This window comes from Parasphingomonas frigoris (assembly GCF_036663815.1).
Lineage (GTDB): Bacteria > Pseudomonadota > Alphaproteobacteria > Sphingomonadales > Sphingomonadaceae > Sphingomonas.
Genome location: NZ_JAXOJQ010000003.1, coordinates 167295 through 223007 on the forward strand (window position 1 = coordinate 167295; position 55713 = coordinate 223007).

The 55713-nt window shown below is 67.6% G+C and carries 58 protein-coding genes and 1 tRNA gene (2 of these 59 running past the window's edge); 24 read left to right on the plus strand and 35 right to left on the minus strand.

What is annotated here, in order from left to right; genetic code table 11:
• Positions 1-518, minus strand: the 5' portion of a protein-coding gene (locus tag U1872_RS11010; protein WP_332792951.1) for an ankyrin repeat domain-containing protein. Its footprint begins 100 nt before the window's first position; 518 of the gene's 618 nt are visible here — the first part of the coding sequence; it begins with the start codon at positions 516-518; its stop codon lies off the left edge, out of view.
• Positions 519-592: 74 nt separating this feature from the next.
• On the opposite strand from U1872_RS11010, the gene U1872_RS11015 reads away from it, so the two are divergent.
• Genes U1872_RS11015 through U1872_RS11025 form a run of 3 tightly spaced genes read left to right on the plus strand, consistent with a single transcriptional unit; the run spans position 593 to position 2314 of the window.
• Entirely contained in the window at positions 593-1201 is a 609-nt protein-coding gene (locus U1872_RS11015) for an SCO family protein (protein WP_332792952.1), read from the plus strand.
• Positions 1198-1629: a YcgN family cysteine cluster protein gene (locus U1872_RS11020; RefSeq protein ID WP_332792953.1), complete on the plus strand. Its 432-nt coding sequence runs from the start codon at positions 1198-1200 to the stop codon at positions 1627-1629. Before U1872_RS11015 ends, U1872_RS11020 begins: the two co-directional genes overlap by 4 nt.
• On the plus strand, positions 1583-2314 hold the full coding sequence (locus U1872_RS11025) for a M48 family metallopeptidase (RefSeq protein ID WP_443025371.1): 732 nt from the start codon (positions 1583-1585) through the stop codon (positions 2312-2314). Before U1872_RS11020 ends, U1872_RS11025 begins: the two co-directional genes overlap by 47 nt.
• Here U1872_RS11025 and U1872_RS11030 read toward each other — a convergent pair.
• From U1872_RS11030 to U1872_RS11055, 6 genes are all read right to left on the minus strand, one after another.
• Positions 2290-4488 (minus strand): transglycosylase domain-containing protein, encoded by a 2199-nt coding sequence (locus tag U1872_RS11030; RefSeq protein WP_332792954.1) that lies wholly within the window; start codon positions 4486-4488, stop codon positions 2290-2292. The two genes, U1872_RS11025 and U1872_RS11030, sit on opposite strands and share 25 nt — an antisense overlap.
• Before the next feature lie 55 nt (positions 4489-4543).
• Positions 4544-4966 carry a peptide-methionine (R)-S-oxide reductase MsrB gene (msrB, locus tag U1872_RS11035; protein WP_332792955.1) on the minus strand — a complete coding sequence of 141 codons (423 nt, stop codon included), beginning with the start codon at positions 4964-4966 and terminating at the stop codon, positions 4544-4546.
• A gap of 15 nt (positions 4967-4981) precedes the next feature.
• Positions 4982-6100, minus strand: coding sequence for an NAD(P)/FAD-dependent oxidoreductase (locus tag U1872_RS11040; RefSeq protein WP_332792956.1), 1119 nt, complete (start codon positions 6098-6100; stop codon positions 4982-4984).
• On the minus strand, positions 6079-6765 hold the full coding sequence (locus tag U1872_RS11045; RefSeq protein ID WP_332792957.1) for a methyltransferase domain-containing protein: 687 nt from the start codon (positions 6763-6765) through the stop codon (positions 6079-6081). The genes U1872_RS11040 and U1872_RS11045 overlap by 22 nt, the downstream gene beginning before the upstream one ends.
• Positions 6762-7835, minus strand: a complete 1074-nt coding sequence (locus U1872_RS11050) for a type III polyketide synthase (RefSeq protein ID WP_332792958.1) — start codon at positions 7833-7835, stop codon at positions 6762-6764. Before U1872_RS11050 ends, U1872_RS11045 begins: the two co-directional genes overlap by 4 nt.
• Before the next feature lie 155 nt (positions 7836-7990).
• Positions 7991-8077 (minus strand) — tRNA-Leu (locus tag U1872_RS11055).
• 110 nt (positions 8078-8187) lie between these two features.
• Here U1872_RS11055 and U1872_RS11060 point away from each other — a divergent pair.
• Positions 8188-9549: an MATE family efflux transporter gene (locus U1872_RS11060; protein ID WP_332792959.1), complete on the plus strand. Its 1362-nt coding sequence runs from the start codon at positions 8188-8190 to the stop codon at positions 9547-9549.
• Here the strand turns inward: U1872_RS11060 and U1872_RS11065 are convergent.
• Positions 9521-10258, minus strand: a complete 738-nt coding sequence (locus U1872_RS11065) for an MJ0042-type zinc finger domain-containing protein (protein WP_332792960.1) — start codon at positions 10256-10258, stop codon at positions 9521-9523. The genes U1872_RS11060 and U1872_RS11065 overlap by 29 nt on opposite strands.
• Before the next feature lie 162 nt (positions 10259-10420).
• On the opposite strand from U1872_RS11065, the gene ftsE reads away from it, so the two are divergent.
• The 9 genes from ftsE (at position 10421) to U1872_RS11110 (ending at position 18348) form a co-directional block, all read left to right on the plus strand.
• A complete protein-coding gene (ftsE, locus tag U1872_RS11070) occupies positions 10421-11128 on the plus strand; it encodes a cell division ATP-binding protein FtsE (RefSeq protein WP_332792961.1) in 708 nt (235 codons plus the stop codon).
• Positions 11125-12018, plus strand: coding sequence for a cell division protein FtsX (locus tag U1872_RS11075; protein WP_332792962.1), 894 nt, complete (start codon positions 11125-11127; stop codon positions 12016-12018). Before ftsE ends, U1872_RS11075 begins: the two co-directional genes overlap by 4 nt.
• Positions 12015-12551 carry a YdcF family protein gene (locus U1872_RS11080; RefSeq protein WP_332792963.1) on the plus strand — a complete coding sequence of 179 codons (537 nt, stop codon included), beginning with the start codon at positions 12015-12017 and terminating at the stop codon, positions 12549-12551. The genes U1872_RS11075 and U1872_RS11080 overlap by 4 nt, the downstream gene beginning before the upstream one ends.
• The gene (locus tag U1872_RS11085) at positions 12548-13279 is read left to right on the plus strand and encodes a lysophospholipid acyltransferase family protein (RefSeq protein WP_332792964.1); all 732 of its coding nucleotides are present in this window, start codon (positions 12548-12550) and stop codon (positions 13277-13279) included. Before U1872_RS11080 ends, U1872_RS11085 begins: the two co-directional genes overlap by 4 nt.
• 20 nt (positions 13280-13299) lie before the next feature.
• Entirely contained in the window at positions 13300-13980 is a 681-nt protein-coding gene (locus U1872_RS11090; protein ID WP_332792965.1) for a COQ9 family protein, read from the plus strand.
• Positions 13981-14066: 86 nt separating this feature from the next.
• A complete protein-coding gene (locus U1872_RS11095; RefSeq protein ID WP_332792966.1) occupies positions 14067-14333 on the plus strand; it encodes a FeoA family protein in 267 nt (88 codons plus the stop codon).
• A gap of 1 nt (position 14334) precedes the next feature.
• A complete protein-coding gene (gene feoB / locus U1872_RS11100; RefSeq protein ID WP_332792967.1) occupies positions 14335-16197 on the plus strand; it encodes a ferrous iron transporter B in 1863 nt (620 codons plus the stop codon).
• Between the two features lie 28 nt (positions 16198-16225).
• On the plus strand, positions 16226-16792 hold the full coding sequence (ssb, locus tag U1872_RS11105; RefSeq protein ID WP_332792968.1) for a single-stranded DNA-binding protein: 567 nt from the start codon (positions 16226-16228) through the stop codon (positions 16790-16792).
• A gap of 32 nt (positions 16793-16824) precedes the next feature.
• A complete protein-coding gene (locus U1872_RS11110) occupies positions 16825-18348 on the plus strand; it encodes a PAS domain-containing protein (RefSeq protein WP_332792969.1) in 1524 nt (507 codons plus the stop codon).
• Positions 18349-18454: 106 nt separating this feature from the next.
• Here U1872_RS11110 and U1872_RS11115 read toward each other — a convergent pair whose 3' ends face one another.
• From U1872_RS11115 to U1872_RS11135, 5 genes are all read right to left on the minus strand, one after another.
• A complete protein-coding gene (locus tag U1872_RS11115; RefSeq protein ID WP_332793616.1) occupies positions 18455-18841 on the minus strand; it encodes a response regulator in 387 nt (128 codons plus the stop codon).
• A 64-nt stretch (positions 18842-18905) separates the two neighbouring features.
• Positions 18906-19511, minus strand: a complete 606-nt coding sequence (metW, locus tag U1872_RS11120; protein WP_332792970.1) for a methionine biosynthesis protein MetW — start codon at positions 19509-19511, stop codon at positions 18906-18908.
• Complete coding sequence (locus tag U1872_RS11125; protein WP_332792971.1) at positions 19508-19933, minus strand: GNAT family N-acetyltransferase; 426 nt, start codon at positions 19931-19933, stop codon at positions 19508-19510. Before U1872_RS11125 ends, metW begins: the two co-directional genes overlap by 4 nt.
• The gene (gene metX, locus U1872_RS11130) at positions 19930-21063 is read right to left on the minus strand and encodes a homoserine O-acetyltransferase MetX (protein ID WP_332792972.1); all 1134 of its coding nucleotides are present in this window, start codon (positions 21061-21063) and stop codon (positions 19930-19932) included. The genes U1872_RS11125 and metX overlap by 4 nt, the downstream gene beginning before the upstream one ends.
• Before the next feature lie 97 nt (positions 21064-21160).
• On the minus strand, positions 21161-22729 hold the full coding sequence (locus U1872_RS11135; RefSeq protein ID WP_332792973.1) for a flavin monoamine oxidase family protein: 1569 nt from the start codon (positions 22727-22729) through the stop codon (positions 21161-21163).
• 97 nt (positions 22730-22826) lie between these two features.
• Here U1872_RS11135 and U1872_RS11140 point away from each other — a divergent pair, with 97 nt between their 5' ends.
• Both U1872_RS11140 and U1872_RS11145 read left to right on the plus strand, forming a co-directional pair.
• Complete coding sequence (locus tag U1872_RS11140) at positions 22827-23735, plus strand: prephenate/arogenate dehydrogenase family protein (RefSeq protein ID WP_332793617.1); 909 nt, start codon at positions 22827-22829, stop codon at positions 23733-23735.
• Between the two features lie 107 nt (positions 23736-23842).
• A complete protein-coding gene (locus U1872_RS11145; RefSeq protein WP_332792974.1) occupies positions 23843-24931 on the plus strand; it encodes an alkene reductase in 1089 nt (362 codons plus the stop codon).
• A 54-nt stretch (positions 24932-24985) separates the two neighbouring features.
• On the opposite strand, the gene U1872_RS11150 is transcribed toward U1872_RS11145, so the two are convergent.
• The 13 genes from U1872_RS11150 to U1872_RS11210 form a co-directional block, all read right to left on the minus strand.
• Complete coding sequence (locus tag U1872_RS11150) at positions 24986-25348, minus strand: GFA family protein (protein ID WP_332792975.1); 363 nt, start codon at positions 25346-25348, stop codon at positions 24986-24988.
• Positions 25345-26718 (minus strand): cytochrome P450, encoded by a 1374-nt coding sequence (locus U1872_RS11155; protein WP_332792976.1) that lies wholly within the window; start codon positions 26716-26718, stop codon positions 25345-25347. The genes U1872_RS11150 and U1872_RS11155 overlap by 4 nt, the downstream gene beginning before the upstream one ends.
• Positions 26719-26776: 58 nt before the next feature.
• On the minus strand, positions 26777-27229 hold the full coding sequence (locus U1872_RS11160) for a hypothetical protein (RefSeq protein ID WP_332792977.1): 453 nt from the start codon (positions 27227-27229) through the stop codon (positions 26777-26779).
• Entirely contained in the window at positions 27226-27771 is a 546-nt protein-coding gene (locus tag U1872_RS11165; protein ID WP_332792978.1) for a GNAT family N-acetyltransferase, read from the minus strand. The genes U1872_RS11160 and U1872_RS11165 overlap by 4 nt, the downstream gene beginning before the upstream one ends.
• A 4-nt stretch (positions 27772-27775) precedes the next feature.
• Positions 27776-28195 (minus strand): 6,7-dimethyl-8-ribityllumazine synthase, encoded by a 420-nt coding sequence (gene ribH / locus U1872_RS11170; RefSeq protein WP_332792979.1) that lies wholly within the window; start codon positions 28193-28195, stop codon positions 27776-27778.
• Entirely contained in the window at positions 28195-29343 is a 1149-nt protein-coding gene (gene ribB, locus U1872_RS11175) for a 3,4-dihydroxy-2-butanone-4-phosphate synthase (protein ID WP_443025372.1), read from the minus strand. Before ribB ends, ribH begins: the two co-directional genes overlap by 1 nt.
• Positions 29330-29953 carry a riboflavin synthase gene (locus U1872_RS11180; protein WP_332792980.1) on the minus strand — a complete coding sequence of 208 codons (624 nt, stop codon included), beginning with the start codon at positions 29951-29953 and terminating at the stop codon, positions 29330-29332. The genes ribB and U1872_RS11180 overlap by 14 nt, the downstream gene beginning before the upstream one ends.
• A gap of 3 nt (positions 29954-29956) precedes the next feature.
• Entirely contained in the window at positions 29957-30928 is a 972-nt protein-coding gene (gene ribD / locus U1872_RS11185) for a bifunctional diaminohydroxyphosphoribosylaminopyrimidine deaminase/5-amino-6-(5-phosphoribosylamino)uracil reductase RibD (RefSeq protein ID WP_443025385.1), read from the minus strand.
• Between the two features lie 32 nt (positions 30929-30960).
• Positions 30961-31374, minus strand: a complete 414-nt coding sequence (locus tag U1872_RS11190) for a hypothetical protein (protein WP_332792981.1) — start codon at positions 31372-31374, stop codon at positions 30961-30963.
• Positions 31371-32039 (minus strand): energy transducer TonB, encoded by a 669-nt coding sequence (locus tag U1872_RS11195; RefSeq protein WP_332792982.1) that lies wholly within the window; start codon positions 32037-32039, stop codon positions 31371-31373. Before U1872_RS11195 ends, U1872_RS11190 begins: the two co-directional genes overlap by 4 nt.
• A gap of 98 nt (positions 32040-32137) precedes the next feature.
• Positions 32138-33466: a glutamate--tRNA ligase gene (locus tag U1872_RS11200; protein WP_332792983.1), complete on the minus strand. Its 1329-nt coding sequence runs from the start codon at positions 33464-33466 to the stop codon at positions 32138-32140.
• Between the two features lie 227 nt (positions 33467-33693).
• Complete coding sequence (locus tag U1872_RS11205; protein WP_332792984.1) at positions 33694-34914, minus strand: hypothetical protein; 1221 nt, start codon at positions 34912-34914, stop codon at positions 33694-33696.
• Between the two features lie 76 nt (positions 34915-34990).
• The gene (locus tag U1872_RS11210) at positions 34991-36862 is read right to left on the minus strand and encodes a methyl-accepting chemotaxis protein (RefSeq protein WP_332792985.1); all 1872 of its coding nucleotides are present in this window, start codon (positions 36860-36862) and stop codon (positions 34991-34993) included.
• Between the two features lie 525 nt (positions 36863-37387).
• On the opposite strand from U1872_RS11210, the gene U1872_RS11215 reads away from it, so the two are divergent.
• Positions 37388-38323 carry a ribose-phosphate pyrophosphokinase gene (locus U1872_RS11215; protein WP_332792986.1) on the plus strand — a complete coding sequence of 312 codons (936 nt, stop codon included), beginning with the start codon at positions 37388-37390 and terminating at the stop codon, positions 38321-38323.
• 1 nt (position 38324) lies between these two features.
• Here U1872_RS11215 and U1872_RS11220 read toward each other — a convergent pair whose 3' ends face one another.
• Positions 38325-39074, minus strand: a complete 750-nt coding sequence (locus U1872_RS11220) for a sulfite exporter TauE/SafE family protein (protein WP_332792987.1) — start codon at positions 39072-39074, stop codon at positions 38325-38327.
• Complete coding sequence (locus tag U1872_RS11225) at positions 39071-39589, minus strand: sterol desaturase family protein (protein WP_332793620.1); 519 nt, start codon at positions 39587-39589, stop codon at positions 39071-39073. Before U1872_RS11225 ends, U1872_RS11220 begins: the two co-directional genes overlap by 4 nt.
• A 121-nt stretch (positions 39590-39710) precedes the next feature.
• On the opposite strand from U1872_RS11225, the gene sucC reads away from it, so the two are divergent.
• The 3 genes from sucC (at position 39711) to U1872_RS11240 (ending at position 42783) form a co-directional block, all read left to right on the plus strand.
• Positions 39711-40910, plus strand: coding sequence for an ADP-forming succinate--CoA ligase subunit beta (gene sucC / locus U1872_RS11230; protein ID WP_332792988.1), 1200 nt, complete (start codon positions 39711-39713; stop codon positions 40908-40910).
• A 200-nt stretch (positions 40911-41110) separates the two neighbouring features.
• A complete protein-coding gene (locus tag U1872_RS11235) occupies positions 41111-41857 on the plus strand; it encodes an electron transfer flavoprotein subunit beta/FixA family protein (RefSeq protein ID WP_332792989.1) in 747 nt (248 codons plus the stop codon).
• Entirely contained in the window at positions 41854-42783 is a 930-nt protein-coding gene (locus tag U1872_RS11240; RefSeq protein WP_332792990.1) for an electron transfer flavoprotein subunit alpha/FixB family protein, read from the plus strand. The genes U1872_RS11235 and U1872_RS11240 overlap by 4 nt, the downstream gene beginning before the upstream one ends.
• A gap of 81 nt (positions 42784-42864) precedes the next feature.
• On the opposite strand, the gene U1872_RS11245 is transcribed toward U1872_RS11240, so the two are convergent.
• The 3 genes from U1872_RS11245 to U1872_RS11255 are packed head-to-tail and all read right to left on the minus strand — an operon-like array spanning position 42865 to position 46695.
• The gene (locus U1872_RS11245; RefSeq protein ID WP_332792991.1) at positions 42865-43869 is read right to left on the minus strand and encodes a histone deacetylase family protein; all 1005 of its coding nucleotides are present in this window, start codon (positions 43867-43869) and stop codon (positions 42865-42867) included.
• Positions 43862-45082, minus strand: coding sequence for a Na+/H+ antiporter NhaA (gene nhaA / locus U1872_RS11250; RefSeq protein ID WP_332792992.1), 1221 nt, complete (start codon positions 45080-45082; stop codon positions 43862-43864). The genes U1872_RS11245 and nhaA overlap by 8 nt, the downstream gene beginning before the upstream one ends.
• Positions 45083-45126: 44 nt before the next feature.
• On the minus strand, positions 45127-46695 hold the full coding sequence (locus tag U1872_RS11255) for a lysine--tRNA ligase (protein WP_332792993.1): 1569 nt from the start codon (positions 46693-46695) through the stop codon (positions 45127-45129).
• Between the two features lie 54 nt (positions 46696-46749).
• On the opposite strand from U1872_RS11255, the gene U1872_RS11260 reads away from it, so the two are divergent.
• The 3 genes from U1872_RS11260 to U1872_RS11270 all read left to right on the plus strand — a co-directional run bounded on the left by U1872_RS11260 (position 46750) and on the right by U1872_RS11270 (position 50805).
• Positions 46750-47322, plus strand: a complete 573-nt coding sequence (locus U1872_RS11260; RefSeq protein WP_332792994.1) for a Uma2 family endonuclease — start codon at positions 46750-46752, stop codon at positions 47320-47322.
• A gap of 199 nt (positions 47323-47521) precedes the next feature.
• Positions 47522-50245 (plus strand): ATP-dependent DNA helicase, encoded by a 2724-nt coding sequence (locus U1872_RS11265; protein WP_332792995.1) that lies wholly within the window; start codon positions 47522-47524, stop codon positions 50243-50245.
• 11 nt (positions 50246-50256) lie between these two features.
• Positions 50257-50805: a SixA phosphatase family protein gene (locus U1872_RS11270; protein ID WP_332792996.1), complete on the plus strand. Its 549-nt coding sequence runs from the start codon at positions 50257-50259 to the stop codon at positions 50803-50805.
• A 4-nt stretch (positions 50806-50809) separates the two neighbouring features.
• Here U1872_RS11270 and U1872_RS11275 read toward each other — a convergent pair whose 3' ends face one another.
• Both U1872_RS11275 and U1872_RS11280 read right to left on the minus strand, forming a co-directional pair.
• A complete protein-coding gene (locus tag U1872_RS11275) occupies positions 50810-51337 on the minus strand; it encodes a YceD family protein (RefSeq protein ID WP_332792997.1) in 528 nt (175 codons plus the stop codon).
• Positions 51334-51843, minus strand: coding sequence for a ubiquinol-cytochrome C chaperone family protein (locus U1872_RS11280; RefSeq protein WP_332792998.1), 510 nt, complete (start codon positions 51841-51843; stop codon positions 51334-51336). Before U1872_RS11280 ends, U1872_RS11275 begins: the two co-directional genes overlap by 4 nt.
• Before the next feature lie 112 nt (positions 51844-51955).
• Here U1872_RS11280 and U1872_RS11285 point away from each other — a divergent pair, with 112 nt between their 5' ends.
• Positions 51956-52462: an outer membrane protein assembly factor BamE gene (locus U1872_RS11285; protein WP_332792999.1), complete on the plus strand. Its 507-nt coding sequence runs from the start codon at positions 51956-51958 to the stop codon at positions 52460-52462.
• Positions 52463-52575: 113 nt separating this feature from the next.
• A complete protein-coding gene (locus tag U1872_RS11290) occupies positions 52576-53082 on the plus strand; it encodes an RcnB family protein (protein WP_332793000.1) in 507 nt (168 codons plus the stop codon).
• Positions 53083-53136: 54 nt separating this feature from the next.
• On the opposite strand, the gene pbpC is transcribed toward U1872_RS11290, so the two are convergent.
• Both pbpC and U1872_RS11300 read right to left on the minus strand, forming a co-directional pair.
• Positions 53137-55254, minus strand: a complete 2118-nt coding sequence (pbpC, locus tag U1872_RS11295) for a penicillin-binding protein 1C (RefSeq protein WP_332793001.1) — start codon at positions 55252-55254, stop codon at positions 53137-53139.
• Between the two features lie 130 nt (positions 55255-55384).
• Positions 55385-55713 carry the final stretch of an alpha-2-macroglobulin family protein gene (locus tag U1872_RS11300; protein ID WP_332793002.1) on the minus strand. Its footprint extends 5494 nt past the window's final position, so 329 of the gene's 5823 nt are visible here — the last part of the coding sequence; its start codon lies off the right edge, out of view — the gene reads right to left on this strand; it ends in the stop codon at positions 55385-55387.

Genomic DNA, 55713 nt, shown 5'->3' on the forward strand with positions numbered 1-55713 from the left:
CGCGCCGAGAAACCCTGCAGCCGGTCGGCCTGGTCGGGATCCGCCTTGAGATCGAGCAGCGTTCGCACCATCGTCGCGTCGCGGCGCTGGACCGCGATGATCAGCGGGGTCTCGCCGCTGGCATTGGCGAGGTTGGGATTGCCGCCGGCCTTGGCCAGCGCCGCGATCATCTCGCCCCGTCCGATCCGCGCGGCGAGCACCATCGCGGTCTCGCCCTTGCCGTCGCGCAGATTGGCGTCGGCGCCCTTGCTCAGCAGATAGGCGAGGTAGGGCATGTCGCCGCGCCGCACGACGATGTGGATCGCGCCCTCACCGCTTGTCTGGTCGCGCGTGTTGACCAGCGTCACGCCGGGCTTTTCGAGCGCGGCGATCACCTCGTCATTCTTGGCATCCTTGACCGACTGCAGGAATTTGTAGCCCGCCGATTGGCCGAGCTGGGCAGCGGCAGGAGCGGCGATCAGGGCGAGTGGGCTCGCGATGAGCAGCGAGACGGCGAGCGAGGCGGAGCGGAAAGTCATCGAAAACGTCCTGGCTGGGTCGTGCGACACGAACGGAAGAGGCGCAAAGCTTGCGCGAAAACGCCTAACAGATCATGGCTGGCGACACCATGAACCAGATTGTCCGCACGCTTTCCGCGTTGCTGCTCGCCGCTCTCCCGATCGGCTGTAGCGGCCCTGCCACCCCCGCGCGCGCGCCGCTCGACGGCGCGCGGATCGGCGTGCCGTTCCGCCTGATCGACCAGGACGGCAAGCCGCGTACCGACCGCGATTTCGCCGGGCGCTATCGCATCCTGTATTTCGGCTACACCTTCTGCCCCGATGTCTGCCCGACCGACCTGCAGACGATCGGCGCCGGGCTCCGGCTGTTCGAAGCGAAGGATGCCAAGCGCGCGGCGAGCGTCGTGCCGATCTTCGTCACGGTCGATCCCAAGCGCGATACGCCGGCGGTGCTCAAGCCCTATGTCGCGGCGTTCCATCCGCGGATGGTCGGCCTGACCGGCCCCGCCGATGCGATCGCCGCGGTCGCCAAGGGCTATGGCGTGATGGTCGCGGCGGAGAAGCCCAATGCCGAGGGAAATTATCTCGTCGCGCATGGCCGGATGGCCTTCCTGATGGATCCCGCGGGCAAGCCGGTTGCGCTGTTGCCGCAGGACAAGGCGCCGGCCGATGTCGCCGCCGAGCTCGATCGGTGGGTGCGATGAGCGGAAAATTCTGGGAAGAGCCGATCGACACGCTCGATCGCGGGCAGTGGGAAGCGCTGTGCGACGGCTGCGGCAAATGCTGCGTCCACAAGCTCGAGGATGAGGAGACGGGCGAGTTGCTGCCGACCAACGTGTCGTGCCGCCTGCTCGATCGCGCGACCGCGCAATGTTCGAACTACAAGCACCGCCATGCCTATGTCAGCGAGTGCGTGCGGCTGAGCCGCGACAATGTCCGCGCGATCGACTGGTTGCCGGCGACCTGCGCCTATCGGCTGCGCGCGGCGAACGAACCGCTCCACGAGTGGCACTATCTGGTGTCGGGCGATCGCGAGTCGGTCCACCGCGCGGGCCAGTCGGTGCGCGGCTGGACGATCTCCGAGGATGACGCCGGCGAGCTCGAATATCATCTGGTCGACCGCGAATTGTGAGCCGGCAGCGGTGACCCCGCCGATCGAAATCGTCCGTAACGCGCGGGCGCGGCGCGCGCGGCTCTCGGTCGACAGCGCGACCGGGCGGGTCCGGCTGGTGCTGCCGACGCGCGCGCCGCTGAAGAAGGCGCTGGCCTGGGCCGAGGGCAAGGCGGCGTGGATCGCCGAGCAGCATGCGCGGCTGCCGCAGGCGATGCCGTTCGCCCCCGGTGCCGAGATCCCGTTCGGCGATGATGTGCTGACGATCGCGTGGGACGAGACGGCGCCGCGCACAGTGAAGCGCGAGGGAACACTGCTGCGCTGCGGCGGCACGCGCGACGGCCTGTCGCGGCGGATCACCAGCTGGTTGAAGCGCGAGGCGCTGAAGGTGCTGAGCGACGAGACGGCGGAGTTTGCCGGACGCGCTGGTGTCGGGGTGACAAAGGTCGCGATCGGCGATCCCAAGACGCGCTGGGGGAGCTGCGCCAGTTCGGGGACGGTCCGCTACAGCTGGCGGCTGATCCTGATGCCGGCGTTCGTGCGGCGGTCGACCGTCGCGCATGAAGTCGCGCATCGGCTGCACATGAATCACAGTGCGCAGTTCTGGCGCATCGTCGACCTGCTCGACGAGCGCGACCCCGATGAATCGCGCCGCTGGCTGCGCGTCAACGGCGCGGCGCTTCACTGGTTCGGGCGCGAATCCTGACGCTCGTCGCCGCGGTCGGGCGGCGGCGGATAGGCTGACCGATCGCGCGGCACGCGCGTCGGGGTCGGCGCCGGGCGCGGCGCGTCGCGACCGAGCACATGGTCGAGCCAGCCCTGGTCGAGCCGCTGCCCGTCGTCGGGGCGGTCCTGCTGCTGGTCGGCGCCGCGCGCGACGCGCGGGTCGGGCGTGCGCTGGTCGGGGGCGCGCTGCTCGATCGGGTTGCCGTCGGCATCGACTTGCTGGCCCGGCGCGGGCGCGCGGACCGTGTCCACCGGAACGCCATTCTCGTCGACGAACAGGCCGTTATCGGCCTCGCCGAAATAGGATTCCTGGTCGGGCTCGAGCTGGAATTCGGGGAGCGTGACCTTGGTGTCGAACTGCTCGACCGGGCGGTTGGCGACCGCCGGCTTCATGAAGGCGGCAAAGGCGCGCGCCGGGGCGGTGCCGCCGTGCAGTCCTGCGATCGGCTTGGCGTCGTCGCGGCCCATCCACACGCCGGTGGTGAGGCCGCTCGAGAAGCCGAGGAACCAGCCATCCTTGCTCGACGTGGTGGTGCCGGTCTTGCCCGCGACCGGTCGCCCGATCTGCGCGGCCTTGCCGGTGCCGGTGTTGACCGCGGTCTGCAGCAGGTCGGTCATCTCGGCCGCGACATAGGGCGCGACGAGGACGTGGCTGGTATCGACCGACTGCGCGTAGATCGTCTCGCCCGACGCGGTGACCTTGGTGATGCCGTAAGGCGTGACCGCGACGCCCTTGTTGCCGACGCTGGCGAAGGCGCGCGTCATGTCGATCAGGCGGACCTCGGAACTGCCCAGCACCATCGAGGGGTGGGTGTTGACCGGGGTGGTGATGCCGAAGCGCCGCGCCATGTCGGCGACGGTCGCAAAGCCGACTTCCTGGCCGAGCTTGGCCGCGACGGTGTTGATCGAATAGGCAAACGCAGTCCGCAGGCTGACCGCCCCGCTGTTGCGGCGTGAATCGTTGCGCGGGCTCCACCCGTCGATCGTAACAGGTTCGTCGACGATCGAATCCTCGGGCCTGTGCCCGGCCTCGAGCGCGGCGAGGTAGACGAACAGCTTGAACGCCGAGCCGGGCTGGCGGACCGCCTGCGTCGCGCGGTTGTAGATCGAGCTGACATAATCGGTCCCGCCGACCATCGCGCGGACGGCACCGTCGCGATCGATCGCGACGAGCGCCCCTTGCGCGCCGGGCGGAGCGTTTTGCTGGATCGCGGCGTCGGCAGCGCGCTGCATCTTGAGGTCGAGCGTGGTCCACACCTCGAGCGGACGCTGGGTCTCGTCGATCAGCATTTCGAGCTGTGGCAACGCCCAATCGGTGAAGTAGCGCACGCTGTTTTGCCGCGCTTCCGGTACGAAGGCAATCGCATCGATCTGTGCGGCGGCGGCCTCGCTCGGCGAGATCGCGCCGGTTTCCTGCATCAGCTTGAGCACGACGCCAGCGCGACCGCGCGCGGCATCGATGTCGGCGGTCGGCGAGTAATTGGAGGGTGCCTTGACCAGGCCTGCGATCACCGCCGCCTCGGCCAGACTGAGATGGTCGGCGCCATGGCCGAAGAATTTGCGCGACGCCGCGTCGATGCCGTAGGCGCCGCCGCCGAAATAGACCTTGTTGAGGTAGAGTTCGAGCACCTCGTCTTTGCTGAACTTGCGCTCGAGCGCGAGCGCGAGGATCGCCTCGCGAATCTTCCGGCCGAACTTCTTGTTCGAATTGAGGAAGATGTTCCGCGCCAGCTGCTGCGTGATGGTCGAGCCGCCCTGCGTCCAGTGGCCGCGTTCGAACCGGACCTGCACGGAACGCACCATCCCGACCGGATCGACGCCAAGATGCGAGCGGAAACGGCGATCTTCGACCGACACCATCGCGTCGCGCATCACGGGGGGGATGCGATCATAGGGAAGCCATTCGCCGTAGCTCGGCCCCATCGATACGATCACCGTGCCGTCGGCGGCATGGACGCGGATCATCTGCCCGTTGGGCGACGATTTCAGCTCGTCGAAGCTCGGCAATTGCCCTTTCGAGACGTAAACGGTGACGACCAGTACGAGCGCGGCAAGCACGGCGAGCCCCGCACCAATCTGCAGCCCGAAGACGGTCCAGCGGCGCCAGGCCGGCGCGCGTTTCGATCGCGATGAGGAAGTGGAGGAGCGGGCCATGAAGCTGCGCCAAGCGTTAGGCCGTGCCGGTCACGCCGACAAGCCATCGGCTCGCTCAGTCCTTCGCCTCGTCGCTGCCGATGCTCTCCCGGGCGCGGAAATCGAGGCTGAGCGAATTCATGCAATAGCGCAGGCCGGTCGGCGGCGGCCCATCGGGGAAGACATGGCCGAGATGGCCGTCGCACCGCGCACAGCGCGCTTCGGTGCGCGTCATGCCGTGGCTGCGATCGGTATGCTCGACGACATGGTCGGGCGAGATCGGCTGGGTGAAGCTCGGCCAGCCCGACCCCGAATCATATTTGTCGGCCGAATCGAACAGCGGCAACGCGCAGCCGCCGCAGCGATAGATGCCGTCGGCCTTGTTGTTGTCGTAACGCCCGGTAAAGGCGCGCTCGGTGCCTGCCTCGCGCAGGACGTGATACGCCTCGGGGCCCAATTTCTTGCGCCATTCGGTCTCGGACAGGGTGATATGATCCATGGCGATATTTTCCTGTTAGCGAGCCGCGCGGTCAAGCGGCGAATGGCCGATCCGCGTGAGCGAGGCGATAATGTCGATCAGTCGTGGCAGTCGGCCGAGCAGCGGCACTGCGAGGGTGGTCAAGGCGGGCCGTTCGGCGGCGTCGCGGACGAGGCCGGCGAGGCGAATCGGGCGGGCAGCGGCGCGGGCAAAATCCTTCTGGAAGCGCGGCGCCGCGGCGCCACCACCCCCTAGATAAGCGTGGCCCGCGCGAATGCCACTGGCGATCGCGATTCCCATCCCCTCACCGGCGAGCGACGGGATGACACCTGCCTGGTCGCCGAGCCGGAACAGCCCGGCCGTGCCGAGCGTCGCGCGCCAGCCATAGGGCACGTTGGCGATCGCATCGATCGGCTCGCTGCCGGTGCGATAGGCGAAGCGGTCGCCGAGGTGAGGGTGGTCGCGCCCAAGCTGGTCGAGCAACGCCGCCGGGCTGCCCGCCGCGACCAGCGCCGAGCGATGCACCGCCATGCAGGCGTTGGCGCTGCCATCCTCCTGCCGGACGATCCCGACATAGCCGCGGTCGAACAGATGCAATTCGATCGTGTCGCCGATCAGGCGATCGAGACCCGGCGTCGATGCGAGCCGGATCCGCAGGCCGAGCACCGGATCTTCGCCGCGCGCCTCCGGTGGTCGCGCGGCGCCGCGCACGTCATGCTTGCCGCTGGCGAGGAAGAGCGTTTCGCCCGATAGCGCGGCACCGTCGTCGAGCCGCGCGATGAGTCCGTCGAGGCTGCGCACCGTGACACCGCGCTCGACCGCGGCGCCGGCCGCGATCGCGCGTTCGAGCAGCACGGTGTCGAGCAGGTGGCGTGAGACGCCATGTGCCGGGCGCGGCAGGCGTGCCTCGACGACGTGCTCGCCCGCGAGGATGCGGACCGTCGTCACGCGCGCCGGGCCGAGCGCTTCGGGGGCGATGCCGAGTCGCCCGAGCGACTCGAGCGTGCGCCAGCTGAGAAAGCCGCCGCAGATTGCGTCTCCGGTCTCGCGGCTGCGCTCGACCAGCAGATGCGGTGCGCCGGCGCGCGCGAGCACGATCGCGGCGCTGGCGCCGGCCGGCCCGCCGCCGACGATCAGCGCAGCGCTTCGACGCATAACCGGAACGGGAAGGCGCGGTAGATGCGCGCGGGGACAGCGGCTTCGGCGAGGATCGGCGGCCATTCGGCGGGGCGATAGGAGCGCGCGATCGACAGCGTTCCGTCGTGCCGCACGATCGGATGCCATCGCGCAAGCGTGGCGAGCAGCGGGAAGCCGCGATAGGCGAAACCGTGGCGATGGAGATCGTTGACCAGCCAGCCGCGCCGGCTCTCGGCGTGCATGAAGCGCAGGAAGCCGACGAGCTGGTCGTGCGTCATGTGGTGCGCGACGAGGCTCGAGACGACGAAATCCCAGCCGTCGCCAGCATGATCGGCATAGTCGCCGGTGATATAGCGAATCGGCAGGCCGGGGGGGGTATGCGCGGTCGCCGCGAGCGCGCTGCGTGGGTTGAGGTCGATCCCGACGAGATCGGCCTCGATCCCGCTATGCGCGGCCCAGTGCGCGATCCGCCGGAGCATGTCGCCATCGCCGAACCCGACGTCGAGCAGCTTGAAGCGCCGCATTCCCATGGTCGCGCGGCGGAGAAAATCGAGGGTGGGTCGCGCCGCCATGGTGATGGCGTTGACCTTGGCGAGATCGCCGACGACCGCGGCATAGGTCTCAGGCGCCAGATCGTCGGCGTCCATCAGCTCCTCGGCGATCGCGCGGTGTTCGAGCATCATGCCACGCTCCGGAAGCCGAAACCCTCGGCGGCAAGACCCGGCCCGAAGGCGAGCGCGACGCCCTCGCGAATCGGGGGACCGGCGAGCAAGCGCGCGAGGACGAACATCAGGGTGGCCGACGACATGTTGCCATAGTCGGCAAGCACCCTCCGTGACGCCAGGAGCGCATCGGAGGGGAGCGCGAGGCTGGTCTCGACCGCATCGAGGATCGATCGACCGCCGGCATGCACCGCCCAGCCATCGATCTGGTCGGGCGCACGCCCCCCGGTGGCGGATGCGGCAAACGCCGGATCGGACAGTCCGGCGGCGATGCGCCCGGGGACTTCGCCCGACAGATGCATCGCAAAGCCGCTATCGGTGATGTCCCAGCGAATCAGCGCTGCCGAATCGGGCAGGGTAGTGGCGAAGGGCTGGCCGAGCGCTAGCCCGTGCGGGTCGGCAGTGACCAAAGCGGCCGCCGCGCCGTCGCCGAATTGCAGCATGGCGAGCAGCGGCTCGAGCGCGGGATTGTCCTGCAGGTGGAGCGTCGACAGCTCGACGCACAGGACAAGGACGCGTGCGTCCGGGTCGGATCGGACGATGTGGCGCGCGCTGCGCAGCGCGGCGACCGCGGCATAGCAACCCATGAAGCCGACGAGCAGGCGCTCGACCGAGGGATCGAGCCCGAGTCGCGCAGCGACGATCTGGTCGATCCCGGGAGCGACGAAGCCGGTGCAACTCGCGACGACGAGGTGCGTGATTCGGTCGAGCGTAACCTGCGCGCCGAGCGCGTCGATCGCGGCAAGGCTCAGTTCGGGAGCGGCCTGCGCGTAGAGCCGCATCCGCTCGGCGGTGCCGGGCAGGAGGTCGCGCGCATAGAAGCCGCCGGCATCGACCGGCGATCCGCCGTCGCTGCCGACCGGCAGAACCGACCAGCGATGTCCGATACCGGCGCGTCCGGCCATGCGATCGAAGATTTTGGCGGAGCGTTCGTCGGGCAAGCGTGCGCGCGCCCAGCTGATGAAAGCCGCGTGAATGTCGTGGTCCGGAACGGCAGTGCCGATCGCGGTGATATGGGCGGTGTTAGGCAATCGAGGCTTTCGCGAAGGCCGGCGGTACGTCCGGTTCGAGCACAACGCTACGCGCACGCGGACGATCCGCAAAGCTCTGGAGATTCCCAATCTGCGTGGGCAATTCGATCGCCACGGCACGGAGACCCGTGCGTGGCGTCGATTTCCAGAAAAAGTGGTGCGGCCGAGAAGACTCGAACTTCCACGGGCTTTCGCCCACAACGACCTCAACGTTGCGCGTCTACCAGTTCCGCCACGGCCGCACGTAACATCGCCGGGCGGACCCGGCAGCTGGTAGGCGAGCGCCCCTAGCAAAGGGATTCGGGGAGTGCAACGCCTATCGCAATCGCGATGATGCGCGTAGCGAGCCGGCATGCCCCGCGCGCCCTCTCCGATCGCCGACGAAACCCGCCAGATTCTGGCGTTGGCGTGGCCGGTGATGTTGACCAGCCTCAACTGGACGATCCTCAGCGTGACCGACATCGTCGTGGTCGGGCTGACCGGAACCGACCAGGTTGCAGCGCTTGGGGCGAGTCGCGCGCTGACCTTCGTGACGATCGTTGCCGGGCTGGCGTGGCTGTCGGGAACGCTAGTTTTTACCGCGCGGGCCGATGGCGCGAAGGATCTGCGTGCGACCGGCGCGACACTTCGGGCGGGGCTGCTGTGGGCGATTCTGCTCGGCTTGCTTGCTGCGCTCGGCTTCGCGCTGTTCGCCGAGGCGCTGCTCGGCGCGATCGGCGTCGCGCCGGGCCTGGTGGTGCCGGCGGCGCGCGTCGTGCGCGTGATGGCGCTGGCCTATCCGCCGCAGCTCGTCATCATCGCGGCGAGCTTCTTTCTCGAAGGGATCGCACGGCCGCGCCGCGTGATGGTGGTCAATCTGGGGATGCTGCCGCTCAACGCCGTGCTCGCCTGGGCCTGGTCGGGCGGGCATTTGGGATTCCCGGCGCTGGGTGCGGTCGGCGCGGCGGTGGCGACTGCGGTGGCGTCGCTGCTCGGCGCGATGGCGATGCTGGCGGCGGCGTGGACGACGCCGCGCGCGGTCGAGCGCGGCGTGCGCGACCTGTCGCGGGCGGCGTGGCGCGCCGCGATCCCGGCCGCGGCGCATCTCGCGCGCTTCGGCATCGTCCCGGCGATCGCGTCGGGGCTCGAGCTGGCGGGCTTTTCGATCCTGATCGCGCTGTCGACTGATTTCGGCGCGGTCACCGCGCACGCCTTCCAGATCGTCTTTGCGGTCCACAACGTCGTGTTCGGTGTCGCGCTCGGCCTGGGGTCGGCGGCGGGCGTGCGCGCCGGCAACGCGGTGGGCGAGGGGCGCCCGGTCGCGGCGATCCCGCGCGTGCTGATCGCGGCTGGGCTGGCGGCGCTCGCGACCGCTGCGCTGGCGCTGCTGATCGTGCTGGCGCGCGGGTCGATCGTCGGCCTGTTCCCGGCGGCGGTCGGCGTCCATGCGGTGGCGTTGGCGATGCTCCCGGTATGGGCGCCGTTCATCCTGTTCGACGGGGTGCAGGTGGTGATCGTCTATGCGCTGCGCTCGCTCGGCGACCAGATCGCCGCGGGTGTGAACAGCATTCTTGCGTTTTTCGTCGTGACCGGTGGCGCGGGGTGGTGGCTGGTGCACAGTGGCGCCGGACCAATCGGTCTAGTCTATGCCTCGGGGCTTGGGATGCTCGCCGCGACCTTGCTCCACGGCGGGCGATTCGCGCTGGTCAGTGTGCGGCTTCGCCGGAAAAGCTGAGCACCAGTTCCTTGGCGTTGACGGGAACGTCGAGCTTGGCGCTATTGAACTCGATCGAGCCTTTGGGCGGCAGCATCGTCGCCTCGGGCCGGATTATCCAGCTGAACACGATGCGGCGCTGCGCATCGCGCAGGTCGGCGCGAATGTCGGGGATCGGCTGCGGCGAGTCGGTCGGGTTGAGCACGGTGCCGCTGACCGCAAAGATCTCGTTGCCGTTGAACACATGCTGGTCGATCGGCTTGCTGACGATCTTGAGCGGGGTGCCTGCGGCCGGGCGGAACAGATCGCTCGCGATGCCGGGGGCGCCGGTATAAAGGATGCCGGCAACTGCGGCGAGCATCAACCCGCCAGCGACGAGCGCCGCCAGCGTCGCGCGTCGCGCCGGATTGCGCCGTGCGCGGAAGGGCGGTTGGTGGGCGAAGGCGTCATAGTCGGAATGGGCGGTCTCGGCTGCTGGGCTGGAGAACCGGGTGGTGTCGTTCGACGGCGCTGCTGTATCGACCGCGGCTACGGGAGCTGCCTGCGGGGCCTCGGCCGGATGGGCGATGGGCGAGGCCGCTTCGGCGCGGGCGACCAGGTCGAGCGCGGGGATACCGTCTTGGAACCAGCTATGCTTGCAACTGGCGCAGCGCACGGTCCGGCCGTCTACCCCGATTGCGGTATCGGGGACGAGGTAACGCGTGTGGCACTCGGTGCATTCCAGGATCATGCGATGGCTTTGGCCCGGTTGCCGACAGCTGGCAACGCATCCCGGAAAGCTACGCCTGTGCGCAGGCGACCGCAAGAGCCGCGATGCTGGTGCTTGTGGCGGCGTGGCGGAACGTGCGATGCAGGCGCGGGGCATAGGCAAATAGCGAGCAACACGCGCCACATGGCGAATATCGTTCAGTTCGAAAATGTTGGGCTACGCTACGGGTCCAGTCAGGAGACGCTGTCCGATGTCAGCTTCACCCTGTCGAGCGGCGCCTTCTATTTCCTGACCGGCGCGTCCGGCGCGGGCAAGACCTCGCTGCTCAAGCTGCTCTACCTCGCACAGCGCCCGACACGCGGCAGCATCCGGTTGTTCGGTGAGGATGCGGTGACCTTGCCGCGTGCGCGGCTGCCGGGCTTCCGCCGGCGGATCGGCGTGGTGTTCCAGGATTTCCGGCTCGTCCCGCATCTGTCGGCGTTCGACAATATCGCGCTGCCGCTCCGCGTGTCGGGGGTGCCCGAAAGCGACGTCGCAGCGCCAGTGCGCGAGATGCTCGACTGGGTCGGCCTCGCCGACCGGGTCGATGCCAGGCCGGTCACGCTGTCGGGCGGCGAGCAGCAGCGCGTCGCGATCGCGCGCGCGGTGATCGGGCGGCCCGAAATCCTCGTCGCCGACGAGCCGACCGGCAACGTCGATCCCGACATGGCCGAGCGGCTGTTGCATCTGTTCGATTCGCTCAACCGGCTCGGCACCACCGTCGTGGTGGCGACGCACGATTTCCATCTGCTCGGCCGCATCCAGAACGCGCACATGATGCGGCTCGACAAGGGGCGGCTGCTCGATCCGACCGGATCGCTGCGCTTTCCACCGCCGGCCGCGTCCGCGTGAGCGTCACCCTGATCGCCGCGGCGGCCGACCGGCGCTTGCTCGACGAAAGCCACAGCACGCGGGCGATGACCTGGATCATGGCGATCATGTTGTTCCTGACGGTATTGTCGGCAGCGCTGGGGCTTGGCACGCTCGGGGCGGCAACGTTGCTCGATCGCCAGCTCGCCGGGCGGCTGACGGTACAGATCGTCGATCCGGCCGAGGCCGCGCGGCTCGACCAGGCCGCACGCGCGCTGGCTTTGTTGCGGCGCGCGCCAGAGGTGAAGCGTGCGGTCGCGGTCGATCGGGCGCATCTGGCGACGTTGCTGCGGCCCTGGCTCGGCAGCGACGCGGCCGACCCCGACCTGCCGATCCCGGCGATGATCGACGTCGATCTCGCGGTCGCTGGTGACGCGGCGGTGGCACGCGTGACGCAGGCGGTGCGCGGCGTGGCGCCGTCGGCGCGCGTCGACCGGCACGAAAACTGGATGGCGCCGGTGCGCGATGTGATGGCGATGCTGACCGGTTTCGCCGGGGGGCTGGTGCTGCTGATGGCGGTGGCGACCGCAGCGGTGGTGATCCTGGCGGCGCGGGCGGGGCTCGAGACACATCGCGCGACGATCGAGGTGCTGCACATGCTCGGCTCGACCGACGTCCAGGTCGCGCGGCTGTTCCAGCGGCGGATTGCGCTCGACACGCTGGTCGGCGGGGTGATCGGGACGGGGCTGGCGTTCGGCGTAGTGGTGCTCGCCGGATGGCAGGTCCGCGCGCTCGGCTCGGACCTGTTCGCCGGGCTGCTGCTCGCGACGCGCGACTGGATCCTGCTGTGCGCGCTGCCGATCGCTTTTGCGGTGCTCGCCACGCTGGCCGCGCGGATGGCGGTGCTGCGCACACTCGGCCAGCGGCTATGATCCTGCGGATCCTCGCCGTGCTGGCGCTGCTTTACGGGGTGGGCTTCGCGATCTTTCTGAAGACCATGCCCGCACCGCTGGCGGGGCCTAACACCGATGCGATCGTCGTGCTGACCGGCGGGGCCGGGCGGATCGATCGCGGTCTGGCCCTGCTCAAGGCTCATGCCGGCAAGCGCATGCTGATCAGCGGCGTCGCGCCGGAAGTCCGCCCCGGGGAACTTGCGCACGAATATCGCGTCAGTCCGGCGCTGTTCCGCTGCTGCATCGACCTCGGCCATGAAGCCGTCGACACGCGTTCGAACGCCGAAGAGACGGCCGATTGGGTGCGCGAACATGGCTACGCATCGGTGCGGCTGGTGACCTCGGACTGGCACCTCGCGCGCGCCAAGCTCGAACTCGTCGCGGCCCTCGACGGCGACGCCACCGTCGTCGGCGATGGCGTGCCGAGCACGCCGCGGTATCGCTTGCTGTTCGGCGAATATAACAAATTGCTGGTGCGGCGCGCGGCGTTGCTGATCGGGGCCGCCACATGAACGCGTTGCGCAATCTGCTGTTCAAGGTGCTGTTCTACGGGGGATCGGTGCCGATCGTGCTGACGACTCCGATCAGCGCGCTGATCAGCTGGCGCGCATTGGTCGCGCACACGCATTTCTGGACGCGCTGGCACGGCTGGACGACGCGTAATATCCTCGCGATCGACCAGCGGATCGAGGGCGGGCGCTTCGGCGACATGGCCAATGGCGGCGCGCCGGTGCTGTATGCCGCCAAGCATCAGTCGATGTACGAGACGCTCGAGCTCGGGCGGATGCTGCGCAATCCGGCGATCGTGATGAAGCAGGAACTGACCGACATTCCGGTGTGGGGGTGGGCGGCGAAACGCTACGGCGTGATCGTCGTCGATCGCGAGGCCTCGGCCGGCGCGCTGCGGCGGATGCTGCGCGATGCGCGCCGCGCGCTGTCCGAGAAGCGCTCGATCCTGATTTTCCCCGAGGGTACGCGCGTTTCGCCGGGCGAGCAGCCGGCACTGCGCGCAGGCTTTGCCGGCCTCTATCAGATGCTCAAGATCCCGGTTGTGCCGGTTGCGATCGACAGTGGGATGGTCTGGCCGAAGGACGGCCCGAAAATACCCGGTACGGTGACCTTCCGCTTCGGCGACCCGATTCCACCGGGTTTGCCGCGTGAAGAGGCGGAGCGGCGAGTCCATGCCGCGATCAACGCGCTCGACCGGCCGGCGGCCGCTGCGTCTGGTCAGGCGGCATAGAGGCGCCTAGATACGTGGGCATGACCTATCCGATCGCCCCCGCAGCATCGCTGGACGATGCGACGCTCGACGAGATCCGCGCCGCGCTGGCGCCCGTGATCGCCGCCAACGCCGGCTTCGATGGGTGGGGCGACGATGCGCGCGACCTCGCTGCCGACAGTCTGTCGGTCGATCGCGACGTCGCGCGGCTGGCCTTTCCGGGCGGTGCGGTCGACATGGTCGAGGCGTGGTTCGCGCATGTCGATGCCGCGATGCTCGCACGCGTCACGCCCGAGCACCTCGGCGCGATGAAGGTGCGCGAGAAGATCACCGCGCTGGTCGAGGCGCGGCTCGCAGAGACCGCGGCCGATCGCGAGGCGCTGCGCCGCGCGCTGGCGATCCTCGCTTTGCCGCAGAATGTCGCGCGCGGGGTCAAGCTCGGCTGGCATGCGGCCGACGTGATGTGGCGCGCCGCGGGCGACACCGCGACCGACTACAACCACTATACCAAGCGCGCGATCCTCGGCGGGGTCTATGCCGCGACCGTCACCGTCTTCCTCGACGACCAGAGCGACGATTACGCCGATACGCGTGCCTTCCTCGCGCGGCGGATCGATGGAATTTTGCGCTTCGAGACCGCCAAGGCGAAGTTCGTCACCAAGTCAGAACTTCGCCCAAGCCTGTCGCGCTTTATCGGACGCTTGCGCTATCCCGCGGTCTGAGTTGCTGTTTGAGAGTGCGTCGCAATTAAAGCTGGCGTCGCCGTTCCGTTATTGATAATCGCTCGCAGATGGATATCTTGCGTAGCATGAAGCTTTCCACTCCTGAGTCGGTCAGTCTCGAATCGTTGCCGCAGCGCCGGCAGGCGACCGTTGCGGCGATCGACTGGACGCATCTCTCGACTCCCGAGGCACGTCGCCTGCGGGAGCTCGGCTTCGACGAGGGCGTCGGAGTCGAAGTGCTGCACCGCGCGAGCCTGGGCAAGGGCCCGATCGCGTGCCGCATCGGCCGCATGACCGTCGCGCTTCGCCGCGCGGTCGCCGGCGCGATCCTCGTCTCGCCCGTCACGCAGTAACATGACCGCTGCGCCGCTGGTGGCGCTGGTCGGCAATCCCAATGCCGGCAAGAGCGCGCTGTTCAACGCGCTGACCGGCGCCCGGCAGAAGGTCGGCAATTATCCCGGAGTCACGGTCGAGCGCCATTCGGGCAAATTGACGCTCCCTGACGGGCGGATCGTCGACCTGGTCGACTTGCCCGGCGCCTATAGCCTCGAACCGTCGAGCCCCGACGAGCGCGTGACGCGCGATGTCGTGACGGGCACGCAGGCGGGAGAGCGGCTTCCCGACGCGCTGATTGTGGTGGTCGATGCGTCGAACCTCGACAACCATCTGCGCTTCACGCTCCAGCTGATCGCACTCGGGCTGCCGGTGGTGGTCGCGCTCAACATGTTCGATCTTGCCGAGCGCGACGGGCTGACGCTCGATCCGTTGAAACTCTCGGCCGAGCTGGGCGTTCCCGTCGTGCCGACCGTCGCTGTCCGGCGGCGCGGGCTCGACGAACTCAAGATGCTGCTCGGCGGGATCGTCGATTCGGACGCCGCGATCCGGCTGCGCCCGAGCAATCATGCGATCGGCGAGGACATCGTCACGCTGCAACGCCGCGCGCGAAAAATCGCGCAGGCGGCGACGGTCGAGGAAGCGCCGGCGCGGCGTTGGGGCAATGCGCTCGACGCGGTCGCGCTGCACCCGATCTTCGGGCTGGTCCTGCTGTTCGCGATCCTGTTCGTGATGTTCCAGGCGGTGTTCTTCGCCGGTGCCGCGCCGGCCGATGCGATCGCCTCGGTGTTCGATGGCGTGTCGGCGCTGGTCAAGGACGTGATGCCCGATTCGGTGCTGCGCTCGCTGATCACCGACGGGATCATCGCCGGCGTCGGCGCGGTGGTGAAGTTCCTGCCGCAGATCCTGATCATGTTCTTCTTCATCCTCGTGCTCGAGGCGAGCGGCTATATGGTCCGCGCGGCGTTCCTGATGGACCGCGTGATGGCGAGCGTCGGGCTGTCGGGACGCGCGTTCATCCCCTTGCTGTCGAGCTTCGCCTGCGCGGTGCCCGGCATCATGTCGACGCGCACGATCGAGGACGAGAAGGACCGCCTCACCACGATCCTCGTCGCGCCGCTGATGACCTGTTCGGCGCGCCTTCCCGTCTATACGCTGGTGATCGGCGCGCTGATTCCGAACACCAAGGTGCTGCCGTTCGTCGGGCTGCAGGGGCTGGTGATGCTCGGGCTCTACATCATGGGAGTGGTCGGCGCGTTCGTCGTCGCCTTCGTGCTGCGCCGGACGGTGACTAAGGGCGCATCGTCGGGCTTCATGATGGAGATGCCGAAATATCAGCTGCCGCGGCTGCGCGATCTCGCGATCGGGCTGTGGAGCCGCGCGGAGATTTTCCTCAAGCGCGCCGGCACGACGATCGCCTTCACCACGATCGTGCTGTGGGCGTTGCTGAGCTTTCCCAAGCCGCCCGAGGGTAGCCCGGTCTCGCCAGTCAATTATTCGGTCGCCGGGCGGATCGCCAACACGATCGAGCCCGCCTTCCGCCCGATCGGCTTCAACCGCGACATCGTGCTCGCGCTGATTCCGGCGATGGCGGCGCGCGAGGTTGCGGTGGCAGCGCTCGGCACCGTCTATGCGATCGATACCGCCGGCGAGCAGAGCGAAACCAAGATGGCGCAGACGCTCCATAAGCGCTGGAGCCTGCCGACCGCGCTCGCCTTCCTGATGTGGTTCGTGTTCGCGCCGCAATGCATTTCGACGATCGCCGTGACCCGGCGCGAGACCAATGGATGGAAGTGGCCGGCGTTCATGGTTGGCTATTTGTTCGCGCTCGCCTACATCGCTGCAGGAGCGGTTTATTGGGCCGCAATCGGATTCGGGCTTTAACGGCCCCACAGCAGCGGGACTTACGGATATGGCGGGCGGCAGCGTCAACAAGGTGATCATCGTCGGCAATCTCGGGCGTGATCCCGAGAGCAAGTCGTTCCAGAATGGCGGCAAGGTGGTGAACCTGCGCATCGCCACGTCGGAGACGTGGAAGGACAAGAATACCGGCGAGCGCAAGGAGCAGACCGAATGGCATTCGGTCGCGATCTTCAACGAAGCACTCGGCGGCGTCGCCGAGCGCTATCTGCGCAAGGGCTCGAAGGTCTATATCGAGGGCGCGCTCAAGACGCGCAAATGGCAGGATGCCAGCGGCAACGACAAATATTCGACCGAGATCGTGCTGCAGGGCTTTAACGGCGTGCTGACGATGCTCGACGGCGCGCCCGGTTCGGGCGGCGGCGGCGGTGGTGGCGGTGGCGGCCAGCGTGATGATTTCGGCGGCAATGACGATTTCGGCGGCGGCGGCGGCGGCTATGGCGGCGGCGGTGGTGGCCAGCGCAGCGGCGGAGCGTCGCGCGGCGGCGGTGCGCCGGCCGGCGGTGGTGGCCAGCGTGGCGGATTCGCCGACGATCTCGACGATGACGTCCCGTTCTGAACCGTGGGCGTGCTGCCGCGTTACGCACCAGCATGACTGATCTTTCGACCCAGCCCGCGCGCGACTATTCCGACTGGCGCCTCGACGAACGATCGCGGGCAGCCGCGATCGCCGAGCACGATATCGAATCGCTGCGCGACGATGCGGCGCTGCGTCGGATTACCGATTTTGCCGCGGCACTTTGCGGTGTACCGATCGGGCTGGTCAGCATCGTCGAGGCCGAGCGGCAGACGTTCCTGTCGCGCACCGGCCTCGCCGTGACGGAGACGCCGCGCGAGATGTCGTTCTGCGCACACGCGATGCTCGGCGACGACATCATGGTCATCCCAGATGCGACGCGGGATCCGCGTTTTGACGACAATCCGCTGGTGATCGAAGGGATCGGGATTCGATTTTATGCGGGTGTCCCGCTGGTCCGCGCGGACGGGGTTCCGCTCGGCTCGCTATGCGTGATCGACACGGCACCGCGGGACGGCCTGACGGACCTCCAGCAGCAGGGGCTCAAGGTGCTCGCAGCGGACGTTATGCACCGGCTGGACGACAGTCGCTCTGCTGCCGCGACGCGGGTGGCGATCGGCGACAGCGAGGGGCGTTTCCGCACGCTTGCCGACACGATGCCGCAAATGGTGTGGTCGACGCAGCCCGACGGGTTTCACGATTACTATAATGCGCGGTGGTACGAATTTACCGGCATGCCGGCGGGGTCGACCGACGGCGAGGCGTGGAACGGGATGTTCCATCCAGCGGACCAGGAGCGGGCCAGGATCGTGTGGGAACGATCGCTGTCGACCGGCGAGCCGTATCAGATCGAATATCGCCTGCGTCGCCACGACGGCCAGTATCGCTGGACGCTCGGCCGCGCTCTGCCGATCCGCGACGATGCGGGGCAGATCGTGCGCTGGTTCGGCACCTGCACCGATATCCACGAACAGAAGGAGGCGAGCGAGGAGCGCGAGGTCGTCGCGCAGGAGCTCAGCCATCGCATCAAGAACATCTTCGCGGTGATCTCGGGCCTGATCGGCTTTTCGGCGCGCGCGCATCTCGGCTTCGCCGCGGTCGCCGACGATCTGCGCGCGCGAGTCATCGCGCTCGGCCGGGCGCATGATTTCGTCCGTCCGCACAGCGCGCAATCGCGTCCCGCGGCCGAGCCGACCAGCCTGCATGGACTGCTCGACGAACTGTTCGCGCCCTACCAGGCGCGCTCTGCCGCGCGCATCATCGTCACGGGTGACGATGTCGCGATCGACGATCGGTCGGCGACACCGATCGCCTTGCTGTTCCACGAGCTCGCCACCAACGCGACCAAATACGGCAGCCTGATCAACGATGCCGGGACGGTCGCGGTGACGAGCCGACGCGACGGCGACCGGATCGTGATCGACTGGTGCGAAGCGGGGGGCCCAGCCGTGCGCGCACCCGCCACGAAAGGATTCGGCTCGCAATTGATCGAATTGAGTGCAGTCCGTCAGCTTGGCGGAACCGTCGCGCAGGAATGGCCACCGACGGGACTGCGGGTAGCGATCACGCTGCCAGAGCGATTGCTCAATCGCAGTTGAGCTGGGCGTCTGTGGCGCGATCGGTGCGGATGGCGCGCCGGAAGCGTTCATAATAACGCCGGTCCAACAGACGGCGCGACGGTAGCCCTCGGTCGAGCGCGAGCGACTATGTCAGTGGCACGAAATCCTCGTGGCGAACCGTGTCGGTCTGCGCCGTCGCGATCGCTGCCGCAGCGAGAATCGCATCGGCGCGAAACGGCTTGCGGACGTAGCCGACCGCGCCACTCGGATGCGCGATCTGGCCCGGATTGGCGGTAACGAAAATGACCTTGAGACCGTAATCCTGCGCCAGCGTGCGCGCGAGCTCGGGTCCGGTCGGCCCGTCGCGCAGGTTGATGTCGACCAAGGCGAAGCTGCAATCTGGCGCCGCATCGAGCGCGCCGATCCGGTCCGCCGCGATCGCCTTCACCGCATAACCGGCATCCATCAGGATACGTTCGAGATCCAAGGCGACGAAGATTTCATCTTCGACGATCAGCGCAGTGGCGGGCATGGTGTCAGCGACCTGTTGTGTGACGAAATCAAGAAACACCAGGTCGCTGACTTTTGTTCCTGATTCAGATTGGTTTGCGCAAGAGAAACACTGCATGCTCGGCAAAGATGTTGGCGGCGGCCGAAGTCGTGCGCTTGTCCCCCGAGAGGAACCAGGCGCCTTCCACGTCGATTCCGCGCTCTGCGACGAAGCTGCGGAAGTCGTCGATCGTGACGTGGTGGATGTTCGGCGTGTCGTACCAGCGCTCGGGCAGCAGCCGCGTCACCGGCATCCGCCCGCCCCACAGCAGCGACATGCGCACGCGCCAATGCGCGAAATTGGGGAAGGAGACGAACGCCTGGCGACCGACGCGGAGCAGATGATCGAGCACCACGTCGGGGCGACGCGCAGTCTGCAGCGTCTGGCTGAGGATCGCGTAATCGAAGCTGGCAGCGGGATATTCGGCGAGATCGGTGTCGGCGTCGCCCTGGATCACCGAGAGGCCGCGCGACACCGCCGCCGACACGTTGCCCGCGTCGAGCTCGAGCCCGCGCGCGTCAACGCCCCTGGTGTCGCGCAGCGCGGCCATCAGCGCGCCGTCGCCACAGCCGACGTCGAGGATGCGGCTGCCGGGCGCGACATGCTCGGCGATGATCGCGAGATCGGGGCGGAGCGGGGGCGTGTTGCTCATGATCGCAACGCCGCGGCGAAGGCGGGGTCGAGCCGCTCCATATAGCGTTCGGGACGAAGCGGTGCGTGGAAGCCGAGCGCCTGATAGACGCCGTGCGCGTCGAGCGTGACGAGCGCTATCCGTCGCAGGCCCTGGTAATCGGGGTGCTCGATGAACCATTGCACCATCCGCCGGCCGAGCCCGGCGCCGCGCGCGGCTTCGTCGATCCAGACGTCGGCGATCCAGGCAAAGGTCGCGCGATCGCTGATCGCGCGGGCGTAGCCGATCTGCGCGCCGTTGCGGTAGGCGCCGAGGCAATGCGAACCGGCGACCGCGCGTTCGACGAGGTCGCGAGCGATGCCGGGCGACCAGTAGCTCGACGCGAGCCAGCCGTGGATGCGGGCGAGGTCGAGCCGCGCCGGGTCGTCGCTAAGCTCGATCATGTGCCGGCCCTCAGGAATCCATCGACGACGCGGTTCATCTCGGGCGCTTCGAGCAGGAAGGCGTCGTGACCGTAGGGGCTCGACAGCTCGACGAAGCTGACCGGCGCGCCGGCGGCGTTGAGCGCATGGACGATCGCGCGCGATTCGGCGGTCGGGTAGAGCCAGTCGGTGTCGAAGCTGACGAGGCAGAAGCGCGCCTTGGTCGCTCGGAAGGCACCCGCGAGAAGCCCACCATGCTCGCCCGCGAGATCGAAATAATCCATCGCGCGCGTGATATAGAGATAGGAATTGGCGTCGAAGCGATCGACGAAGCTGATTCCCTGATGGCGCAGATAGCTTTCGATCTGGAAATCGGCGTCGAAACCGAAGCTGATCGCGCCGTCTGGCCGGTCGGGGCGCGCCTGCAGCCGGCGGCCGAACTTCTCGGTGAGGCCCGCCTCCGACAGATAGGTGATATGCGCCGCCATCCGCGCGACGGCGAGCCCCGCCGCGGGCGGATCGCCCGCTTCGTAATAAGCGCCGCCACGCCATTTCGGGTCGGCCATCACCGCCTGGCGCCCGACTTCGTGGAAGGCGATGTTCTGCGCGGTGTGGCGCGCGGTCGAGGCGATCACCACCGCGGCGCGGACCCGGTCTGGGAAAGTCGCGGGCCAGCTCAGCGCCTGCATCCCGCCCATCGACCCGCCGACCACGGCCTGCAGCGTTTCGATCCCGAGATGATCGAGCAGCATTGCCTGCGCCCGCACCATGTCGCGGATCGTGATGACGGGGAAGCTCATTCCCCACGGCGCACCGGTCGCCGGATTGATCGTCGCCGGGCCAGACGAGCCCATGCAGCTTCCCAGCACGTTGGCGCAGACGATGAAGTGGCGTGCGGGGTCGATCGGCTTGCCCGGCCCGACCATCCGCGCCCACCAGCCGGGCTTGCCGGTCACCGGATGCGGCGAGGCGACGTGCTGGTCGCCGGTCAGCGCGTGGCACAACAGGATCGCGTTGCTGGCATCGGCATCGAGCGTGCCATAGGTTTCGTAGGCGATCTCGACCGGCGACAGCAGCACGCCGCCGTCGAGCCGCAACGGCCCGGGCAGACTGACATGGCGGGCTAGGCCGAAACGCGGATCGTCGCTCATCGTCCGCGGGTTAGGCGCGCACGCGGTTCAACTCAAGCCGCTCAACCGGGGCCGCTCAACCGGGGCCGCTCAACCGGGGCCGCTCAACTGGGGCAGCTCAACTCAGGCGGCGCGCGTGCGCGCGCCCGGCGATGATGCTCTGCGCCGCGAGCCGTCCGGTCTGCGCGCTGCCGTTCATATAGCCGGGATAGGCATCCGACAGATGCTCGCCGGCGAAGACGACCGGGCCGGCGGGGACGGGCGCCTTGGCGATACCGTCGACCTCGGTCCAGATCAGCCGTCCGAAACGCGTCAGCTGGCCGGGGCGGAAATTGACATAGGCGCCCATCGACAGCGGGTCGCGGTGCCAGTTGGTGCGCCGCGCAAAGCCGCTGGTTGCCGCGCCGATTCCGGGGATGCCGGATTCGGCCTGCGCAGCAAAGCGCTTGGCGAGCGCGAAGGGCTCGGGCGCGTCTGCGGCGGCGACTTCGTTGCCGCCGAGGAACCAGGTCCACACGTCGCCGGTCGTCCCCGTGCCGCGCGCGCTACCGTCCCAGCCGCTGGCGACGCCCGCTTTCGGGCTGGTCTGCCAGATCTCGCCGCCGCGGCCGATCGGTTTCTCCCATGGGCGCGCGATCATGCCGGCCTGGACCTTCATGTTCACGCCCAGCCCGACCTCGGCGATGAAGCGTGTCCACAAGGGCGGCAGCGGAATGCGGAAGTCGATCTTCCGCGTGATCGAGGCAGGCGTCGTCACGATGACGTTGGCGGCGTCGACGGTCTTGCCGTCGGAAAAGACCAGCCGCACGCCGGGGCCGAACGGATCGATCCGCGCGACGCGGCGGTTGGTGAGGATCCGCCCGGTCAGCCGCGCCGCCATCGCGGTGACGAGCGCGCTGCTGCCGCCCGCGATCAGATAGCGTTCGTCGCTGCGGCTGAGCACGTCGATCCGCCGGCCCGAGATGGCGGGCAGGTTGAAGATCAGCTCGATCGCCGAGGCAGCGCCCGGCTCGACGCCATATTCGGTGCGCGCGGTCGCCTCCATCAGGCGGCGCACCCACGGCTCGGGCAGCAGCGCGGCGTGCTTGTCGAGATAGGAGGTGAAACTCAGCGTATCGAGCTCGAGCGCGACCTTGGCGTAATCCTGGTCGAGCCGGACCGAGTCCGCGTCGATCTGTCCCGCAATCCCGCGCAAGGCGGCGGCAAGCTTGCCCTCGGGGACTTCCTTGCCGTCGCTGAGGATCAGGCTGCGATGCGGCTTGCCCTTGCGATCGAGCAAGCCGACGCCGAATTCGCGGCAGAGCCCGTGCATGTCGGCATGATCGGTATTGACGAGCTGGCCGCCCGCTTCGACCGTCGGCTTGCCGGGTTCGCGCGCGGTGTATATGCGCCCGCCGAGCCGGGTGCGCGCCTCGTATAGCCGTGCGTCGATCCCGGCCTGGGTCAGGTGCCACAGCGCGGTAAGCCCGGCGATGCCGCCGCCGACGATCGCCACCGGGCCGCCGCCGGGCGCCGCAACGGCCGGTCGCGGAAGGGCTGCGGCGACGCCGCTCGCGCCGAGCGCGAGCAGCACTGCGCGGCGAGTCCGCCCCGTTTCACCGACGACCGGCGGGGCGATCCCCGCTTCGGTCAGATTGGCGCGCCGCGCCGCCTCGAGCGCATGCCAGACCGTCTCGCCACCCCGCATTCCTGTCTCCCCGCTCGTGTCGTCCTAGCAGGCAGATGGCACAACGCCAGAGGCGCAAACCTTGCCATGACGCCGGCGATCCGCCATGCGCCGCGCCATGCTGCCTTTTGCCCGCGTCACCATCATCGGGATCGGCCTGATCGGATCCTCGATCGCACGCGCCGTGCGGGCGACGATGCCGAGCGTCCGGCTGACCGGCTACGACGCCGATTCCGACGTGCGCGCGACCGCCGATCGGCTCGATCTGTTCGACGATGTCGCGGATAGCAGTGGTGCGGCGGTGATCGACGCCGACTTCGTCATCCTGTGCGTACCGGTCGGCGCGATGGAAGCCGCCGCCGCCGAATTCGCGCGCGACCTGCCCCCGGAGGCGGTGGTCAGCGACGTCGGCAGCTGCAAGGCCGAGGTCGTCCGCGCGCTCACCGCCGCGTTACCCGATGTGACGATCGTGCCCGCGCATCCCGTCGCCGGGACCGAGCGCAGCGGGCCCGAGGCGGGGTTCGCCACGCTGTTCCACAAGCGCTGGTGCATCCTCACCCCGCCCGAGGGGACCGATCCGCTTGCCGTCGAGCGCGTCGCCGAATTCTGGCGGCGACTGGGCGCCGATATCGAGATGATGGCACCCGACCATCACGACCGCGTGCTCGCGATCACCAGCCATCTGCCGCATCTCATCGCCTACACGATCGTCGGCACTGCATCGGACATGGAAGAGGTGACGCGCTCCGAAGTGATCAAATATTCGGCGGGCGGTTTCCGCGACTTCACCCGCATCGCGGCGTCCGACCCGACGATGTGGCGCGACGTGTTCCTCGCCAATCGCGAGGCGGTGCTCGACATGCTGCAGCGCTTCTCGGAGGATCTCTCCGCGCTGCAGCGCGCGATCCGCTGGGGCAAGGGCGAAGACCTGTTCGACCTGTTCTCCAAGACGCGCGCGATCCGCCGTGGGATCATCGAGCAGGGGCAGGACGATCCCGCCCCCGACTTCGGGCGGACGCACGACTGAGCGCCGCGCGTTTGCGCCGCGACAGATTTTCTTTTGGGCAAGAGCCCGGTGCAAGCGGCGCAGCTGCTCCCTATCTGGGGCGCGACACTGCAAGAGGACCGCCTTTCATGCCCAGCCTGTTCGACCCCATCCAGCTTGGTTCGATCCACGCCACCAATCGCATCCTGATGGCGCCGCTGACGCGCGGGCGAGCGACCAAGGAAGCGGTGCCGACCGCGCTGATGACCGAATATTACACGCAGCGCGCGAGCGCCGGGCTGATCATCTCCGAGGCGACCGGCATCAGCCGCGAAGGGCTCGGCTGGCCGTTCGCGCCGGGTTTGTGGACCGACGAGCAGATCGAGGCATGGAAGCCCGTCGTCGACTCGGTCCATGCCGCGGGCGGCAAGATCATGGTGCAGATGTGGCACATGGGGCGCCAGGTGCATTCGTCGGTGATCGGCGGGCAGCCGGTCTCCTCGTCGGCGACCGCGACCGCCGGGCAGGCGCACACCTATGAAGGCAAGCAGGACTTCGAGACCGCGCGCCCGCTCGCGCTCGACGAGATTCCGCGGCTGCTCGCCGATTACGAGCATGCCACGCGCAACGCACTGCGCGCCGGGTTCGACGGGGTGCAGATTCACGGCGCGAACGGCTATCTGATCGACCAGTTCCTGCGCGACAACGCCAATTTCCGCGACGACATTTACGGCGGCAGCATCGAGAATCGCATCCGCCTGATGCGCGAGGTGACCGAGCGCGTTGCCGCTGTCGCGGGCGCCGATCGTACCGCGATCCGCCTGTCGCCCAACGGCGATTCGCAGGGCGTCGACGACAGCAACCCGCAGGCGCTGTTCACCGCGGCGGCCAAGGCGCTCGACGAGATCGGCATCGCCTTCCTCGAACTGCGCGAGCCCGGGCCTGAGGGCACCTTCGGCCGGACCGACGTGCCCAAGCAGTCGCCCGCGATTCGCCAGGCGTTTTCGGGGCCGCTGGTGCTCAACTCGGACTATCGCAGCGTCGAAGAAGCGCAGGCGGTGATCGATGCGGGGACTGCGGACGCGATCGCGTTCGGGCGCACCTTCATCAGCAATCCCGATCTGCCCGAGCGCCTGCGCAGCGGTGCACCGCTTGCCGCTGACAACCCCCGGACGTGGTACAGCCAGGGCGCCGAGGGCTATATCGACTATCCCGCGCTGGAAACGGCAACCGCCTAAGTGGAACTGGCGGACCGCGTCGCCTGCCCTGGGGCGGGCGGCGCGGTCGACCGGCTAAGCCGTCGCCTTGCCGATGGTGGCACGGACCGGAACACCCACCGGGTCGAAGCCCTCGAGGCAGAAGACGTTGATCCCGAGGAAGTCGGGCGTCACGCGCTTGCGGTGGAACGGATAGATCCCGCACGTCACGCAGAAAAAGTGCCGCGCGGTGCCGGTGTGGAAGCGATATTCGACCAGCGAGTCCGCGCCGCGCAGGAGGCGGAAGCAATCCTCGTGGACCTTCACCATCAGCGCGTTCTTGCGCCGGCAGATCGAGCAGTCGCAGGTCGTCAGTTCGGCAAAGTCGCTGTCGATCTCGAAGCCGATCGCGCCGCAATGACAGCTGCCGACGCAGGTGCGCACCGCGGCGACGGTCATGCCAGCGGGACGAAGCGCAGCGGCAGGCCGTCCTTCGGGCGCGGGATCGGCCAAGCCTGCCACTCGGCGCCGGCACCGTCCTCGAGCTCGATGCGGTAGCGGCTGAGCAGGTGCACCAGCAGGATGCGGATCTGCATCGTCGCGAAATGGAGCCCCAGGCACATGTGCGCGCCGCCACCGAACGGCACCCACGCATATTTGTGGCGCGCGCGCACCGCCTCGGGCGTGAAGCGCAGCGGATCGAAGCGTAGCGGGTCGGGCCACAGCTCGGGCATGGTGTGGGTGTAGGCGACGCTGACGCTGACGGTGGTGCCCGCCGGGATGTGATAGCCGCCGAAATCGAACGGCTTGACCGCGCGGCGCGGCAGCGAGGGAACCGGCGGGATTAGCCGCAGCGACTCCTTGAACGCCATGTCGGCGAGCACCAGCCGGTCGAGCTGGCTGTAGGCGATGCCGTCGGCGCTGGTGATGCCGATGTCGCTGATCTCGGCACGCAACTTCTCCTGCCATTCGGGATTGCGGCCGAGCAGCATGATGAGGCTGGTCGCCGACGAGGTGATCGTGTCGTGCGCCGCCATCATCAGGAAGTTCATGTGATCGGCGATTGCGTCGGCGGCGAGCGGCTGGCCGAAGTCATCGGTCGCGCGACAGAATTGCGAGAAAAAGTCGTGGCCGGCCCCCGCTCGGCGCTCCGGAATCTCGCGTTCGAACAGGTCGATCAGATAAGCCCGCGCGCGCACGCCCTTGCGCATCTGCGAGCCCGGCAGCGGGATGCGGATCGGCGTGATCGAGGCCTGCACCTCGTCAACGAACGCCTGGTTGATCCGCGTCGCCTCGGGGCCGAGCGGCATGCCGAGGAAGCTTTCGGCGGCGAGATCGAGCGTCAGTTCCTTGATCGCGTCGTAGAAGCGTAACGGCCGATCGCCCCAGGTCGCGACGGTGCGCGCGATGCCGGTGTTGAGCGTCTGCGCATAATGGCGCATCGGCTCGGGCTTGAACGCCACCGCCATCACGCGGCGATCGGCGCGATGCTTGTCGAAATCCATCAGCATCAGCCCGCGCGGGAAGAGCAGGTTGAGCAACGGCCCCCAGCCTTGTTCGGACGAGAAGACGCGGTCGCGGTCGAACAGGACGAGTTCGTTGGCGTCGGGGCCGATCATGCTGACGGTCGGCCCGCCGAAGGCGTTGTTGCGGAAGACGGGTCCGTAGCTGTCGATCATGTGGCGGCCGAAGCGCACCGGATCCTTGAGCATGCGGAAGGTGTTGCCGACGAAGGGCAGGCCATCCTCGCCGGGAATATCGCGAATCGCGCTCTGCTTCTGACGCGGCAGCCAATGCGGATTGGCCGAGAAGGTATGGGCGTAGGCCATCGTCGCGCTCCTGCTTACTGACACGGGTATAAGTAAGGAACCGCGCGCTGGGAAGGGCTTAGCGTCGTGCCTCTTCGCCGAGCGTATCGAGCCAGCGTGTGACGAGTCCGGTGCGGCTGCTCGACATCGCGCCTGCCAGCACGACCGCGACGATCACGATCGGCAGCAGAAAGTCGAGATCTATCACCGCCAAAAGCACCAGGACGAGTATCACGCCGACACTCAGCAGACCGAGCGCACCGATGCGCCGTTCGCCGACCAGCGACAGCGCGATGACGCGTGGCCCCTTGCGATCCCAATTTGGCGAGGTCGTCAGCAAGCGGCGGCCCTGCGCGTCGCGAACCCGGAGAAACGCGGCGACGAGCGGCGCGCCGATGCCATCGCCCGGCGCGATCGGCCCGAGGCGATGATCGCGTGGCGCAGTGGGGGTGTCTTCAGCCCAGGTGTCGATCGTGACGAGTCGCCCGTCGCGCTCGAAGATTCGGTAGCGCGGGGGCGGCGGCTTGCTCATCGCCCGCGCCGTGCGCGCCACTGCGCGGCGCTCTGGCCCCACGCGTCGACGCGGTAATCGGCGAGCGGCGGCGGCAAGCGCGTCGGCCCACGGTTGGTCGAGCCGAGTCGCTCGGCAAGCCGGATCGAGCGGTGATTGTCGGGTGCGATCGTGTGGATCACGTCGCTCCAGCCAAGACTGTCGAACGCGTAGTCGATCGCCGCGACCGCCGCTTCGTGCGCATAGCCCTTGCCAGCGAAACCGCTGGCGACGCCCCAGCCGACTTCGGTGCCGGGCCAGCCCTCGGGCTGCCATGGGCCGATCCGCCCGACCCAGGCGCCAGACTCGCGCTCTATCACCGAGAACATCGAGAAGCCGCGCGTCATCCACGCGCCGGCGCGCACCGAAAAGTCGCGCCAGGCGACCGCGCGCGGCATCGCGCCGCCGAGATGCGCCATCGTCTCGGTGTCTGCCGCGAAGGCGGCATAGCCCTCGAAATCCGCAGGCTCGGGGAGCCGCAGGATCAGCCGGTCGGTGAACAGGATCGGCCCGGTCACCACCACCGGGTCAGCCGAAGCGCGCTTTCAACGCCATCATCGCCAGCGCCGCCTTGGCCGCCTCGCCGCCCTTGTCCTTTTCGGTCTTGCGCGCGCGCGTGAGGGCCTGCGCCTCGTCCTCGGTGGTGAGGATGCCGTTACCGATAGCGAGGCCGTCCATCGAGAGCGCCATCAGCCCGCGCGCACTCTCGCCCGCGACGATCTCGAAATGATAGGTCTCGCCGCGGATCACCACGCCCAGCGCGACGAAGCCGTCGTACAGACCACTCTCGGCCGCGAGCGAGACGGCGCCGGGGATTTCGAGCGCGCCGGGGACGGTGATCGTCTCATGCTTGTGCCCCGCCGCCTCGATCGCGGCGCGGGCGCCTTCGAGCAGCAGGTCGTTCAGATGGTCGTAGAAGCGCGCTTCGACGATGAGCAATTTGGCCATTATTCGCCCCCAGTACCCGGAATGGCGCGCTCGTCGACGATCGACAGGCCATAGCCTTCGAGTCCGACCAGCGCGTGATGCGTATTGGTGAGCAGCACCATTTCCTCGACGCCCAATTCGGCGAGGATCTGTGCGCCGACGCCATAGTCGCGCAATTCCTCGACCTCGGGCGCGCCGGCGCCCTTGCCCTCGCCGCGCAGCTTCATGAAGCGCGTGATGCCGTCGGACATACGGCGGTTGATCACGACGATGACGCCAGTGCCTTCCTCGGAGATCAATTGCATCGAGCCCGACAGCAGCCCCGAACGCTCATTCTCCTCGCCGAACACGTCGACGAAGGTCGACAGCGTGTGCATCCGCACCAGCGTCGGCTTGCTCGGATCGATCTTGCCCTTGACCAAGGCGATCGTCTCGTCGCCGGTCGCCTTGTTGTGGAAGGTCATCGCCTTCCACGTCCCGCCCCATTTCGATTCGAACGGCATTTCGGCGCGCTTCTCGACGAGATGGTCGTGGCGGCGGCGATAGGCGATCAAGTCGCGGATCGTGCCGATCTTGAGATTGTGGAGCTGCGCGAACGACACGAGATCGTCGAGTCGGCTCATCGTGCCGTCCTCGTTCATGATCTCGCAGATCACGCCCGACGGGTTGAGCCCGGCGAGGCGCGAGACGTCGACCGCCGCCTCGGTATGGCCGGCGCGCACCAGCACGCCGCCGTCGCGCGCGACGAGCGGGAAGACGTGGCCTGGGGTGACGATCTCTTCCTTGCCCTTCGACGAATCGATCGCGACCGCGATGGTGCGGGCGCGGTCGGCGGCGGAGATGCCGGTGGTGACGCCGTCGCGCGCCTCGATCGAGGTGGTGAAGGCGGTCTCGTGCCGCGTGCCGTTGTGGCGGCTCATCAGGCCGAGGCCGAGCTCGTCGACGCGCTTCTTGGTCATCGCGAGGCAGATCAGCCCGCGACCGTGCTTGGCCATGAAGTTGATCTTCTCAGGCGTCGCCATTTGCGCGGGAATGACGAGATCGCCCTCATTCTCGCGATCCTCATCGTCGACCAGGATGAACATCCGACCGTTTTTGGCCTCGTCGATCAGTTCCTCGGGCGAGGACAGGAACCCATGGCGCAGCCGCGCGACTTCAGGCTTTGGCACGATAATGCTCCATGCGTTGCAGATAGCGGGCGAGGACGTCGATCTCGATATTGACGTGCGCGCCGGGGTGAAGATCGCCCAGCGTGGTCATCGCCTGGGTGTGGGGAATGATGTTGATCGCAAAGTGCGTGCTGCCGTCGGCCTGGTCGGCGACGCTGTTGACGGTCAGCGAGACGCCGTCGACGGTGATCGAGCCCTTTGGGGCGACGAACGGCGCGAGCGCGGCCGGGACGGCGATGACGACCTTCCACGAATCGCCGTCGTTGCTGGTCTCGACGATCGACGCAATGCCATCGACATGGCCGGTGACGATATGCCCGCCCAGTTCCTCGCCGAGTTTCAGCGCGCGTTCGAGGTTGAGGCGGCGACCGGCGGTCCATTGCGCGGCGGGGGTGCGCGACACGGTTTCGCCTGAGACATCGGCGGCGAACCAACCAGACGCTCCGGGTGCGGACTTGTCGACGACCGTCAGGCAGACGCCCGAACAGGCGATCGACGCGCCGAGATCGACATCGCCCATGTCATAGCCAGTGGTCACGAAGATGCGCAGATCGCCGCGTTCCTCGATTCGGTCGATCGTGCCGATATCGGTGATGATGCCCGTGAACATGCCTTACTCCCTGACGCGCTCGTAAACCTCGAGCCGGTCGCTGCCAAGGGTGCGCGCGTCGCGCATCGTCCAGCGGCCATGCGCGTCCGCAAGGTCGGCCAGGCCGATGTCGGGCAGGGTGCGGCCACCGCCGACGAGCATCGGCGCGCGGTAGAGCAAGAGGCGGTCGACGAGGTCGGCGGCAAGGAAGGCGGCGGCGGTGGTCGGGCCGCCTTCGACGAGCAGATGATCGACCCCGTCGAGCTCGGCGATCGCCGCAGGCGCGGCGAGGTTTTCCCACGGCAGGGCGGCGTCGCCGGCCGGATGCTCGAGATCGGGCGTGCGCGACAGGATGAAGCGCCGCGGCGAGCGGCGCTCGAGCCCGGCAAGGCGTACGTCGAGCGACGGATCATCGGCATCGAGCGTGGCGCGTCCGACGAGGATCGCCTCGTGGCGGGTGCGTTCGAGGTGCGCGTGCGCGCGCGCTTGCGGACCGGTGATCCATTTGCTCGCCCCCGACTGCAGCGCGGTCGCGCCGTCGAGTGACAGCGCGAGCTTGAGCGTGACGGCGGGGCGCCCGAGCCGGCGACGTGCGAGGAAGCCGGCCATCGATGTGCGTGCCTCTGCCGCACGCAGCCCCGTGTCGACGGCGATTCCCGCTTCGCGCAGCCGCGTAATGCCGGCGCCATCGGTGCGCGGGTCGGGATCGCCGAGCGCGATCACCACGCGTGCGACGCCCGCCAGCTGTAGCAAGTCGCTGCACGCCGGGCCACGCGTCGAGACATGCGCGCAGGGCTCGAGCGTCGTATAGACAGTCGCGCCGCGCGACTTCTCGCCGGCCTGCGCCAGCGCCATCGCCTCGGCATGCGGGCGACCGCCGGGTTGGGTCCAGCCGCGGCCGACGATCAGGCCGTCGGCGACGATCAGACAGCCGACATTGGGGTTGGGGGCGGTGCGGCCGCGCCCGCGCTCGCCCAGCGCCAGCGCCGCGCCCATCCAGCGCGAATCGTCGGGGAGCAGCGCCACGGCTAGATCCCGTAGGCCTTGAGCCCGTCATTGACCTTCTTGAACTGCGCGCGCCGTTCGGCCTCGAGCCGCTTGAGCTCGTTGGCCTGGCGCGTCTGTTCGACGCCGTCGATCTTCTGTTGCGCGATGATCTCGGCATCGGTGCGGTCGGCGCGCCACTGCTGCACATAGATGATGTCGCGGTGATACGGCTTGGGCGGGATCTTCGATTCGTAGATCACGCCGACGACCATCACATAGGTCAGCGCCAGCGCCAGCCCCATGAAGCCCAATTGGTGCGGCCGGCGCGTCACGATGTAGGTGCGCATGTCGCGCCAGGCGCGCAGCGGGGAGATGTAGCGCAGGAAATTCATGGGGCTGAGATAGGCGCGACCGGGAGGCGATGCCAGCCCTGCCGCGCCCACATGCTGGATCACTCTTCGTCGAGCACGAAGCGGACCGCCATCGTCTGCCACGCCTCGACCGCGACGCCGTCGCGCGTGGCCGGCGTGAAGCGCCATTTCTCGAGCGCGCGCTTGCGGGTCGCGTCGTAGAAAGCGGGGCTCAGCGGGCTGACGGGCTCGACCTGCTTCACGCGGCCGTCGGCGCCGATCAGAACGCGGACGACGACGCGGCCCTCGCGCCCGGCGAGGCGCTCGTCGCTCGGATAGACCGGCTGGAAGGCGCTGGCGTAGCGCGAGTCGAGTCGCGGGAGGGTGAGAATTGGGGCGGGCGGGGTGACGATCGTACCGCCATCGCCAGTGCCGCCGGCTATCGGCTGGAGCGGCGGGGGATCGACATGTGTCGCGATCGGGCCGCTGGGGTTGCTGGCGACGATCGGTTTGGTCAGGTCGATCGATTCGGGCCGCGGCTTGAGCGGCTGCGCCGCCTGGCGGATTTCGGGGGTCGGTTTGGGTTCGGGCTTGGGCGGGGGTGGCGGATCGAGCGGGATGTTGGTCGCAGTGATCGTCGGCACGACATTGGGCAAGAAATGTGGCGCGGTCAGCGACAGCCCGAACAGCAACACGGCACTGGTGCCGAGCGCGAAGGCGACTCCGCCGGGGTTGAGACCATGGCGGTTGGCATAGCGATCTGCGTACATCGTCCCGTCTCCATCTGTGCCGTCCGATTCTGCGCCGGACATGGAGAGGATGTTACATCATACCATCATGCTGGCAAGAGACATTATATCCTGTCGCATCACGCCCCCGACAGGCGCGCGAGCGTCCGTTCGCGCCCGATCAGCGGGAGCAAGGCCTTCATGTCGGGGCCGTGCTCGCGTCCGGTCAGCGCGCGGCGCAAGGGCAGGAAAAGCGCCTTGCCGCTGCGTCCGGTTTCGGCCTTCAGCGCCGCGGTCAGCGCGTGCCACGGGTCGCTGTCCCAGCCGAGCGACTCGGCGGCCCGCGCGGCGGCAGCGAGGAAATCGGCATCGGTGGGGTCGCGCTCGGCGGTAATCGGCCCCTCGATCACGCCCCACCAGTCGGCCGCTTCGGCGACGGTCTGGAGATTGGGTCGCACCGCTGCCCATTCCGCTTCGCCCATACCGGCGGGAAGCCGGTCGGCGACGTGCGCATAATCGAGCTGGTGGACGATCTTGGCGTTCAATCCGGCGAGCTCGGCCTCGTCGAAGCGCGCCGGCGCGCGGCCGAATTTGGCGAAGTCGAAGCTGTCGATCAGCGGCTGCGTCTCGACCAGCGGCTCGACCGGCAGGCTCGTCCCGATCCGCGCGAGCAAGGCGCGGACCGCCTCGGGCTCGATCCCGACGTCGCGGAAATGGTCGACGCCGAGCGAGCCCAAGCGCTTCGACAATTTGCCTTCCGAGCCGACCAGCAGCGCCGCGTGCGCGAAGGCGGGCGGCGTGACGCCCATCGCGGCGAACATCTGGAGCTGGAGCGCGGTGTTCGAGACATGGTCCTCGCCGCGCACGACATGCGTGATCCCCATCTCGGCATCGTCGATCGCCGAGGGCAGCATGTAGAGCCACGATCCGTCGGCGCGACGGATGACGGGATCGCTCATCGTCGCGGCGTCGAATTTCTGGGGTCCGCGGATCAGATCGTCCCACGCGATCGGCGCGGCATGGTCGAGCTTGAAGCGCCAGTGCGGCTTGACGCCATCGGCCTCGAGCGCGGCGCGCTCGGCGTCGCTCAGCGCCAGCGCGGTACGGTCGTAGACCGGCGGCAGCCCGCGCCCGGCGGCGATCTTGCGCTTGAGGTCGAGCTCCTGCGCCGTCTCATAGGCGGGGTAGATGCGGCCGGCGTCGCGCAGCGCGGCGAAACGGGCTTCATACAGCGCGAAGCGTTCCGACTGGCGGCGCTCGCCAGCGGGGACAAGCCCGAGCCAGGCGAGATCGGCACGGATCGCATCGACGAAGCGCTGTTCGCTGCGCTCGGCATCGGTGTCATCGATCCGCAGCCAGAATTCGCCGCCCTTCGCCTGCGCCCACAGCCAGTTGTGGAGCGCGGCGCGGATGTTGCCGACGTGGAGCATGCCGGTGGGCGAGGGGGCGAAACGGGTGCGGATGGTCATTGCAACGACCTAAGGAGCGGACCTCGCAGGAGCAAGCGATTGAGCGGTGCCGTCTGATGTTCGCTTGCTACCAACGAGAGATCAACCGCTTGCTCGCGGCTCAAGGTTTGCCTCGTGAGCAAGCGGCGTGATCCCAATCCCGCGTTCGACCTGTTCATTCCGGCGCTCGGTTATGGCGCACGCCAAAGCGCGTGTTGCGTCTGCCTCGCCGACGCCCTTTTAGATTTTTAAAGCGACCACTCCGCCGTCAGCCAAACCTTTTGGGTGTTGGTGGCAAACCGATCGGCATCGTAATGCGCCGAACGGGCGGAAAACGTGGTTTGGCCGACCTTGGCTGCGACGAGAAGGTCGATTTCATTCCCGTAATGCCGGACGAGCCGATCGCTTTCGAACCGGTGCCAACTTGCCAGCAGGTTGATCCCCTTAACCTTGCCGCCCCTCTTCCAGCCGGCGCCGAGCGTGGCGTAGAGATCGCGCACACCATCCGGGGGCGTTGTCGTGAAACGATCGCTCCAGCCCTGGAACTTGAACAGCGCCGCATAGGGCGTCTGAAAGCTTGTAAAGGCGACGCCGCTGGAGGCGCCAAGCACTTCATAACCAAGCGTCGCTGTAACAATGCCGCGACTGACCGATCCTTCGGCGAGGTAGTACTGCGCCACATAGCGGTTCGGATTGCGGTGGTAAGCGCTCTGCTGCGCCCAACTGGCGACATACGCCAGCTTCAGGCCTCGGCCGATGGGGGTCGTGCCGGCGAACCGGGCGCCATAGGACTGGCTCGACAGCCGAAACGCCTGCACTGCGGCTGCGTCGGCATCGACGACATAGGCAAAGCCGGTCATCGTTCCGAACGGCGTCGCGTAACCCAGCAACGCGAACAGATTATGACCGGAGATTGCCTGCGGTTTGACGCCGCGACCGTTGATGCCGTTGACCGTTCGCACGCTCCAAACGTAGCTGATATCGGCTGAGACCTTGGGCACGCCAGACCATGTTACGTGCACGGCGTCATAGGTCTGTTCATTCTGGCGGAATGCAGCCGACCCGACGAAGCGCTGATCAGCGAGTTCGATAAGCTGGCGGCCGACCGTGACCGAGCCCTGGCCCGGCAGCGCGTAACGGATCTGCGCACGATTGAGTTCGATATTCTGGGGGTCGCCAACCGCCGGATAGGCAGGATTGCCCTTCACGCCGTCAAAATACTGCCCGACGATCGCTAGCGTTGCCTCGTTCTCGATCAGCGCCGAAACCCGGCCGCGGGTTGCGCTGACGCCGGTCCGGATGCGCACGGTGACGGCCTCGGCCTCGCTGGGATTGGGCGCTTGATCGACGACCTCAAGGCGCAGCCGCGCGTCTGCCAGCGGCTTCAGCACCACCGTCTGTGCGTCAGCCTTGTGCTGGCATAGCAATGTGCTTCCCACGGCCAGGATCCCTAACAGGGACGATTTCATATGTCCTCCAGATGCCTCTGCCGTCGTTAAGCGAAGCCCGCCGATGCCGTGTGGCGTCGACGGGCCACGCTGGCGCCTAGAATGAGGCCCAGTCGCTATCGGGGCGGACCATTGCGGCAACGGCCGCTGCCGGAAGGGGCTTGATCGGCGACGCATAGACCTTGGCACTGGTCTTGACACCCTTGGCCATCGGGTTCGATCGATTGGTGGCGGCAGTCTTGCCGACGTTGAACCGTGCGGCCTGTTGGGAGAGGCCGTTGACCTCGCCTGCCAGGTTGCGTGCGGCGGCGGAGGTTTCCTCCACCATCGCGGCGTTCTGCTGGGTGGACTTGTCCATATCGCTGATCGCTGCCGAGATCTGGGTGATGGCGGCGGACTGCGCTTGATTGTCAGCAGCCATCGTTCCGAGCAATTCATGAACCTGGCCAACATCGCTGGTAATCGTGGTCAGTGCCCCATCGACCTTGACCACCGCCTGGACCGCAATACCGATGTCGGTCTGCGTGACGGTTAGCTGGTCACGGGCCCGCTTTGCCTCCTCTTCGGCGCGCATCGCCAGCGCGCTGACCAAATCCGCGACGACCGCAAAGCCGCGGCCCGCATCACCGGCACGCCCCGCCTCGACGGCGGCGTTCATCGCCAGGACGCGCGTCTGGAAGGCGATCTTGTCGAGCCCTTCGATCACGCTGTCGATGCCCTTGGCGCTGTCCGATACGCGTCCCATTGCCTGAACCGCCTCGTCAGCAACCGCACGGCCACCACCGACGGTGTGGATCGCCTGGTCGGCGCGTTCCACGGTGCGCGACGCGGCGGTGGCGCTTGCTTTCAGGCGGCTATCGATCTGGGTGATCGCGGCGGCGGTCTCTTCCAGTGAAGCCGCATTGCCTTCGGTACGTCGCGCCAGATCTTCCGATGCCTGCGCAATTTCGCCCGAACCCGTCTGGATTGCAGTCGCGCTTTCCCCGACCGCGCCGATCAAGTCGCGAAGATTGTCCATCGCCTCGTTGAAATTGCTTTTGAGGACGGCATAATCCTCTGGAAACTCGACCTTGATCACGGCTGTCAGATCGCCGCCCGAGAGTTCCGAAAGATGCATCGAGATGGTATCGACGACGAGCTTCTGCTCGGCGTCGGCCCGCGCCTTCGCCTTGTCGCCGGCCTCTTTGGCGAGGCCATTTTCGCGAAAGACGCAAACCGCCTTGGCCATGGCGCCGACTTCGTCACCGCGGTCGGTTCCGACGACGTCGTTCCGATAATTTCCGGCGGCGATTTCGCCCATCAGCGTCTGAAGACGAGAGAGCGGGCCAGTGATGCCATATCGCGTGATGACAACGGCCAATCCGATACCGCCTGCAACGCCGATCAGGGCAATTAGGATGATCCAAAACGAAGTCGTTGCCGCTTCCGCGGAAAGACGTGTCGATGTCGCATTCGCGGATTCACTGCGGGCATTGTTGAACTCAACCAAGCCCTTGTAGTAGGACTGCATTTCGCTGTCTGCGCGCGCCAGCTCTGCTGCTGCGGCCGCGTCTTGGTTCGCTAGGCCATACCTGGCAGCAGTCGTAGCAAAGCCATGGATATCATCCAGCTGCCCGACGAATTTATTCAGGGCAGTAGCCGTCTCGGGTTCTGCGGCGATAACCTCTGCAAAATTCTTCTTCGCAGCTGCAAATGAAGCCTGTTCTGCCGCTGCTGCGTCATGGGCAGCCTTGCTGTTGCCGTCGTAAACCAACGCCCGATACGACGAATACAGCATGTCGGATGTATTGCGATTTGCACGGACCAATTTGGTTGTATCTTGCTGCGACAGGATCGCACCTGAGTAAGCAGTATCTGCCTTGGAAAGCTGGCTGGATCCGTTCCATGCGATCAGGAGAGTAATGGCCCCCAGGAAAAGCAAGAGTGACACGATCTTGATAGAGATTTTCGCATTCTGCAGTATCTTCATTTATCATCCTGACAGTGTGGCGACCTCCGATGCCCAACGCCCGGATGTGGTTATTCTCGTTATAGGTGAGTCGGATAGGAATGGTGTTCGATTGCTGTTTTGATAGGCCGCTCGAAACAGGAAAGGGCACATTTGAGATTCCGAGTCAGGAATTTCACCTACCTGGTTGCGGGCTGTCAAAGCCGGTCGGTCGCGACAGCCATCCTCTGGCCCAGCTTTCAAGGCCGTAAGTGCGCACGCTCAATGGCGGTGGGGATCAGAGCAGGCTATGGGTCGCGCTGCGGCTGGCGTGCTCGCCAAAGGCACGGACCTCGCCAGTGCGGTCGCGCGGCGCCGTCGCAATTTGCTCGACCATCGCCGCGTTCCGCTGTGTCGACCGTGAAGACGGACGCGATTGGCGGCGAGATCTTCAGCCTCGCGCTGCGCGAATGTCGCGCCTCGTGGCAGGATTACCCCGCAGACCCTTCCCCGATCGTTGCTGCCCTTCTAAGGGATCGACAGACGAACGGCGAGGAGCGATTGCCCATGAAACTTATGACCGGCAATTCGAACCTGCCGCTCGCGCGCGATATCGCCGCGTATCTCGAGCTGCCGCTGACCGACGCGCTCGTCCGGCGCTTCGCCGACGAGGAGATCTTCGTCGAGATCCAGGAGAATGTCCGCGGCGAGGACGTGTTCGTGCTGCAATCGACCGGTTATCCGGCGAACGACAATCTGATGGAGCTGCTGATCTGCATCGATGCGCTCAAACGCGCGTCGGCCAAGCGCATCACCGCGGTCGTCCCCTATTTCGGTTATGCCCGGCAGGATCGCAAACCCGGCCCGCGCACGCCCATCTCGGCCAAGCTCGTCGCCAATCTGATCACCGTCGCGGGCGCCGACCGCGTGCTCTCGGTCGACCTGCATGCCGGGCAGATCCAGGGCTTCTTCGACATCCCGACCGACAATCTGTTCGCAGCCCCCGTGATGTCGGCCGACATCCTGACGCGCTACGGCAATCGCAACTTGATGGTCGTCTCGCCCGACGTCGGCGGCGTGGTGCGCGCGCGCGCGCTGGCCAAGCGACTCGACAATGCGCCGCTCGCGATCGTCGACAAGCGGCGCGAGCGCGCGGGCGAATCCGAGGTGATGAACATCATCGGCGAGGTCGAGGGGCGCTTCTGCATCCTGATCGACGATATCGTCGATTCGGGCGGCACGCTGTGCAACGCCGCCGCCGCGCTCAAGGAAGCAGGCGCCGCGGGCGTTGCCGCCTATATCACGCACGGCGTGCTGTCGGGCGGCGCGGTCGCGCGGGTCGAGACTTCGGCGCTCGAGGAACTGGTGATCACCGATTCGCTCGGCAGCCACGAGATCGTCGCCGCCGCCAAGAAGATTCGGCACCTCACGATCGCACCGCTGCTCGCAGAAGCGATCCGCCGCATCGCCGACGAATCGTCGGTATCATCGCTGTTCGACTAAGTCAGGCGAGCGCGTCCCAGATCAGCTTGACGCCGACCAGCACCATCAGCGCGTAGATCGCGGTGTAGAAGCGTTCGGGCGAGACGCGGCGGACCAGCCAGACGCCGGCGAAGGTCGAGGCGATCGCCACCGGAAGCAACACCGCCGCGACGCCGAGCGTGTCGCGGTCGAACTGGCCGAGCGCCCAATAGGCCGGGACCTTCGCCCAATTGACCGCGGCGAAGAAGATCGCGGTGGTCCCCACGAGCACGTCGCGCGGCAGCCGGCGCGGCAGGACGTAGACCTGGAACGGCGGCTGGCCGGCATGCGCGATCTGGCTGGTGAAGCCCGAGGCGATGCCGAGCAGCGATCCGACCCAGCCGGGCGCCTGCGCAGCCACGGCCAGCGTGCCGCGCCGCTCGCTCGACAGCCGGTAGAGCCCGAACAGTAGCGAGATCGCCCCGACCAAAGCGAGCACCGCCGCGGTCGAGACCTGCGCCGCGAACAGGTAGCCGATCAGGATCCCGGCGCCCGCGCCCGGCAGCATCCAGCCGAGGACCGCCGCATCCCAATCACGCCGGAACGCCCAGACGCCGACAATATCCTGCACGATCAGGATCGGCAGCAGGATCGCGGCCGCCCGCACCGGCGAGATGGCGAGCGCGAGCATCGGCAGCGACAAGGCGCCGAGCCCTGCAAAGCCGCCCTTCGACAGGCCGAGCAGCACCACCGCCGGCACCGCCAGCGCGTAGAAAAGCAGCGGTTCGTTCAATCCGGGATGAGCGTCGTCTGGCCGACCGGCGCGCGAACGCCAGCGCGCTTGCGGCGCTTGAGCTCGGCTTTCAGATCTTCCGGTTTGGGCGCGACGAGGAAGCCGAAGCTGACCGTGCCATCCTTGGTCTCGACGACATGGTGCAGCCGGTGCGCCTGGATGATCCGCTTCATATAGGCCGACTTAGGCAGATAGCGCGTCGGGATCCGGCGGTGGACGATGACGTCGTGAAAGCCGAAATAGATCGCACCATACGCCGCGATCCCCGCGCCGATCCAGGTGAAACCCTGCCACCAGCCGAGCTGGACGCCGAACACCAGCATCGTGATCGACGGCAGCGCAAAGATCACCGCATACAGGTCGTTCAGCTCCCAATTGCCGGTGCGCGGGCGATGGTGGCTCTCGTGCAGGAACCAGCCGAAGCCGTGCATCACCCAGCGATGCGCAGCATAAGCGAACAGCTCCATCCCAGCGACGGTGGCAAGAAAGAGCAACAGACCGGAGATCAGCGACATGCTGACGATATAGCGCGCCACGCGTCCGATAGCGAGTGTTCGCAACTGCGAAGGGGTGGATTCGCACCCCCGTGTGTGCTTAAGCCCCCCGCAAACCCGATCCTTGGAAAGGCACGCGCTCATGAACATCCACGAATATCAGGCCAAGGAACTCCTGGCGAAATTCGGTGTGCCCGTTCCCGCGGGCTTCGCGGCAATGTCGGTCGAGGAAGCAGTTGCAGCATCGGAAAAGCTCCCCGGGCCACTCTATGTCGTCAAGGCGCAGATCCACGCCGGCGGCCGCGGCAAGGGCAAGTTCAAGGAACTCGGCCCTGACGCCAAGGGCGGCGTCCGCCTCGCCAAGACCGCTGACGAAGTTCGCGCGGCTGCGACCGACATGCTCGGCAACACGCTGGTGACGATCCAGACCGGCGACGCCGGCAAGCAGGTCAACCGCCTCTACGTCACCGACGGCGTCGACATCGCCAAGGAATTTTACCTCGCCCTCCTCGTCAACCGCGCCACCGGCCGCGTGTCGATGGTCGCCTCGACCGAGGGCGGGATGGACATCGAGACCGTCGCGCACGACACGCCCGAGAAGATCCACAGCATCGACATCGACCAGGCGACCGGCTTCCAGCCGCATCACGGCCGCGCCGTCGCAGCTGCGCTAGAGCTCAAGGGCGATCTCGCCAAGCAGGCGTCGTTCGTCGCATCGAAGCTGTACGATGCCTTCATGGGCACCGATGCCGAGCAGATCGAGATCAACCCGCTCGCCGTCACCGACGACGGCAAGCTGATGGTGCTCGACGCCAAGGTCGGCTTCGATAACAACGCGCTGTTCCGCCACAAGGACCTGATGGACCTGCGCGACGAGACCGAGGAAGATCCCTCCGAGCTCGAAGCGTCGAAGTACGACCTCGCCTACATCAAGCTCGACGGCGACATCGGCTGCATGGTCAACGGCGCCGGCCTCGCGATGGCGACGATGGACATCATCAAGCTCAACGGCATGTTCCCGGCCAACTTCCTCGACGTGGGCGGCGGCGCGAACAAGGAGAAGGTGACGGCCGCGTTCAAGCTGATCCTCGCCGATCCGAACGTGAAGGGCATCCTGGTCAACATCTTCGGCGGCATCATGAAGTGCGACATCATCGCCGAAGGCATCGTTGCCGCGGCGAAGGAAGTGAACCTCTCGGTTCCGCTGGTCGTCCGCCTCGAGGGCACCAATGTCGAGGCCGGCAAGGCGATCCTCGCCAATTCGGGCCTCGCGATCGTCCCCGCCAACGATCTGGGCGATGCCGCCAAGAAGATCGTCGCCGAGGTGCAGAAGGCCGCGTGATCGCGTCACGCCCCTGATTCGACCCAGGAAAGGGCCCGGACGGAAACGGCCGGGCCCTTTCGCGTTTGAGGTGCGTTCGAGTCGCGGATGGTGCCGCTACGGCAACCGCGGCTGACGTACCGGACTTGCGAAAACCGCGCGAAACCGCCATTTGAGGCGCCGATGCCGTCGAGCAAGAGATAGTCTTGGAAGGAACCCCGATGAGAGTGCTGGTGCCGGTCAAGCGCGTGCTTGATTACAATGTGAAGCCCCGTGTGAAGGCGGACGGAAGCGGGGTCGACCTCGCCAACGTCAAGATGAGCATGAACCCGTTCGACGAGATCGCGGTCGAAGAAGCGATCCGCTTGAAGGACAAGGGTGTCACCGAGATCGTCGTCGTCTCGATCGGCGAGCAGAAATCGCAGGAAACGCTGCGCACTGCGCTCGCGATGGGTGCTGACCGCGCGATCCTGATCGTCTCGGAGACCAAGGTCGAGCCGTTGGGTGTCGCCAAGCTGCTCGCCAAGATCGTCGAGGAAGAAAAGCCCGACCTCGTCATCCTCGGCAAGCAGGCGATCGACGACGACAACAACCAGACCGGCCAGATGCTGGCAGGGCTGCTCGGCGTCGGCCAGGCGACCTTCGCCTCGAAGGTCGAGCTCGCCACCGACAGCGTCACCGTGACGCGCGAAGTCGATGGCGGCTCGGAGACCGAGACGCTGAAGCTGCCCGCGATCATCACCGTCGACCTGCGCCTCAACGAGCCGCGCTACGCCTCGCTGCCTAACATCATGAAGGCCAAGTCGAAGCCGATGGCGCAGAAGACCGCCGCCGATTACGGCGTCGACGTCACGCCGCGCCTGACCACGCTGAAAGTGGTCGAGCCGGCGAAGCGCTCGGCCGGCATCAAGGTCGCCGACGTCGATGAACTCGTCGGCAAGCTCAAGTCCATGGGAGTCGCAAAGTGAAGACGCTCGTCTGGGTCGAACATGATGGCGCGACTGTAAAGGACGCCACCCTCTCCACCGTCACCGCAGCGTCGAAGCTCGGTGAAGTCCACCTGCTCGTCGCCGGCCAGGGCGTCGGCGCGGTTGCCGAGGCGGCCGCCAAGCTCGCCGGCGTCGGCAAGGTCCATGTCGCCGACGACGCGGCCTATGCGCATGCGCTGGCCGAGAATGTCGCGCCGCTCGTCGTCAAGCTGATGGAATCGCACGACGCGTTCCTCGTGCCCGCGACGACCAACGGCAAGAACATAGCACCGCGCGTCGCCGCCTTGCTCGACGTGATGCAGATCTCGGACATCCTGTCGGTCGAGGGCGAGGACACTTTCACGCGGCCGATCTACGCCGGCAACGCGATCGCGACCGTCCAGACCACGGATGCCAAGAAGGTCATCTCGGTGCGCGGCACCGCGTTCGAGAAGGTCGCGACCGAGGGCGGTACGGGCACGATCGAAGCGGTCGAAACGACGGGCGATGCGGGTGTATCGACCTATGTCGGCTCGGAAATCGCTGCCTCCGAGCGGCCCGAACTGACCTCGGCCAAGATCATCGTCTCGGGCGGCCGTGCGCTTGGCTCGAGCGAGCAGTTCCATGCTTTGATCGATCCGCTCGCCGACAAGCTCGGCGCCGGCGTCGGCGCATCGCGCGCCGCGGTCGACGCGGGCTATGCACCGAACGACTATCAGGTCGGCCAGACCGGCAAGATCGTCGCCCCCGAAGTCTATGTCGCGGTCGGCATTTCGGGCGCGATCCAGCATCTCGCGGGCATGAAGGACTCGAAGGTCATCATCGCGATCAACAAGGACGAGGATGCGCCGATCTTCCAGGTCGCCGATTTCGGCCTGGTCGGTGACCTGTTCAAGCTGGTGCCGGAACTGACCGAAAAGCTCTGATCGGCAGTACCTCTGCGAAACAGAAAGGGCGGCGCGATGCGAATCGCGCCGCCCTTTTCCGTTTTGGCGTGCGGCGCGCCGTCAGAAACCGCTGAGCAGGCTCGCGACGTTGGCGCCGAGCGCGTCGACCGCATAGCCGCCCTCCATCGCGATCACGCACGGCCAGCCGCGCGCGGCGATGTCCTGCGCGAGCAGCGCATAGTCGGCGGTGGTCAGCTTGAAGTGCGAGATCGGGTCGCCCTCCCACGTGTCGGCGCCGAAGCTCACGACGAGCAGATCGGGCGCGAAAGCCGCGATCGCGTTGAGTGCCTGCGCCTGTGCGCTGCGGAACGCATCGAGCGACGCGCCTTGCGGCAAGGGCAGGTTGAGCGTCGTGTCGCGACCGTCGCCGTCGCCGCGCTCGTCGGCATGGCCCCAGTAAAAGGGATAGTCGGTCGCCGGGTCGGCATGGACGCTCGCGTAGAAGACATCGCCGCGCTCCCAGAAGATGTCCTGCGTGCCGTTGCCGTGATGATAGTCGATGTCGAGGATCGCGACGCGTCGCGCCCCGCCGTCGCGCGCGGCCTGCGCGGCGATCGCGGCGGTGTTGAGGTAGCAATAGCCGCCATAATAGTCCGTGCCGGCATGGTGGCCGGGCGGTCGGCACAAGGCGAAGGCCGCGCGGTCGCCGCCAAGCACCGCGTGCGTCGCCGCGAGCACGCTCTGCGCGCTCCAATAGGCCGCGTCCCAGGTCTGCGCGGTAAGCGGGGTCGAGGCATCGAAGCTGTAGCGGCCGATCTGCCCGTCGATCCGATCCAGCGTGAGCGCGCGGCGCCCGACCACCGGCCAGACATAGCCGATCGCGTCGCCCGGTCGCCCGGCGGCGGCCCAGCGCGCGGGGGCCTCGCGCAGGAAGGCGAGATAGTCGGGGGCATGGATCGCCGCGATCGGGGCGATCCCGAAATCGGCGGGGATTTCGGTCCCGCCGAGCGCGGCGTGCATCGTCTCGGCGCGCGCGGGCGTCTCGGCATAAGCGGTGAAGCCGCCATTGTGCAGTTCGCGCGCGGGGGCATGGGCAAGCTGGGCGGGCGAGAAATATTTACGCATGCGATCTCCGGTCGGGCCAGTAGCGCAGGATGAGGAAGCCCGCGATCGCCGAGACGATCGAGCCGGCGAGCACGCCGATCTTCACTTCATCCTGCAGGTGCGGACTGTCGGGGAAGCCGAGCCCGCCGATGAACAGGCTCATCGTGAAGCCGATCCCGGCGATCAGTGCGACGCCGTAGAGCTGGATCCAGCGCATCCCCGCCGGGCGCTTGGCGATGCCGAGCCGCTCGGACAGCGCGACGCCGCCCATGATCCCGGCCTGCTTGCCGAGGAAAAGCCCGCCCGCGATGCCGAGCACGAGCGGATCGCCTAGCGTGGCGAAGCTCATGCCGCCAAGCGACACGCCGGCATTGGCCAGCGCGAACAGCGGCACGATGCCGAACGCGACCCACGGGCTCAGCGCATGTTCGAGCCGGTGGAGCGGTGAATGCTCGTCGTCGGGCGCGCCGGGCGAGCGCGTGATCGGGATCATCGTCGCGGCGAGCACGCCGGCGATCGTCGCATGGACCCCCGACAGCAGGATCAGCCACCACAGCGCCGCAAACGCGATGAGATACGGCCACAGCGCCCACACGCGGCGCTGCTTCAAGGTGTACATTGAAAGCAGCACGCCGACCGCGCCTGCTAACGCGATCCAGTCGATACCGTTGCTGTAGGCGAGCGCGATGATCGCCACCGCGCCGCAATCGTCGACGATCGCGACCGTCGTCAGGAACAGTTTCAGCGCAGGCGGGACGCGGCTGCCGAGCAAGGCGAGCACGCCGATCGCAAAGGCGATGTCGGTCGCCGCCGGGATCGCCCAGCCCGGGCGCAGGTCGGCAGCACCTCCAGTGATCGCGAGATAGACCAAAGCGGGCACCGCCATCCCGGCGGCGGCGGCGATGATCGGCAGGCGCCGCCGTGCCGGGCTCGCCAATTGCCCGTCGATCAGCTCGCGCTTGATCTCGAGCCCGACGAGCAGGAAGAATACCGCCATCAGCGCGTCGTTGATCCACAGATGGACCGTCATCGGGCCGATCGCCGGGGCGAGCGTCGGGCCGGTTACGTGGTGGAGCAGCGCGAAATAGGCGTCGGCGAGCGGAGAATTGGCGAGGATCAGCGCCAGCGCCGCGGTCGCCATCAGGACGATCCCGCCCGCCGCCTCCTGGTGCAGGAAGGTACGGAGCGCCGACCGCGCGGCGCGGAACGGGGCAGAAGGGCTGCGCTTGGTCATCGCGCCACCCTATCGCCGCGAGGCGCAAAGACCAGCGCGATCGCCTAGCGCGCGAGCGCCTCGGCGATCAGTTTGCGCGAATTCTCGACGCCGTAGAGCGCGATGAAGCTCCCCATCCGCGGCCCCTGGCTCGACCCCAGCAGCGTCTCGTACAGTGCGCCGAACCAGGCGCGCAGCGGATCGAAGCCGCCTTCGTTGCCGATCGCATAGACGATGTTCTGCAGATCGACCGCAGAGCTGTCGGCCGGCGCCGCGGCGAGCTCGCGGTCGAGCCGTTCGAGCGCTGCGACCTCGATCCCCTCGGGCTTGCGCCGCTGCAGCGTCGGCGCGACATAATCGCGATTGTACGCCAGCGCATGGCCGATCAGCGCGTCGAGCTCGGGCGTGATGGCGCCCTCGACATAATTGCTGAGATAGCCGTGCACCTGTTCCGCCGTCGCGCCCGCGCCGAGCACGCCGACGAGGTTGAGCAGCAGGCCGAAGGTGACCGGCGGGTTCGTGTCGGGCACGGCGCCGTCATGGATGTGGTGCACCGGGTTGCCGAGCTTCTGCTCGACCGGCTGCGCGGCGTAGCTGGCGCGGAACTGGAAATAATCGTCCACCGCGCGCGGGATGACGCCGATGTGGAGCTGCTTGGCCTTCTTCGGCTCGCGGTACGCGAAGAAGGACAGGCTCTCCTGCGTGCCATAATCGAGCCACTGCTCGAGCGTCAGGCCGTTGCCCTTCGACTTGGAGATCTTCTCGCCCTTCTCGTCGAGGAACATCTCGTAGATCAGCCCCTCGGGCGGGCGACCGCCGAGCACGCGCGCGATCTTGCCCGACTGCACGCCGCTGTCGATCAGGTCCTTGCCGTACATCTCGTAATCGACGCCCAATGCGACCCAGCGCATCGCCCAATCGACCTTCCACTGCAGCTTGGCGTGGCCGCCGAGCACCGACTGGACGAGCACCTCGCCGTCGCTGTCGGTGAAGCGGATCGTCCCCTCCTCGACGTTGACGACCTCGACCGGGACCTGGAGCACCACTCCGGTCTTGGGGCTGATCGGCAGGATCGGCGAATAGGTCGCGGCGCGTTCCTTGCGCAGCGTCGGCAGCATGACACCCATGATCCCGGCGTAGTTTCGCAGCACGCCCTTCAGCGCATCGTCGAACACCCCCGCTTCATATTGCGAGGCCGAGGAGATGAATTCGTACTCGAACCCGAAGCGATCGAGGAAGTCGCGCAGCATCGCATTGTTGTGCGCGGCGAAGCTCTCGAACTTCTCGAACGGATCGGGAATGCGGCTGAGCGGCTTGCCGAGATGCTCGGTCAGCATCGCCTGGTTGGGGACGTTGTCGGGCACCTTGCGCAGGCCGTCCATGTCGTCGCTGAACTCGATCAGCCGCGTCGGCGCGTCGGACAGCGCCTGGAACGCGTGGCGCACCATCGTCGTGCGCAGCACTTCGTTGAAGGTGCCGATATGCGGCAGGCCCGAGGGACCATAGCCCGTTTCGAAGACGACGGGCTGGTTGCCGGGCTTGCCGTCGGGATAGCGCTTGAGCAGCTTGCGCGCTTCCTCATACGGCCAGGCCTTGGAATCGAATGCGGCGGTGCGGAGGGCTGTGTCGGTCATATGCGCCAGCGTTTGACGCTTTAGTGCGGGAAGCGCAAATGCTATGCTCAGCCCATGAACATGCAGCTGCCCCTGACGGAGCCGCACCGCTTGAAGCTTCGCATCGAGGACTTCGAGCTGCTGGACCGCGCGGGCGTGTTCGATGCGTACCACAAGGCCGAATTGATCGAGGGGGTCATCGAGGTCATGAACGGCGAATTCCGTCGGCACAGCCGCGTCAAAAGTCAGCTGATGTTCCGCTTGCAGCTCGCGCTCGAAGCGATCGGATCCGATTTCGCGGCATTTTCGGAAGCGACCCTTGCGCTCTCGCCGCACAATCTGCCCGAGCCCGACGTCATTGTCGCGATCGGCGGTTTGGATGATCGGTACTACGAACTGCGCGACATCGCTATCTTGATCGAGGTGGCGGACAGCAGCATTGCGCGTGATCTGGGCGCGAAGTGCGCGATGTATGCGCACGAAACGATCCCAGAATATTGGGTCGTTGCCTTGCCGACGGGCGAAATCCATCAATTCTGGAAGCCGGGGGACGCGGGCTTCGGCGAGCATCGCGTTGTGCCGCTCGCAGGGGAAGTACGCAGTGCCACCATGCCTGAACTGACGATCGACGGGCGCGGCATCCTTTAACGGCGCCCTCACCCGCGCTTCCCCGGCGAAGGCCGGGGTCCAGGCGTGGAACGGTTGCACGCAGGCGTTACGCTCGAAGACCGGGACCTTCGCTCCTGGGCCCCGGCCTTCGCCGGGGAAGCGCGGTTTCTGATGGTGACGCGAGCAAACCCATCCCTCGAGCGTTGCCATTCCGTTCCCCCTACGCGATATACCCGGCGTGACCGCGCTTCCCTATCCTGCCCTCCATGCCAGCCACAGCGGCATCTGGATCGCGGACGATTCGGGCACGCGGCCGATCGGGCGCGGCGAGGCGATCCGGATTGCCGCCGATACCCCTGTCATCCTGCTCAACGCCGCGCTGATCGGGCAGCGGCTCGGCTATGCCGACCTGTCGGGGCTCGACCTGCTCGAACTGTTCGCCTTCCTCTGCCCGGCGCGCTTCATGGTGCCGACGCCGCGCGGCCTCGCGCGCGTCGCCGGACTGGAGGCGCCGAGCGAGGATGGCCAGATCGCCGCCTTCCTGCGCGAGGCGGCGGTGGCGCTGCTCGGCATGACGACGCCCGGCTCCGACTGGCCCGAGCGCGAGGGCGCCTGGACCGCGGCGCAATCGCTGTTCAAGCTGCGCTGGACCTGGGCGCCGATCCTCGCGCAGCGGCTCAAGACCCCCGATGTCGCCGAACGCTGGCTGTTCTCGAAGCTCGGCGAATGGTCCGAAGGCGCGCCGCGACCGCAGCCGCGGACGGTGACGCTCGACGCCGACGAGACGCAGGCGCGGCTCGCCCGGCTGACCGGCAGCGGCGCCGAGCAACGCTCGGGGCAACGCGCCTACGCCCAGGCCGCGCGCGAGGCGTTCGGCCCGCGCATGGCGCATGGCGCGCCCAACATGGTGCTCGCCGAAGCGGGCACCGGGATCGGCAAGACGCTCGGCTATCTCGCGCCCGCCTCGCTCTGGGCCGAGAAAGCCGATGGCGCGGTGTGGGTGTCGACCTTCACCAAGGCGCTGCAACGCCAGTTGGGCCATGAAAGCGCGCGCCTCTTCCCCGACGCAGCGACCCGCCGCGCCAAAGTCGTCACGCGCAAGGGCCGCGAAAACTATCTCTGCTTGCTCAACCTCGAGGACGCGCTGCAAGGCGGTTTCGCCGGCCGCGCCGCGATCCTCGCGCAGCTCGTCGCACGCTGGGCGGCGTATAGCGCCGATGGCGACATGGTCGGCGGCGATCTGCCCGGCTGGCTGCCGACGCTGTTCCGCCGCAACGGCGCGACCGCGCTGACCGACCGGCGCGGCGAGTGCGTCTATGCCGGCTGCCCGCATTACCGGAAGTGCTTCATCGAAAAGGCCGCGCGCGCGAGCGCCGACGCCGATCTCGTCATCGCCAACCATGCGCTGGTGATGGTCAACGCCGCGCGAGGCCGCGAATCGACGACGCGCCCGACGCGCTACGTGTTCGACGAGGGGCATCATTTGTTCGATGCCGCCGACGCGATGTTCTCGACCGCGCTGACCGGGAGCGAGACGATCGAGCTGCGCCGCTGGATCCTCGGCCCCGAATCGGGCGGGCGCGGGCGGCGGCGAGGTCTTGCCGCGCGGTTGTCCGACGTCGCGAGCTATGACGAAGGCGGCGCGCGCGCGATCGCCGATGCGGTGGCGGCGGCGCAGGGGCTGGCGAGCGACGGCTGGCTGCAGCGGATCGGCGAGGGCGCGCCATTCGGGCCGATCGAGACGCTGCTCGCTGCGGTGCGCGGGCTGACCTATGCGCGCGCCGAAGCGGATGGCGACGCGGGCTATGCGCTCGAGACCGAACTGGCCGAGCCCGACCCCGGCCTGATCGATGCCGCCGCGCCTGCGGCACAAGCGCTCGATTCGCTGGTGCGCCCGCTCGTCGCGCTCGGGCGGCGGCTCGAGGCGGTGCTCGACGAGGGGCCCGACTGGATGGACGGACCCGCACGCGCGCGAATCGAAGGCGCGGTCGCTTCGCTCGGCTGGCGCGCCGAGACGGTCGCGGCGTGGCTGTCGCTGCTCGCGCGGATCGGCGGGCCGGCCTCGCCCGATTTCGTCGACTGGCTCGCGGTCGATCGCGTCGAGGGGCGCGATTATGACATCGGCCTTCACCGCCACTGGCTCGACCCGACGCGACCCTTTGCCGAGACTGTGCTGAAGCAGGCGCACGGCGTGCTCGTCACCTCGGCGACGCTGCGCGGCGGCGGCGCCGACGGGCAGGAGGGCTGGGCGGTCGCCGAAGCGCGCACCGGCGCGACGCATTTGCTGCGCGGTGCGAGCCGGTTCGCCGCCGAATCGCCATTCGATTATGCCACCCAGGCCGAGGTGCTGATCGTCACCGACGTCAAGCGCGGCGACATGGGCGCGCTCGCCAACGCCTATGCGCGGCTCGGCATGGCGAGCGGCGGCGGGATGCTCGGGCTGTTCACCGCGATCCGCCGGCTGCGCGGCGTCCATGCGCGGATCGCCGACCGGCTCGCGCGCGACGGGCTGCCGCTCTACGCGCAGCATGTCGACCCGATCGACACCGGCACGCTGGTCGACATCTTCCGCGACGATCCCGCGGCATCGCTGCTCGGCACCGATGCGCTCCGCGACGGGGTCGACGTGCCCGGTCGCTCGCTCCGCCTCGTTGTGCTGGAGGGCGTGCCGTGGCCCAAGCCGACCGTGCTCCACGCCGCGCGGCGGCTTGCGGGGGGCGGCAGCGCGTATGACGACCGCATCGTGCGCGCGCGGATGGCGCAGGCGTTCGGCCGGTTGATCCGCCGCGCCGACGATCATGGCGCGTTCGTCCTGCTGTCGGCGGCGTGCCCGTCGCGGCTGCTCACCGCCTTCCCGCCGGGCGTGACGATCCGCCGTGTCACGCTCGATGAAGCGGTCGCGCGTGCGGGAGCGCTTCCCTCCGCCACGCAAACGGGGCATGAGGCGCGCGAACCCGCCTGACGGAGACCCGCATGACCGCCGGCACCAAGACGCTGACGCTGCTTCGCCACGCGAAATCGGGGTGGGACGAGCCGAGCCTGCGCGATTACGACCGCGCGCTCAACGCCAAGGGCAAGCGCGCCGCCGCGCTGATCGGTGGCTATCTGCGCACCTCTGGGGTGACGTTCGACCATGTCGTCGCCTCGCCGGCGGTGCGCGTGGTCGAAACGCTGGCGCAGGTCGAGAGCGGCTATGGCCGCACGCTCGGCCCGGCGTGGGAGCGGCGGATCTATCTCGCGTCGGCAGTGACCTTGCTCGACATCGTCCACGAATCACCCGCCGAGGCGGCGCATGTCCTGCTCGTCGGGCACAATCCCGGGCTCGAGGATCTGGCGATGCTACTCGTGCCGCAGTCGCAGGATGCGCTGCGCGTCGCGCTCGAGGCGAAATATCCGACTGCGACGATTGCCGAAGTGCAATTCGAGGGCGAGTGGGCCGAGCTTGCCCAGGGCGGCGGGCGGCTGACCCGCTTCGTCCGCCCGCGCGACCTTGATCCGGCGTTGGGGCCGGACGAGGACTGAACGCTTAGACTTTTCCGAGCAGACCCTTCAGGCCGGCCAGCGCGCCCGCCGGCTTGGCCTCTTCCTCGCTGATCACGCCCGCCGCGCGCAACGCCGCCGCCGCATTGGGCCCGCGCGGGAACGGATCGAGCGCGAGCGCCATCGTTTCCGCCGCGGCTTCGCCCAGATCGATCGCCGCGCCGTCATAGGGCATCGTGTCGATCGCATCCATGTCGAGCTCGATCTCCTCCTCGGCGGCCGCTTCCTGTTCGGTGACGAAGCGGAGCGCGACGTCTTCCGAGACCGATTCGGGCAAGGGCTCGTCGGTCACCGAGCAGGCCTGGACGACGGCTGCCGTCACCGATCCGCGCGCAACGATGCCGGCGGCATCGCGCTTGATGCGGAAGGTGGCCTCGAGCCGGTCGACCGACAGCAGCCCGAAGCGTTCCGCCAGCGCCGCACGCTCGGCCTCGCTCGCGACGATCGCGATGCTGCGTTCGCCCTCGCCGATCGTGTCGATTCGCTCGAGGCGCGAAAATTCCGGATGGCTCATGGTAGGTCTCCCGCGATCAGCGACTCGGTCGAGCGCGCCGCCAGCGCATCGCGCAGCCGCAGCAAGGCGCCTTGTGTATGCGCGACCGCCGCCGTGTCGGGCAAACCACTGCGATACAGATTGCGTTCCAGTGCGGCGTGCAGGTCGTCGGCCGCCAGCCCGTCGCGATACGCGCCGAGCCGCCCGCCGAGCATCCCCATCATCTTGCCGATATGCTTGCCGACGCCGATGTCACCAACGCCGCTTTCGCGCAGCTGCCCGTCCATGTCGGTGACGAAGCGCTCGGTCAGCCGTGCGCTCGCCGCGCCGGCGACGGGCTCGTCCTCGAGCCGCAGCAGGACGAGCGAGAGGATCGCCGCGACCATGTCGAAGCGCCCGTCGAGCGTGTCGGGCACGCCGCCCGCCTCATACCAATGCGGCGCGCGCGCGGTCTCTATCACGCGCGCGTAGAGCGCTTGCGCGACGTCGTCCGGCGCGCGCCCCAATAGCTTCGAAAACCAGCCCAAAATCTGTGTATCCCTTCGCGCCCTTGTTTGGCCGCCTTTCCCGGCATATTGAGGCTTCGTGTCCATCGGTGCAATGCGTCGTGGCCAGCTTTGCGTGCCTTGGAGAGTGTCGATGAGCCTTAAGTCCGTCCGCCAGTTGACGGCTGCCGCCCTCCTCGCATCGTGCGTGTTCGGGGCGAGCGCCTGCGTGCCGCTCAAATCGCACCAGGGCTATGTCATCGACGCCGATCTGGTGAACTCGGTCCAGGCCGGCACCGACAATCGCCAGTCGGTGCTCGCGGTGCTCGGCAAGCCGACCTTCACCTCAGAATTCAACCAGGGCGACTGGTACTACGTGTCGCGCGAGACGCGCAATTTCGCCTATAACAACCCTAAGGTGCGCGAGCAGACGACGCTGCGTATCAGCTTCGACGAGAAGGGCACCGTCACCGCGGTACGCCGCTCGGGCGTCGAGCAGGTCGCGTCGATCAGCCCGTCAGGCAAGACCACCCCGACGCTCGGCAAGAAGCGCAGCTTCTTCGACGAGCTGTTCGGCAATATCGGCACCGTCGGCGCGGTCGGTGGCGGTGGCGGCCAGGGTGGGCAGAGCAACACCGGCGGCGGTCGCGATACGCCGTAAGCTTTCCTGACGGATTGCTGACAAGCGCATTCGCGTTCCGTTCAGTCGCGCTCTGCCAAAACCCTCTCCATGGCCCGGCCGCTCCTTTGGCCCGCCGGAATATGGAGGATACAGTGCGTAAGCTCATTCTCACCGCTCTGATGGCGGCGACTCTGGTTCCCGTCGCCGCAAGCGCGCAATCGAACGAAGAGCTGCGGCGTGACCGTCGCGACATTCGCCAGGAACAGCGCGACCTGCAGGATGCGCGCATGCGCGGCGACCGCCGCGACATTCGCGACCAGCGCGAGGACGTTCGCGACGCGCGCCAGGAATATCGCGAGGATCTGCGCGATCGCGATCGCGCCTGGGGTCGTGACGACTGGCGTGGCTGGCGCGACCGCAACCCGAACTTCTATGCCCGCGGCAATTGGAACGCGCCGTTCCGCTACACCGCCTTCCGCCCGGGCCTGCGCATCGCACCGACCTATTATGGCGGGCGTTACATCATCGCCGATCCGTGGCGCTATCGCCTGCCCCGCGCCGGCTGGGGTCAGCAATGGGTGCGGCATTATAACGACGTGATCCTCGTCGACACGCGTCGCGGCTATGTCGTCCAGGTGATCCGCGGCTTCTACCGCTAAGACAGTTCGTCACGGGCGGCGGCCGTCTCCGAAAGGGGGCGGCCGTCGTTTTTTTCAGCGGATCGTGAAGAGGACCTGATCGACGACGCGGCCGGCGACATCGGTCAGCCGCAGCCGGTGGAGACCTGGTCCGGCGATGATCTGCGGCTGCGAATCGGCAGCACCGAGATCGGTCTTGTCGAGCCACAGCCGATGCGCCGTCACCGCGCCCGACACGTCGACCGAGAGGCGTTGCCGGTTAGGGGGGATGTCGGGGTCGATCGCATAGACGCTGCCCGACACGGGATTGGTGATCCGCGGGCGGCGCGACTCGGCGGGCGCGACCGCGATTTGCGTCTGTCCCGTTCCGGCGAGGAAATATTCGGTGCGCGGCTGTTCGATCGCGTTCGCAAAGGTGACCGCGCGGGCTTCGATTCCCGTCGGGCGCGGGGGCGGGCTGCCGCGCGTGTCGGCGTTGAGCGCGAGCATGATGTCGCGCCACACCGGCGCCGCACCGCTGACCCCGGAGACCGCGCGCATCGAATCGCCCTCGAGATTGCCGACCCACACCGCGACCGTGTATTCTCGCGTGAAGCCGATGCACCAATTGTCGCGCAGCGCCTTGCTCGTCCCCGTCTTTACCGCCGCCCAGAAGGGCAGGTGCAGCGCCGAATCGAGCCCGAAGGTCACCGCGCGGGCATTCGAATCGGCCATCATGTCGGCGACGAGCCACGCCGCCTGCGGTGTCGTGATCGCGTGCGGCGGCTCGCGTGGCGCATCCATCGTGAGGCGCAGCGGCGACCAGCGGCCGGCCTGCTCCAGGCTGCGATAGGCGGCGGCCTGCTCGAGCAAGGTCACTTCGGCCGACCCGAGCGCGAGCGAGAAGCCGTAATAATCGCCATCCTCGACCAGTCCGCGGTACCCCGTATCCCACAGCCGGTCGCGAAACGCATCGACCCCTACGAGCAGCAGCGTGCGCACCGCGGGCACGTTGAGCGACCCCGCGAGCGCCGCGCGCGCCGATACCGGCCCCTTGAAGCCGCGATCGTAATTTTGCGGGACGTAGAGCCCCGAGGCGGTGTCGAGCTGGACCGGCGAATCGTCGAGGATCGAGGCGGGGGTGAGATAGCCCTTCTCGATCGCCTGCGCGTAGAGGAAGGGTTTCAGCGTCGACCCGGCCTGGCGATAGCTGTTCGCGCCATCGACTGCGGGCGCGGTCGAGGCGCCGCCGATCCCGCCGACATAAGCGAGCACGTCGCCGCTTGCATTGTCGATCACCACCGCCGCGCCGTCGCGTGCGCGGGCGCCGCCGAGGCCTTGCAGCTGGCGTTTGAGCGCGACGATCGCGAGGCTCTGGATGCGGCGGTCGAGCGTGGTGGTGACCTTGAGCCCGGGCTTGGTGAGCAACCGATCGGAGAGATGCGGCGCGAGGCCGGGATCGAGTTGCAGGCTGCGCGCCGGGCCGAGCATCGACGCAGCCTCGCCTGCAAAGCGCGCGCAATCGGGTTCGTGGCTGACCGCGCAGGCGCGCCGCGCGACGCTGGCGGGGTCGGCCTGTGGGTCGGGGAGGAGCGCGGCGAGCAGCAGGGCGTCGTCGCGCGCGAGGGCGTCGGGGGTCTTGCCGAACAGCCCGAGCGCGGCCGCGCCGATCCCCTGCGCTTCACCGCGGAAACCGGCTAGGTTGAGATACGCCTCGAGGATCTCGTCCTTCGACCAGACCGATTCGAGCGCCCAGGCGGCGCGCATCTGGCGGAGCTTGTCCCAGACGTGGCGCTGCCCCGGCACGGCGAGATCGGGCGCGAGAAAGCCGGCGACCTGCATCGACAGCGTGCTCGCGCCGCGCGCGCGCGTCCCCTGCGCGCGGTCGCGGGCGACGCCGAGCAAGGCGAGCCAGTCGACGCCGCCATGATGGAAGAAGCGGCGGTCCTCGACGCCGACGATCGTGTCGCGCGTAACCGGCGAGACATGGGGCAGCGGTGTCCAGGCGAGCCGTCGCGCCGCGAAATCTACGCGCGCGCTGTCGATCAGCACGCCGTTGCGGTCGTAGAGCCACGCCTCGGACGGACGCCACGCAGCGCGGACCTGCGCATAGCCGGGCAGCGGCGGGGGGAGCGTAGCGTAATCGATCGCGACGAAGGCGATGAGCGCCAGTGCCAGCGCCGAGAGCGTCATCCCCTGCCGGGTGCGCAGCATCCTCCAGGCCGCCGCGGTTCTCCCGCGGATGCTGGAGTCCCACGCATCGAAGCGCCGCGCCCAGTCGCCCGGCCTCCCGCGTACACGGGAGGCCAGCTCGAGCAGAGACTTCCTCAACCGTTCCACGTGCTCAGCGCTGCACCACCGTCACCGGCGCAAGCGGCAGCTGGGCGCGGATCGCGGGCGAATACATCGCCTCGACCCGGCTCGGCGGCAGGTTGAAGCGCCCTGCACCGTTCAACCGCAGCATGTACGACGCGCTGAACGCCCCGCGCGGCACCCAGCCGTAGAAGGCCCGCCACGCATCGTTGCGCTTTTCGACATAGGCGGGGACGACACCCAGCTGCACGTCCCACAGCTTGCCATCGGCATCGCGCGCCTGGAACTTGGTCCCCGGCCCCGCCTGCGCCTGCCCCGCCAGCATCTGCGACTGCCCGCCGAGATCGCCGATGATCGTGG

Coding starts and splice junctions, on each gene's coding strand:
- metW (WP_332792970.1), bottom strand. CDS start 19,511: ATGAGCAACACGCCCCCGCTCCGCCCCGATCTCGCGATCATCGCCGAG.
- nhaA (WP_332792992.1), bottom strand. CDS start 45,082: ATGACCAAGCGCAGCCCTTCTGCCCCGTTCCGCGCCGCGCGGTCGGCG.
- U1872_RS11155 (WP_332792976.1), bottom strand. CDS start 26,718: ATGGCCTACGCCCATACCTTCTCGGCCAATCCGCATTGGCTGCCGCGT.
- U1872_RS11110 (WP_332792969.1), top strand. CDS start 16,825: ATGACTGATCTTTCGACCCAGCCCGCGCGCGACTATTCCGACTGGCGC.
- U1872_RS11020 (WP_332792953.1), top strand. CDS start 1,198: ATGAGCGGAAAATTCTGGGAAGAGCCGATCGACACGCTCGATCGCGGG.
- U1872_RS11195 (WP_332792982.1), bottom strand. CDS start 32,039: ATGTACGCAGATCGCTATGCCAACCGCCATGGTCTCAACCCCGGCGGA.
- U1872_RS11180 (WP_332792980.1), bottom strand. CDS start 29,953: ATGTTCACGGGCATCATCACCGATATCGGCACGATCGACCGAATCGAG.
- pbpC (WP_332793001.1), bottom strand. CDS start 55,254: ATGCTGCGCACCCGGCAGGGGATGACGCTCTCGGCGCTGGCACTGGCG.
- U1872_RS11125 (WP_332792971.1), bottom strand. CDS start 19,933: ATGATCGAGCTTAGCGACGACCCGGCGCGGCTCGACCTCGCCCGCATC.
- U1872_RS11260 (WP_332792994.1), top strand. CDS start 46,750: ATGAACATGCAGCTGCCCCTGACGGAGCCGCACCGCTTGAAGCTTCGC.
- U1872_RS11030 (WP_332792954.1), bottom strand. CDS start 4,488: ATGGCCCGCTCCTCCACTTCCTCATCGCGATCGAAACGCGCGCCGGCC.
- U1872_RS11255 (WP_332792993.1), bottom strand. CDS start 46,695: ATGACCGACACAGCCCTCCGCACCGCCGCATTCGATTCCAAGGCCTGG.
- U1872_RS11270 (WP_332792996.1), top strand. CDS start 50,257: ATGACCGCCGGCACCAAGACGCTGACGCTGCTTCGCCACGCGAAATCG.
- ribH (WP_332792979.1), bottom strand. CDS start 28,195: ATGGCCAAATTGCTCATCGTCGAAGCGCGCTTCTACGACCATCTGAAC.
- U1872_RS11115 (WP_332793616.1), bottom strand. CDS start 18,841: ATGCCCGCCACTGCGCTGATCGTCGAAGATGAAATCTTCGTCGCCTTG.
- U1872_RS11040 (WP_332792956.1), bottom strand. CDS start 6,100: ATGCGTCGAAGCGCTGCGCTGATCGTCGGCGGCGGGCCGGCCGGCGCC.
- U1872_RS11145 (WP_332792974.1), top strand. CDS start 23,843: ATGCCCAGCCTGTTCGACCCCATCCAGCTTGGTTCGATCCACGCCACC.
- U1872_RS11045 (WP_332792957.1), bottom strand. CDS start 6,765: ATGATGCTCGAACACCGCGCGATCGCCGAGGAGCTGATGGACGCCGAC.
- metX (WP_332792972.1), bottom strand. CDS start 21,063: ATGAGCGACGATCCGCGTTTCGGCCTAGCCCGCCATGTCAGTCTGCCC.
- U1872_RS11135 (WP_332792973.1), bottom strand. CDS start 22,729: ATGCGGGGTGGCGAGACGGTCTGGCATGCGCTCGAGGCGGCGCGGCGC.
- U1872_RS11285 (WP_332792999.1), top strand. CDS start 51,956: ATGAGCCTTAAGTCCGTCCGCCAGTTGACGGCTGCCGCCCTCCTCGCA.
- ribD (WP_443025385.1), bottom strand. CDS start 30,928: ATGGGCGCGGCGCTGGCGCTGGGCGAGCGCGGGCGCGGCCGCACCGCC.
- U1872_RS11065 (WP_332792960.1), bottom strand. CDS start 10,258: ATGATCCTGGAATGCACCGAGTGCCACACGCGTTACCTCGTCCCCGAT.
- U1872_RS11090 (WP_332792965.1), top strand. CDS start 13,300: ATGACCTATCCGATCGCCCCCGCAGCATCGCTGGACGATGCGACGCTC.
- U1872_RS11160 (WP_332792977.1), bottom strand. CDS start 27,229: ATGAGCAAGCCGCCGCCCCCGCGCTACCGAATCTTCGAGCGCGACGGG.
- feoB (WP_332792967.1), top strand. CDS start 14,335: ATGACCGCTGCGCCGCTGGTGGCGCTGGTCGGCAATCCCAATGCCGGC.
- U1872_RS11015 (WP_332792952.1), top strand. CDS start 593: ATGGCTGGCGACACCATGAACCAGATTGTCCGCACGCTTTCCGCGTTG.
- U1872_RS11225 (WP_332793620.1), bottom strand. CDS start 39,589: ATGTCGCTGATCTCCGGTCTGTTGCTCTTTCTTGCCACCGTCGCTGGG.
- U1872_RS11140 (WP_332793617.1), top strand. CDS start 22,827: ATGCTGCCTTTTGCCCGCGTCACCATCATCGGGATCGGCCTGATCGGA.
- U1872_RS11235 (WP_332792989.1), top strand. CDS start 41,111: ATGAGAGTGCTGGTGCCGGTCAAGCGCGTGCTTGATTACAATGTGAAG.
- ftsE (WP_332792961.1), top strand. CDS start 10,421: ATGGCGAATATCGTTCAGTTCGAAAATGTTGGGCTACGCTACGGGTCC.
- sucC (WP_332792988.1), top strand. CDS start 39,711: ATGAACATCCACGAATATCAGGCCAAGGAACTCCTGGCGAAATTCGGT.
- U1872_RS11200 (WP_332792983.1), bottom strand. CDS start 33,466: ATGACCATCCGCACCCGTTTCGCCCCCTCGCCCACCGGCATGCTCCAC.
- U1872_RS11205 (WP_332792984.1), bottom strand. CDS start 34,914: ATGAAATCGTCCCTGTTAGGGATCCTGGCCGTGGGAAGCACATTGCTA.
- U1872_RS11080 (WP_332792963.1), top strand. CDS start 12,015: ATGATCCTGCGGATCCTCGCCGTGCTGGCGCTGCTTTACGGGGTGGGC.
- U1872_RS11025 (WP_443025371.1), top strand. CDS start 1,583: ATGACGCCGGCGAGCTCGAATATCATCTGGTCGACCGCGAATTGTGAG.
- U1872_RS11095 (WP_332792966.1), top strand. CDS start 14,067: ATGAAGCTTTCCACTCCTGAGTCGGTCAGTCTCGAATCGTTGCCGCAG.
- U1872_RS11085 (WP_332792964.1), top strand. CDS start 12,548: ATGAACGCGTTGCGCAATCTGCTGTTCAAGGTGCTGTTCTACGGGGGA.
- U1872_RS11215 (WP_332792986.1), top strand. CDS start 37,388: ATGAAACTTATGACCGGCAATTCGAACCTGCCGCTCGCGCGCGATATC.
- U1872_RS11245 (WP_332792991.1), bottom strand. CDS start 43,869: ATGCGTAAATATTTCTCGCCCGCCCAGCTTGCCCATGCCCCCGCGCGC.
- U1872_RS11275 (WP_332792997.1), bottom strand. CDS start 51,337: ATGAGCCATCCGGAATTTTCGCGCCTCGAGCGAATCGACACGATCGGC.
- U1872_RS11210 (WP_332792985.1), bottom strand. CDS start 36,862: ATGAAGATACTGCAGAATGCGAAAATCTCTATCAAGATCGTGTCACTC.
- U1872_RS11150 (WP_332792975.1), bottom strand. CDS start 25,348: ATGACCGTCGCCGCGGTGCGCACCTGCGTCGGCAGCTGTCATTGCGGC.
- U1872_RS11060 (WP_332792959.1), top strand. CDS start 8,188: ATGCCCCGCGCGCCCTCTCCGATCGCCGACGAAACCCGCCAGATTCTG.
- ssb (WP_332792968.1), top strand. CDS start 16,226: ATGGCGGGCGGCAGCGTCAACAAGGTGATCATCGTCGGCAATCTCGGG.
- msrB (WP_332792955.1), bottom strand. CDS start 4,966: ATGGATCATATCACCCTGTCCGAGACCGAATGGCGCAAGAAATTGGGC.